Origin of the sequence: Salinibacterium xinjiangense (genome assembly GCF_014645015.1) — a bacterium.
Lineage (GTDB): Bacteria > Actinomycetota > Actinomycetes > Actinomycetales > Microbacteriaceae > Rhodoglobus > Rhodoglobus xinjiangensis.
Genome location: NZ_BMLC01000003.1, coordinates 225,511 through 281,767 on the forward strand (window position 1 = coordinate 225,511; position 56,257 = coordinate 281,767).

The 56,257-nt window shown below is 64.2% G+C and carries 56 protein-coding genes and 1 pseudogene (2 of these 57 running past the window's edge); 36 read left to right on the plus strand and 21 right to left on the minus strand.

The features are described 5' to 3' along the window. The 4 genes in view from truB to IEW81_RS11245 are tightly spaced (at most 40 nt apart) and all read left to right on the plus strand, a layout consistent with a single transcriptional unit that may run on beyond the window. A protein-coding gene (gene truB / locus IEW81_RS11230) for a tRNA pseudouridine(55) synthase TruB (protein ID WP_097061252.1) crosses the window boundary here: on the plus strand, positions 1-38 show its 3' portion. 925 nt of this gene lie to the left of the window's left edge; only the last 38 of its 963 coding nucleotides appear in the window; its start codon lies beyond the left edge, outside the window; the stop codon is at positions 36-38. Further along, complete coding sequence (locus tag IEW81_RS11235; RefSeq protein WP_097061251.1) at positions 35-403, plus strand: hypothetical protein; 369 nt, start codon at positions 35-37, stop codon at positions 401-403. The genes truB and IEW81_RS11235 overlap by 4 nt, the downstream gene beginning before the upstream one ends. Positions 404-443: 40 nt before the next feature. After that, positions 444-869, plus strand: coding sequence for a hypothetical protein (locus IEW81_RS11240; protein WP_097061250.1), 426 nt, complete (start codon positions 444-446; stop codon positions 867-869). Between the two features lies 1 nt (position 870). Further along, positions 871-1,815 carry a bifunctional riboflavin kinase/FAD synthetase gene (locus IEW81_RS11245; protein WP_097061249.1) on the plus strand — a complete coding sequence of 315 codons (945 nt, stop codon included), beginning with the start codon at positions 871-873 and terminating at the stop codon, positions 1,813-1,815. 58 nt (positions 1,816-1,873) lie between these two features. Here the strand turns inward: IEW81_RS11245 and IEW81_RS11250 are convergent, their stop codons facing one another. Next, positions 1,874-2,812 (minus strand): ROK family protein, encoded by a 939-nt coding sequence (locus tag IEW81_RS11250; protein WP_097061248.1) that lies wholly within the window; start codon positions 2,810-2,812, stop codon positions 1,874-1,876. Then, positions 2,809-3,204, minus strand: coding sequence for a DUF6264 family protein (locus tag IEW81_RS11255; RefSeq protein WP_097061247.1), 396 nt, complete (start codon positions 3,202-3,204; stop codon positions 2,809-2,811). Before IEW81_RS11255 ends, IEW81_RS11250 begins: the two co-directional genes overlap by 4 nt. A gap of 74 nt (positions 3,205-3,278) precedes the next feature. On the opposite strand from IEW81_RS11255, the gene IEW81_RS11260 reads away from it, so the two are divergent. The 7 genes from IEW81_RS11260 to IEW81_RS11290 all read left to right on the plus strand — a co-directional run bounded on the left by IEW81_RS11260 (position 3,279) and on the right by IEW81_RS11290 (position 10,553). Next, on the plus strand, positions 3,279-3,794 hold the full coding sequence (locus tag IEW81_RS11260) for an SRPBCC domain-containing protein (protein WP_229671384.1): 516 nt from the start codon (positions 3,279-3,281) through the stop codon (positions 3,792-3,794). 111 nt (positions 3,795-3,905) lie between these two features. Further along, on the plus strand, positions 3,906-4,868 hold the full coding sequence (gene deoC, locus IEW81_RS11265) for a deoxyribose-phosphate aldolase (RefSeq protein ID WP_097061479.1): 963 nt from the start codon (positions 3,906-3,908) through the stop codon (positions 4,866-4,868). A gap of 2 nt (positions 4,869-4,870) precedes the next feature. After that, positions 4,871-6,397 carry an aldehyde dehydrogenase family protein gene (locus IEW81_RS11270; RefSeq protein ID WP_097061245.1) on the plus strand — a complete coding sequence of 509 codons (1,527 nt, stop codon included), beginning with the start codon at positions 4,871-4,873 and terminating at the stop codon, positions 6,395-6,397. Further along, positions 6,394-7,251, plus strand: a complete 858-nt coding sequence (locus tag IEW81_RS11275) for an aldehyde dehydrogenase family protein (protein ID WP_097061244.1) — start codon at positions 6,394-6,396, stop codon at positions 7,249-7,251. Before IEW81_RS11270 ends, IEW81_RS11275 begins: the two co-directional genes overlap by 4 nt. Before the next feature lie 104 nt (positions 7,252-7,355). Continuing rightward, complete coding sequence (locus IEW81_RS11280) at positions 7,356-8,951, plus strand: SDR family oxidoreductase (protein ID WP_097061243.1); 1,596 nt, start codon at positions 7,356-7,358, stop codon at positions 8,949-8,951. Between the two features lie 17 nt (positions 8,952-8,968). Then, a complete protein-coding gene (locus IEW81_RS11285) occupies positions 8,969-9,970 on the plus strand; it encodes a ribokinase (protein ID WP_097061242.1) in 1,002 nt (333 codons plus the stop codon). Beyond that, positions 9,963-10,553 (plus strand): GDSL-type esterase/lipase family protein, encoded by a 591-nt coding sequence (locus tag IEW81_RS11290; RefSeq protein WP_097061241.1) that lies wholly within the window; start codon positions 9,963-9,965, stop codon positions 10,551-10,553. Before IEW81_RS11285 ends, IEW81_RS11290 begins: the two co-directional genes overlap by 8 nt. A gap of 24 nt (positions 10,554-10,577) precedes the next feature. Here the strand turns inward: IEW81_RS11290 and IEW81_RS11295 are convergent, their stop codons facing one another. Beyond that, the gene (locus IEW81_RS11295; protein ID WP_097061240.1) at positions 10,578-11,909 is read right to left on the minus strand and encodes a M20/M25/M40 family metallo-hydrolase; all 1,332 of its coding nucleotides are present in this window, start codon (positions 11,907-11,909) and stop codon (positions 10,578-10,580) included. Between the two features lie 82 nt (positions 11,910-11,991). Between IEW81_RS11295 and IEW81_RS11300 the strand changes: the two genes are divergently transcribed. The 3 genes from IEW81_RS11300 (at position 11,992) to IEW81_RS11310 (ending at position 16,356) form a co-directional block, all read left to right on the plus strand. Beyond that, the gene (locus IEW81_RS11300) at positions 11,992-12,330 is read left to right on the plus strand and encodes a DUF6804 family protein (RefSeq protein WP_097061239.1); all 339 of its coding nucleotides are present in this window, start codon (positions 11,992-11,994) and stop codon (positions 12,328-12,330) included. Positions 12,331-12,496: 166 nt separating this feature from the next. Beyond that, the gene (locus IEW81_RS11305) at positions 12,497-14,764 is read left to right on the plus strand and encodes an SNF2-related protein (protein ID WP_097061238.1); all 2,268 of its coding nucleotides are present in this window, start codon (positions 12,497-12,499) and stop codon (positions 14,762-14,764) included. Continuing rightward, positions 14,761-16,356 (plus strand): stealth family protein, encoded by a 1,596-nt coding sequence (locus tag IEW81_RS11310; protein WP_097061237.1) that lies wholly within the window; start codon positions 14,761-14,763, stop codon positions 16,354-16,356. Before IEW81_RS11305 ends, IEW81_RS11310 begins: the two co-directional genes overlap by 4 nt. Here the strand turns inward: IEW81_RS11310 and IEW81_RS11315 are convergent. From IEW81_RS11315 to IEW81_RS11325, 3 genes are all read right to left on the minus strand, one after another. Further along, entirely contained in the window at positions 16,298-17,236 is a 939-nt protein-coding gene (locus tag IEW81_RS11315) for a phosphodiesterase (RefSeq protein WP_229671372.1), read from the minus strand. The two genes, IEW81_RS11310 and IEW81_RS11315, sit on opposite strands and share 59 nt — an antisense overlap. 143 nt (positions 17,237-17,379) lie before the next feature. Further along, complete coding sequence (locus tag IEW81_RS11320; protein ID WP_097061235.1) at positions 17,380-18,753, minus strand: maltokinase N-terminal cap-like domain-containing protein; 1,374 nt, start codon at positions 18,751-18,753, stop codon at positions 17,380-17,382. 72 nt (positions 18,754-18,825) lie between these two features. Beyond that, the gene (locus IEW81_RS11325; protein ID WP_097061234.1) at positions 18,826-19,452 is read right to left on the minus strand and encodes a hypothetical protein; all 627 of its coding nucleotides are present in this window, start codon (positions 19,450-19,452) and stop codon (positions 18,826-18,828) included. 222 nt (positions 19,453-19,674) lie between these two features. On the opposite strand from IEW81_RS11325, the gene IEW81_RS11330 reads away from it, so the two are divergent. Then, on the plus strand, positions 19,675-21,141 hold the full coding sequence (locus IEW81_RS11330; RefSeq protein ID WP_097061478.1) for an aspartate ammonia-lyase: 1,467 nt from the start codon (positions 19,675-19,677) through the stop codon (positions 21,139-21,141). 71 nt (positions 21,142-21,212) lie between these two features. Here IEW81_RS11330 and IEW81_RS11335 read toward each other — a convergent pair whose 3' ends face one another. Further along, complete coding sequence (locus tag IEW81_RS11335; protein ID WP_143544704.1) at positions 21,213-21,779, minus strand: protoporphyrinogen oxidase; 567 nt, start codon at positions 21,777-21,779, stop codon at positions 21,213-21,215. Positions 21,780-22,192: 413 nt separating this feature from the next. After that, entirely contained in the window at positions 22,193-23,689 is a 1,497-nt protein-coding gene (locus IEW81_RS11340) for an AlkA N-terminal domain-containing protein (protein ID WP_097061477.1), read from the minus strand. Positions 23,690-23,840: 151 nt separating this feature from the next. Between IEW81_RS11340 and IEW81_RS11345 the strand changes: the two genes are divergently transcribed. The 8 genes from IEW81_RS11345 (at position 23,841) to IEW81_RS11380 (ending at position 32,331) form a co-directional block, all read left to right on the plus strand. Next, on the plus strand, positions 23,841-24,236 hold the full coding sequence (locus IEW81_RS11345; RefSeq protein ID WP_097061232.1) for a TraR/DksA family transcriptional regulator: 396 nt from the start codon (positions 23,841-23,843) through the stop codon (positions 24,234-24,236). Positions 24,237-24,307: 71 nt separating this feature from the next. Next, on the plus strand, positions 24,308-25,702 hold the full coding sequence (locus IEW81_RS11350; RefSeq protein ID WP_097061231.1) for an FAD-binding oxidoreductase: 1,395 nt from the start codon (positions 24,308-24,310) through the stop codon (positions 25,700-25,702). Between the two features lie 74 nt (positions 25,703-25,776). Next, positions 25,777-26,394 (plus strand): MDR/zinc-dependent alcohol dehydrogenase-like family protein, encoded by a 618-nt coding sequence (locus IEW81_RS11355; protein ID WP_143544703.1) that lies wholly within the window; start codon positions 25,777-25,779, stop codon positions 26,392-26,394. A 22-nt stretch (positions 26,395-26,416) separates the two neighbouring features. Further along, the gene (locus tag IEW81_RS11360; RefSeq protein ID WP_097061229.1) at positions 26,417-27,049 is read left to right on the plus strand and encodes a hypothetical protein; all 633 of its coding nucleotides are present in this window, start codon (positions 26,417-26,419) and stop codon (positions 27,047-27,049) included. After that, a complete protein-coding gene (locus tag IEW81_RS11365; protein WP_097061228.1) occupies positions 27,046-28,284 on the plus strand; it encodes a PrsW family intramembrane metalloprotease in 1,239 nt (412 codons plus the stop codon). Before IEW81_RS11360 ends, IEW81_RS11365 begins: the two co-directional genes overlap by 4 nt. A 311-nt stretch (positions 28,285-28,595) precedes the next feature. Then, on the plus strand, positions 28,596-30,827 hold the full coding sequence (locus tag IEW81_RS11370; protein ID WP_097061227.1) for a HelD family protein: 2,232 nt from the start codon (positions 28,596-28,598) through the stop codon (positions 30,825-30,827). Positions 30,828-31,046: 219 nt separating this feature from the next. Further along, positions 31,047-31,841, plus strand: coding sequence for a nuclease-related domain-containing protein (locus IEW81_RS11375; RefSeq protein WP_179691878.1), 795 nt, complete (start codon positions 31,047-31,049; stop codon positions 31,839-31,841). A gap of 46 nt (positions 31,842-31,887) precedes the next feature. Continuing rightward, complete coding sequence (locus tag IEW81_RS11380; RefSeq protein WP_229671373.1) at positions 31,888-32,331, plus strand: VanZ family protein; 444 nt, start codon at positions 31,888-31,890, stop codon at positions 32,329-32,331. 29 nt (positions 32,332-32,360) lie between these two features. Here IEW81_RS11380 and IEW81_RS11385 read toward each other — a convergent pair whose 3' ends face one another. Continuing rightward, positions 32,361-33,542 (minus strand): MarP family serine protease, encoded by a 1,182-nt coding sequence (locus IEW81_RS11385; protein WP_097061225.1) that lies wholly within the window; start codon positions 33,540-33,542, stop codon positions 32,361-32,363. Between the two features lie 226 nt (positions 33,543-33,768). Here IEW81_RS11385 and IEW81_RS11390 point away from each other — a divergent pair, with 226 nt between their 5' ends. After that, the gene (locus IEW81_RS11390) at positions 33,769-34,674 is read left to right on the plus strand and encodes an aldo/keto reductase (protein ID WP_097061224.1); all 906 of its coding nucleotides are present in this window, start codon (positions 33,769-33,771) and stop codon (positions 34,672-34,674) included. A 102-nt stretch (positions 34,675-34,776) separates the two neighbouring features. On the opposite strand, the gene IEW81_RS11395 is transcribed toward IEW81_RS11390, so the two are convergent. The 9 genes and pseudogenes from IEW81_RS11395 to IEW81_RS11435 all read right to left on the minus strand — a co-directional run bounded on the left by IEW81_RS11395 (position 34,777) and on the right by IEW81_RS11435 (position 42,973). Continuing rightward, positions 34,777-35,586: a lysophospholipid acyltransferase family protein gene (locus tag IEW81_RS11395; RefSeq protein ID WP_097061223.1), complete on the minus strand. Its 810-nt coding sequence runs from the start codon at positions 35,584-35,586 to the stop codon at positions 34,777-34,779. A gap of 987 nt (positions 35,587-36,573) precedes the next feature. Continuing rightward, positions 36,574-37,497 carry a MetQ/NlpA family ABC transporter substrate-binding protein gene (locus IEW81_RS11400; protein ID WP_097061222.1) on the minus strand — a complete coding sequence of 308 codons (924 nt, stop codon included), beginning with the start codon at positions 37,495-37,497 and terminating at the stop codon, positions 36,574-36,576. A 131-nt stretch (positions 37,498-37,628) separates the two neighbouring features. Next, complete coding sequence (locus IEW81_RS11405) at positions 37,629-38,396, minus strand: methionine ABC transporter permease (RefSeq protein WP_097061221.1); 768 nt, start codon at positions 38,394-38,396, stop codon at positions 37,629-37,631. After that, positions 38,393-39,541: a methionine ABC transporter ATP-binding protein gene (locus IEW81_RS11410; RefSeq protein WP_097061220.1), complete on the minus strand. Its 1,149-nt coding sequence runs from the start codon at positions 39,539-39,541 to the stop codon at positions 38,393-38,395. The genes IEW81_RS11405 and IEW81_RS11410 overlap by 4 nt, the downstream gene beginning before the upstream one ends. 613 nt (positions 39,542-40,154) lie before the next feature. Beyond that, positions 40,155-41,147: a DUF4062 domain-containing protein gene (locus IEW81_RS11415; protein ID WP_097061219.1), complete on the minus strand. Its 993-nt coding sequence runs from the start codon at positions 41,145-41,147 to the stop codon at positions 40,155-40,157. Between the two features lie 68 nt (positions 41,148-41,215). Then, positions 41,216-41,620, minus strand: a complete 405-nt coding sequence (locus IEW81_RS11420; protein WP_097061218.1) for an HNH endonuclease signature motif containing protein — start codon at positions 41,618-41,620, stop codon at positions 41,216-41,218. Continuing rightward, positions 41,526-42,161 (minus strand): annotated as a pseudogene (locus tag IEW81_RS11425) (DUF222 domain-containing protein); the annotation flags it as partial. The pseudogene IEW81_RS11425 and the gene IEW81_RS11420, both read right to left, overlap by 95 nt. A gap of 18 nt (positions 42,162-42,179) precedes the next feature. Then, a complete protein-coding gene (locus IEW81_RS11430; protein ID WP_097061216.1) occupies positions 42,180-42,452 on the minus strand; it encodes a hypothetical protein in 273 nt (90 codons plus the stop codon). A 98-nt stretch (positions 42,453-42,550) separates the two neighbouring features. Continuing rightward, on the minus strand, positions 42,551-42,973 hold the full coding sequence (locus IEW81_RS11435) for a pyridoxamine 5'-phosphate oxidase family protein (protein WP_308421907.1): 423 nt from the start codon (positions 42,971-42,973) through the stop codon (positions 42,551-42,553). Between the two features lie 204 nt (positions 42,974-43,177). Here IEW81_RS11435 and rpsO point away from each other — a divergent pair, with 204 nt between their 5' ends. After that, positions 43,178-43,447, plus strand: coding sequence for a 30S ribosomal protein S15 (rpsO, locus tag IEW81_RS11440; RefSeq protein WP_097061215.1), 270 nt, complete (start codon positions 43,178-43,180; stop codon positions 43,445-43,447). A gap of 54 nt (positions 43,448-43,501) precedes the next feature. On the opposite strand, the gene IEW81_RS11445 is transcribed toward rpsO, so the two are convergent. Next, the gene (locus IEW81_RS11445; RefSeq protein ID WP_097061214.1) at positions 43,502-44,083 is read right to left on the minus strand and encodes an HdeD family acid-resistance protein; all 582 of its coding nucleotides are present in this window, start codon (positions 44,081-44,083) and stop codon (positions 43,502-43,504) included. 112 nt (positions 44,084-44,195) lie between these two features. Between IEW81_RS11445 and IEW81_RS11450 the strand changes: the two genes are divergently transcribed. Continuing rightward, complete coding sequence (locus IEW81_RS11450; RefSeq protein ID WP_097061213.1) at positions 44,196-44,597, plus strand: PPOX class F420-dependent oxidoreductase; 402 nt, start codon at positions 44,196-44,198, stop codon at positions 44,595-44,597. A gap of 9 nt (positions 44,598-44,606) precedes the next feature. After that, positions 44,607-45,527 (plus strand): NADP-dependent oxidoreductase, encoded by a 921-nt coding sequence (locus IEW81_RS11455; RefSeq protein WP_097061212.1) that lies wholly within the window; start codon positions 44,607-44,609, stop codon positions 45,525-45,527. A 48-nt stretch (positions 45,528-45,575) separates the two neighbouring features. On the opposite strand, the gene IEW81_RS11460 is transcribed toward IEW81_RS11455, so the two are convergent. After that, complete coding sequence (locus IEW81_RS11460; protein WP_097061211.1) at positions 45,576-45,935, minus strand: hypothetical protein; 360 nt, start codon at positions 45,933-45,935, stop codon at positions 45,576-45,578. Between the two features lie 129 nt (positions 45,936-46,064). Here IEW81_RS11460 and IEW81_RS11465 point away from each other — a divergent pair, with 129 nt between their 5' ends. The 8 genes from IEW81_RS11465 to IEW81_RS11500 all read left to right on the plus strand — a co-directional run bounded on the left by IEW81_RS11465 (position 46,065) and on the right by IEW81_RS11500 (position 54,331). After that, positions 46,065-46,889 (plus strand): DUF4397 domain-containing protein, encoded by an 825-nt coding sequence (locus IEW81_RS11465; protein WP_229671374.1) that lies wholly within the window; start codon positions 46,065-46,067, stop codon positions 46,887-46,889. A gap of 38 nt (positions 46,890-46,927) precedes the next feature. Further along, the gene (locus tag IEW81_RS11470) at positions 46,928-47,563 is read left to right on the plus strand and encodes a class F sortase (protein WP_097061210.1); all 636 of its coding nucleotides are present in this window, start codon (positions 46,928-46,930) and stop codon (positions 47,561-47,563) included. 37 nt (positions 47,564-47,600) lie between these two features. Then, positions 47,601-48,167, plus strand: coding sequence for an RNA polymerase sigma factor (locus tag IEW81_RS11475; RefSeq protein ID WP_097061209.1), 567 nt, complete (start codon positions 47,601-47,603; stop codon positions 48,165-48,167). Beyond that, positions 48,148-48,852 carry an anti-sigma factor gene (locus IEW81_RS11480; RefSeq protein WP_097061208.1) on the plus strand — a complete coding sequence of 235 codons (705 nt, stop codon included), beginning with the start codon at positions 48,148-48,150 and terminating at the stop codon, positions 48,850-48,852. Before IEW81_RS11475 ends, IEW81_RS11480 begins: the two co-directional genes overlap by 20 nt. A gap of 31 nt (positions 48,853-48,883) precedes the next feature. Continuing rightward, on the plus strand, positions 48,884-49,285 hold the full coding sequence (locus IEW81_RS11485; RefSeq protein ID WP_097061207.1) for a hypothetical protein: 402 nt from the start codon (positions 48,884-48,886) through the stop codon (positions 49,283-49,285). A 412-nt stretch (positions 49,286-49,697) separates the two neighbouring features. After that, entirely contained in the window at positions 49,698-50,405 is a 708-nt protein-coding gene (locus tag IEW81_RS11490; protein ID WP_143544702.1) for a hypothetical protein, read from the plus strand. 317 nt (positions 50,406-50,722) lie between these two features. Then, complete coding sequence (locus IEW81_RS11495) at positions 50,723-53,032, plus strand: polyribonucleotide nucleotidyltransferase (protein ID WP_097061205.1); 2,310 nt, start codon at positions 50,723-50,725, stop codon at positions 53,030-53,032. Positions 53,033-53,359: 327 nt separating this feature from the next. Continuing rightward, a complete protein-coding gene (locus IEW81_RS11500; RefSeq protein WP_229671375.1) occupies positions 53,360-54,331 on the plus strand; it encodes an aldo/keto reductase in 972 nt (323 codons plus the stop codon). A gap of 33 nt (positions 54,332-54,364) precedes the next feature. Here the strand turns inward: IEW81_RS11500 and IEW81_RS11505 are convergent, their stop codons facing one another. After that, complete coding sequence (locus tag IEW81_RS11505; protein WP_229671376.1) at positions 54,365-54,976, minus strand: TetR/AcrR family transcriptional regulator; 612 nt, start codon at positions 54,974-54,976, stop codon at positions 54,365-54,367. Positions 54,977-55,224: 248 nt separating this feature from the next. On the opposite strand from IEW81_RS11505, the gene IEW81_RS11510 reads away from it, so the two are divergent. Further along, positions 55,225-56,257 carry the 5' portion of a M16 family metallopeptidase gene (locus IEW81_RS11510; protein WP_097061472.1) on the plus strand. 329 nt of this gene lie beyond the right edge of the window, so 1,033 of the gene's 1,362 nt are visible here — the first part of the coding sequence; it begins with the start codon at positions 55,225-55,227; the stop codon falls past the right edge of the window.

Genomic DNA, 56,257 nt, shown 5'->3' on the forward strand with positions numbered 1-56,257 from the left:
CGATCGGTTTCCCGACGACGGATATGGCGAGCGAATGATCGAATGGTTCGTGAATGCGCTGGCCGGTGTCGCGGTCGTCGCGGGGCTGCTCTGCCTCGTGCTCGGTCTCGCCGGGCGCAAACCCAACGACTACACCCTCGGGGCCACGCTCCTGGTGGAGATCCTGCTGGTCGTCCAACTGGTCATCTCGCTGGTCGCGCCTGCTACGGGAAACCTCCCCACCGGTAGCGGGCTCGAATTCTGGGTGTATCTGCTGTCTGCTGCGCTGATTCCTCCCGCCGCAATCTTCTGGGCTCTCATCGACCGCAATCGCTGGAGCACCGCTATTCTCGGTGTCGCATGCCTCGCGGTGGCGGTCATGGTGATCAGGATGGGCCAGATCTGGTTCGTGCAGGTCGCGTGAGCCGGGCAACGGCCCGAGTTTCGCCTAATATTGTCCCGATATGGCAAATAACGGATCTTCTCGCGCGGTCGGTGCAGGGCGAGCTCTCATCGCCGTGTACGCGATTCTCGCGCTCGCGGCAACAGCTCGTTCCTTCGTACAGATCGTCGGCAAATTCGATGTGGCGCCCGTAGCCTACGTGCTGAGTGGCATCGCTGGCCTGGTCTACATTCTCGCGACGGTGGCGCTGCTGCGGCGCGGAGACACCTGGTACCGCATCGCCTGGATCACGATCATCTTCGAACTGGTAGGTGTGCTGACGGTGGGCACGCTGAGCGTGGTCGACCCGGTACTGTTCCCCGCCGATACCGTGTGGTCGTTCTTCGGTCGTGGATACCTGTTCATCCCGCTCGCGCTTCCCGTTCTCGGCATGCTGTGGCTCTACCGCCGCCGGCCCGCCGCAACGCCCGAGGATGCCGCGAGCTGAGATGCAGACCTTCACATCCACCTCCGATGTTCCGCAGGATTTCGGACCCAGCGCTGTCACGATCGGTAAGTTCGACGGAATGCACCTCGGCCATCGTGCCGTGGTCTCGGCGCTGCTCGGCCTGGCTCGTGAACGCGCTCTTACCTCGATCGTGGTGACATTCGACCGCAACCCGCTGAGCCTGCTCCGCCCCGGGATCTGCCCACCGGCCCTGGCGAGCAACACGCAAAAACTTGAATCCCTGGCGGATGCGGGGGTGGATGCCACGCTGCTGGTGCACTTCGACCACGAGTTCAGCGCGCTGACGGCCACCGATTTCATGCAGCAGATTCTCGTCGATTCCCTCCACGCGGCCGTGCTGCTCGTTGGGGCCGATTTCCGTTTCGGCCACGGTGGTGAAGGCACTATCGATACGCTGCGCGACTTCGGGCGAAGTCATGGGATCGATGTGCTGGTGGTCGACGATGTGGTGCGTGAGGACTCACGGCGGGTGTCGTCCACCTCGGTGCGCGAGCTCATCATCGAGGGGAAGGTCGCCGAGGCCGCCGTGTTGCTCGGCGCGCTGCACAGCATCCGGGGCACCGTCGTGCACGGCGCACAGCGCGGTCGCACTCTCGGATATCCGACAGCGAACCTGTCGCCCGCGGTCGAGGGGCTCGTGCCGGCCGACGGCGTCTACGCCGCATGGATGACGGTGGATGGCGTGCGCTATCCGTCCGCGGTGTCTGTGGGCAACAACCCGACCTTCGACCGGGTTCCGGCGAAGCAGGTCGAAGCTCACGCCATCGACGCCGATGTCGATTTCTACGACAGGGCAGCCGAGGTCTCGTTCGTCGACTTCATCCGCGGGATGCGCAAATTCGACGGGGCAGCGGCGCTTGTCGCTCAGATGGCTGCCGATGTGAGCGATGTCAGGTCGGTGCTCGGTGTCGCGCAGAGGGCCTAGCGCGCAGAAGGCCTAGCGCACAAAAGCCCGGCGTGCAGGAGCCCTGGCGCCGGCCACTTCACCCTGCGATGAATTCGGCGCGGTGGATGAGGGCGGCTGCGCCGATCAGGGGCCCTTCCCCGGACAGCCCGGACGGGATGACCCGCACCTTTGCGACGAACGGGAACGGTGCTCTCAGCGCTATCGCATCCCTGATGTAGTCGAACAGGTCGGGCGTAACGTGGGAGAAGCCCCCGCCGATGGCGACGAGGTCGAGATCGACGAGAGCCGTGGATGACGCGATCGCCTGGCCGATCGCACGACCGGAGCGCGCCACAGCGGCGATCGCAATGGAATCCCCTGCGGCATAGCTTGCCGCCAGATCTTCGCCCGTCGCGCCGAGCCAGCCCTGGCGTCGTGCCCATGCCGTGGTCTTCGGGCCCGAGGCCACAGCCTCGACGCAACCCGTTCCTCCACACAGGCACGGATCGTCGAAACCGCCGACCTCGACGTGGCCGATGTGTCCGGCATTGCCGGTGGGACCGGCGATGGCCCTGCCGCCGAGGATCAGCCCGCCGCCGATCCCGGTCGAGACCACCATCCCCATGAGGTTGGATTCACCCTGGCCAGCACCGATCCAGTGCTCGGCGAGCGTGATGCACTCTCCGTCCATGCGCAGGGTGACGGGAACTCCGGGCACGAGAGCTGCGATCTGGTCACGCAGGGGATACTCCCGCCAGTTCGGCAAATTCAGGGGGGACACCCTGCCATCAGCGACGGTGATGGGGCCTGCGCTGCCGATGCCGACCCCGACGAGGGTTGCGCCTTCCGGAAGCATGGCAATGGCCTGCAGAACCACTGCGTCGGCGCTCGCCGCAAGCATCTCGCTTGTCGACGTACCGCCGGTTGGCGCCCTGAAGCGACTTCTGGGAAGCACGTTTCCCGTGGGGTCGACCAGCGCGGCCTCGATCTTGGTACCCCCGAGGTCGACCCCGAGGGCGAAGACTGCCCCGCTCATGAACCGGCTCCTGTCGGTACGGTCATCCCCGCTAACGAGGTCGCGAGATAAAACGCGACGACGATCAGGATGACGCCTGCGAGCGGCCACAGGAAGATCACTTTCTTGCGAATGAGCGAGACGATGACCATTCCCACCGACGGGACGTAGCTGAGGATCATCACCGCTATCAACGCCAAGACCGCGACGGACAGTGCGGTGGAGTTGCACTCGAGCCCCGTAAACGGCCCGCTCCCGCTCCCGCAGTCGGCGGTCACGCTGCTGAACTGGCCGGCGTGAGTGAGAACAGTGAGCGTGAGCACCGCCCCGAACGCCAGCAGGATGACCGGGACGACGATGTCGATCGTGGGTCGGCCTGTATCGCGTCGGGGTGAGTCGAGGGAAGATTTCACGCAGACAGCATATGGCGTCACCGTCCGCCGTTAAGGACGTGTCCGGCTCGGCGGCGTACGCTCAACGAGTGACCATGCCGAGCCTTCACCTCCAACGGCGCTACGAATTCGCCCCCAGCATCGTGTGGGATGCGCTCGTCGACTCCGAACTGGTCGCGGGCTGGCTGGGCGACGCGGTGATCGAACCCGAGCTCGGGGGCGCCTACAGTGTTCGCGGAATCACCCCGGGCCCGGCGATCGGCGTCGACGGCCGGATAGTCGACTTCGATCGGCGCGTGCATCTGCGTGTGGCAGGCAGCTCCGGAGCCATCCTGGATCTCACCCTCGACGAGGTTGCCGGTGGCAACAGGGGTTCCAGCACCCGGCTGAGCGTCCGCATAGCCTCAACGGTCGAAGCGGCCTTCGCTGCCAGGGTAAAAGCCGATTGGCTCATCAGTCTCGACCAGCTCGGCGACCTGCTTCACGGGCATCCGGTTGATTGGCAGCACTGGGATCGCGACTACGCCGCAGCCTGGTCGCAGCACCTCGAGGGGGCAGCTATCGATCCTGCGATCGAAGGACCGGGTTCGCGTCGGCATCCCCGTGGGTAGAATTCTGTGGTGAATGTAACGACGCAGGGCCTCCCTGCCCAGGCGGCACAGGCGAAGGCTGCCCAGGCCGCACAGGCGAAGGCACTGGCCCCAGCCGAGCGGGCGCTGAGCATGATCGGCGGCGATCTGACCGAGAAGAGCCTCAAGCTCCACCTCGAAGGGCTCGCCGGTGTCGACGCCGTCGGGCTCGAACAGCGAGCCGCAGCCCTCGGCACCCGATCCATCAAGACCACGTCGAAGGCCTGGGCCCTCGACACCATAATCGAGCTCATCGACCTGACGACGCTCGAAGGTGCAGACACCCCGGGCAAGATTCGCTCGCTCGTCGCGAAAGCGGTCAATCCTGACCCCTCGGATGCCACGACCCCCCGGGTCGCGGCCGTCTGCGTCTACGGCGACATGGTTCCCCACGCGGTAAGTGCTCTCGGTGGTGCCTGGTCCGGCGGCACAGGCAGTGGAATCAACGTCGCCGCAGTCGCCACGGCATTCCCCAGCGGACGCGCCTCCCTGGCTGTCAAGATCGCTGACACGTCGGAAGCCGTCGCCTCCGGCGCCGATGAGATCGACATGGTCATCGACCGTGGCGCCTTCCTTGCCGGAAACTTCGGCCTCGTGTTCGACCAGATCGTGGCGGTCAAGGAGGCCTGCCGCCGCTCGGATGGCAGCTTCGCGCACCTCAAGGTGATTCTGGAGACCGGCGAGCTGAACACCTACGACAACGTGCGCCGGGCATCCTGGCTCGCAATCCTCGCTGGCGGCGATTTCATCAAGACGTCGACGGGAAAGGTCTCGCCAGCAGCGACGCTTCCCGTCACCCTGCTCATGCTCGAGGTGGTGCGCGACTGGCACCGTCTTACCGGAGAGCGCATCGGAGTGAAACCCGCTGGCGGCATCCGCACCTCCAAAGACGCGATCAAGTACCTCGTGACGGTCGCAGAGACCGTGGGCGAGGAGTGGCTGAGCCCGCATCTCTTCCGGTTCGGTGCGTCGAGCCTGCTCAATGACGTGCTGTTGCAGCGACAGAAAATGACAACCGGCCGCTACTCTGGCCCCGACTACGTGACGATGGACTGACGATGACCGATCGGGAAAAACCCGCCCCCAGCCGATTCCTCGATTACGCGCCGGCACCCGAGTCGACCAGCATCCTGCATCTCAAGCCCAGCTATGGGCTGTTCATCGACGGTGAATTCGTCGACGGGCACGGTGCACCGTTCACGACCATCTCTCCGGCGACGGAGCAGCCGATCGCCGAGATCGCGAACGCAGATTCATCTGATGTGGATGTCGCGGTTGCTGCGGCCCGCTCGGCCTACACACGCACGTGGAGCAGGCTGTCTGGCGCCGATCGAGGCAAGTACCTGTTCCGGATCGCCCGGCTCGTGCAGGAACGCGCCAGGGAACTCTCCGTCGCCGAGAGCCTCGACAATGGCAAGCCGATCAGGGAATCACGCGACGTCGATGTTCCTCTGGTCGCCGCATGGTTCTTCTACTACGCGGGATGGGCTGACAAGCTCGACTATGCGGGTCTCGGCCCGAACCCCCGATCGCTCGGTGTGGCCGCACAGGTCATCCCGTGGAATTTTCCTCTGCTGATGCTCGCGTGGAAGGTAGCTCCCGCGCTCGCGGCAGGAAATACGGTGGTGATCAAGCCAGCTGAGACGACCCCGCTGTCTGCGCTCATTTTCGCCGAGATCCTGCAGCAGGCGGATCTTCCCGCCGGCGTCGTCAACATCATCACCGGCGCGGGGAACACCGGTGAGGCTCTCGTCAACCACCCGGACGTGAACAAGGTGGCCTTCACCGGTTCCACCGCCGTCGGTCGCGCCATCGCAAAGTCGGTAGCAGGCACCGGCAAAAAAGTGACGCTCGAGCTGGGTGGCAAGGCTGCGAACATCGTCTTCGACGATGCCCCGATCGACCAGGCCATCGAGGGCATCGTCAACGGGATCTTCTTCAACCAGGGTCATGTGTGCTGTGCTGGCTCTCGACTGCTCGTGCAGGAGAATATCCACGAGGACGTTGTCGACAGGCTGAAGTCTCGCCTGATGACCCTGCGCCTCGGCGACCCGCTGGACAAGAACACCGACATCGGCGCGATCAACTCGCGTGAACAGCTGGAGCGCATCCGTCAGCTCAGCGACATCGGCGAAAAGGAGGGCGCCGACCGCTGGACGGCCCCGTGCAAGATCCCCGATAAGGGCTTCTGGTTCGCACCGACCATTTTTGACAATGTCTCGACCTCCTCGACCATCGCGAGGGAAGAGGTGTTCGGGCCCGTGCTGAGCGTGCTGACGTTCCGCACTCCTGCCGAGGCGATCGCGAAGGCGAACAACACGCCTTACGGCCTGTCTGCCGGCATCTGGAGTGACAAGGGCTCGAAGATCCTGGCCGTCGCGGATGGCCTTCGTGCCGGTGTGATCTGGGCCAACACCTTCAACCGGTTCGACCCCGCCAGCCCGTTCGGTGGCTTCAAGGAGAGCGGATACGGTCGCGAGGGCGGTCGGCACGGCCTCGCGGCATACCTCGAGAGTGCTGGCTGGGCGTCACCGCAGGCGATCTCGACTACCGGTTCGACGAGCAGGAAGAAGGCCACGTCGTGACGCGACTCGCCATCCCCAAGACATACAAGCTCTACATCGGCGGCAAATTTCCCCGAAGCGAGAGCGGGCGCACCTACGAGGTCTCCACGAAGGACGGCAGGTTCCTCGCCAACGCGTCCCTGGCCAGCCGTAAGGATGCCCGCGACGCCGTCGTGGCTGCACGCTCAGCTTTCGCGGGCTGGTCGTCGGCCACGGGCTATAACCGCGGGCAGGTGCTCTATCGCATCGCTGAACTGCTCGAGGGACGTCGCGACCAGTTCGTCGACGAACTCAGCGCAACCGAGGGCCTGACCAAGCCTGCGGCAACCGCACAGGTCGACACAGCCATCGACGCCTGGGTCTGGTACGCGGGCTGGGCAGACAAATACGTCCAGGTCGCGGGCAACGCGAATGCGGTGAGCGGTCCCTACTTCAATCTGTCAACGCCCGAGCCCACCGGCGTCGTCGCGATCATCGCGCCACAGTCCGGTAACTCGTTGCTCGGGCTCGCGAGCGTCATAGCTCCCGCTATCCTCACCGGAAATACCGTCGTCGTCGTGGCCAGCGAGTCCGCGCCGCTCGCCGCGGTGAGCCTCTCCGAAGTTCTCGCCACAAGCGATGTGCCCGGGGGAGTGGTGAATATCCTGACCGGATCTCCCGCCGAGATCGCGCCATGGCTCGCGGGTCACGCCGACGTGAACGCTATCGACCTCGCCGGGGCAGGGCTGCTCGACTGGGTCGACCTGCAGATCATCGCAGCAGACACCCTGAAGCGCGTGCTCGCCCCCGAGGACGGCGCGCCGCCACCTTCGCTCGAGCGCATCGTCGCCTTCACCGAGACGAAAACCGTGTGGCACACCAAGTCGCTGATCTAGCGGTATCGCCCAGGCAGGTGAGTGCACCGGCTGCCCTTCTGGAGGCGTAGTGAACGCTGTCACGGTTCAGCCATCGTGCAGAGTTAATCCCTAAACTTAGGTGCATGCGAATCCTTGTCACAGGGTCTACCGGATACATCGGCGGGCGCCTCGCGCCCAGGCTTGCTGAGGCTGGCCATGAGGTCAGGGTGCTGGTGCGTGACCCGCTCAAACTGCGGGATGCGCCATGGGCCGACGACGTCGATGTCGTCACCGGTGATCTCTCCCGAGCCGAGGACGTGGAGCGTGCGGTCGAGGGCGTCGACGTGCTTTATTACCTCGTGCACGCCATGGGCATTCGCGGAGACTTCGAGAGCATGGAGATGACGGTAGCCAACACCGTAGCTACCGCGGCCGCTGCTGCCGGGGTCAAGCGCATCGTCTACCTGGGTGGGCTACATCCCGATGTGCCGGTGGACTCGCTCAGCCGCCATCTTCGCAGCCGCGAGAAGGTGGGCAGGGTGCTGATGGAATCCGGCGTGCCGACTATCGCCTTCCAGGCCGGGGTTGTCATCGGATCGGGATCGGCTTCCTTTGAGATGGTCCGTCATCTCACCGAGGTGCTGCCGTATATGCCCGCGCCGCAGTGGGTGCGCAACTTCATCCAGCCGATCGCAGTGCGCGACGTGCTGTATTACCTCACCGAAGCTGCCGTGGTCCCGGGCAAGATAAATCGCACCTTCGACATCGGCGGTCCCGAGGTGCTGCGCTACGGGCAGATGATGAATGGATATGCGCTTGAGGCGGGGCTCCGCCAACGCCCGATCGCGAGCCTTCCCGTGCTCACCCCGTGGCTCGCATCGCAGTGGGTGAATCTCGTGACGCCGATACCGCGTGCCCTCGCGGTTCCGATTATCGAATCCCTGCAGTTCGACTGCGTCGTGAACGAATCCGACATCCGTTCGGTGATCCCCGACCCGGAGGGTGGCCTCACCAGTTACCGGACGGCGGTACGCCTCGCACTCGCGAAGATGAACGACGGCGAGGTCGAGACGAGCTGGCAGAACTCCACGGTCGCCGGCGCGCCGAGCAACCTCATCCCGAGCGACCCAGAATGGTCCGGCCACACGGTATACGTCGACCTTCGTGAACAGCATTCAGCCGCCCCCGTCGAGCGGCTTTGGGAGGTCGTGGAGGGCATCGGCGGGGCAAATGGCTGGTATTCCTTCCCCTTGGCCTGGGCCCTGCGCGGCTGGGCAGACAAACTCGTCGGCGGCGTCGGCCTTCGCCGCGGTCGCCGGAACGCTTCATCACTCGCGGTAGGCGAGGCTCTCGACTTCTGGAGGGTCGAGACTCTCGAACGGGGACGCTTCCTGCGCTTGCGCGCCGAAATGAAGGTCCCGGGGCTCGCCTGGCTCGAGATGACCACGACCGATGATGGGGCGGGCGGCAGTCATTACCGCCAGCGGGCGGTCTTCTTCCCCACCGGGCTCGGCGGGCGGCTGTACTGGATGGCGATCCTGCCCTTCCACGGGGCGATCTTCAGCGGCATGGCGAACAGGATCACGGCCGCTGCGGCCCAGCCGGCCGTGTCACACCGTGCGAAGTCAAAGTCTGCAGAGTCGAAGTCTGCAGAGTCGAAGCCTGCAGAGTCGAAGTCTGCAGAGTCGAAGTCTGCAGAGTCGAAGTCTGCAGAGCCAGAGTCGATCACCAACTCCTGACGCGCTAGCGTGATGGAGTGAATTCAGATGCTGCACGAACACGGGTCGATAATTGCGTCATCGTCGTGGGAAGTGCGAACATCGACCAGGTGTTCCGGGTTGCGAGAATTCCGGCGCCCGGCGAGACCGTGATGTCGACCGGGCTGTCGATCGCTCGCGGCGGCAAGGGCCAAAACCAGGTCGTCGCCGCGGCTCGGGCCGGCGCATCCACCATTTTCATTGCCGCTATCGGCAGGGACGGGTTCGGTGAACGAACCCTCGAGGGGCTCCAGGACGACAAGATCGATGTCTCGCTGGTGCGGTCGACCTCTGCCCCGACCGGTACGGCGCTCATCGCCGTCGCAGATGATGGGGAAAACACCATCATCGTCGAGGCTGGCGCCAACGCGGCGCTGATGGGGCTCACCGGGGCAGACCTCAAGGCTATCGGGACGGCAGACGTGCTGGTCATGCAACTGGAGATTCCACTCCAGACTGTGGCGGAGGCGGCCCGGGCAGGCCGTGCAGGCGGTACCACGGTCATCCTGAATGCGGCACCCGTCAGGGACCTGCCGCGCGAGCTTCTCGACGACATCGACATCCTCGTGGTCAACGAACATGAAGCGGCCTACCTCTCAGGCGCTGAAGCGGCTTATCACTTAAGCGCTGAAGTGGTGCGCGGCCTGGCTCCGGTGGTGATCGTGACCCTCGGCTCTGCCGGCTCGGTGCTGTACCAGCGGGGGTTAGACGATGTCAGCATCCCAGCGACGAAGGTCGTGGCTGTGGATGCGACGGGCGCGGGCGATACGTTCTGTGGAGCATTCGCGGCCAGGCTCGCGGAGGGCGCAAGCCTCGAAGACTCCCTGCGCTTCGCGGGAGCAGCCGCATCCCTCTCGGTTCTGACGCCGGGCGCTGTGCCATCGATACCCCTCCGGGCGGCCATCGACCGGGCCACCCGACTGGAAACCCAGAGCACGAGGCACCATGATGGACTAAAGGCGCACGAACCCGCTTCCGATCGGATCAGACCTCATGACTGACGACATGTTCATCGAATCACGGCCCAGCATCGTCTTCCTTGGCGACAGCCTCACTGAGGATGGGCGATGGGCTGAATGGTTTCCCGACAGGGAGACGCAAAATCTCGGTGTCGGTGGAAATACCACCGATGACGTCGTCGCCAGGCTGGATGACGTCGTCGCGCTCCAGCCCGAAGTGGTCGTGCTGTTGGTCGGGACAAATGACCTGAGCACTCGTAAATCGGTGGAACATGTCGTCCGCAACATCGAATACGTGCTGGTCACCCTGCGCCGCGCTCTTCCCGGTGCCAGGATGCTGCTGCAGTCGATAATGCCGAGAGGACGCGAGTTCGCGGCGCGGATTCAGGATGCCAATCGGCACCTCCGCCAGTTCGCTCCGTCGGTCAATGTGCAGTACCTCGACCTGTGGCCGACTCTCGCGCTGGAAGACGGGGAGCTCGATCCCGCTTTGTCCGACGACAGGCTCCACCTGAACGACGCCGGTTACGAGCGGTGGCTCGGCGAGCTGCGTCCAGGCCTCGAGCGACTGGACGATGCGCCGCCCATGAGCCGTCCGATCACCATCATCCGCAACCAGGGTTAGGCCGCTCTCAACTGCGCACGCCTGTTAGAGCGAGGCGATCAGGGATTTATAGAACTCGATGCCTCGCAAATAGGTCGCGACGTGCATGCGTTCGTTTTTCGCGTGGAGCGTCTCACGCTGCTCCGTCGTGAGTTCGAACGGCGTGAACCTGTACACGCCCCGGCTGATACCGGTGAAATGCCTGCTGTCCGTGGCGCCATTCTGCACATACGGGGTCACGATCGTGCCGGGATAAACCTTCTCGATCGTCGACCGCACCAGCTCCCATGCGATTCCAGACACCAGGGAAACCGGCGAGGGTTCACCCGCGGTGACGACCTCTACGAGCACGGTGTCGTCCCTTATCGCCCTCGTGACATGCCTGACCGCATCATCGACCGTCGAACCGATAGCGATGCGGACATTCACGGTTGCCGTTGCCCGCTCGGCGAGTGCGTTGACAGCCTGTCCCGCATCGAGCATCGTCACAGCCTGGGTGGTGCGGATCATGGCATTGGATTCGTCACCCTGTCGACCGAAGATCGGCAGCAGAATCAGCTTGGTGAGCCGTATATTTCGAAACAGGAATCCCATGAAGCCCGTCGAGTGCACACCCAGGGTGCGAAACATGTCGACCGTCACCGGGTTGATCGACGCGGGGAATTGCCTGCGATTCAGCCGGACTATCGCCTTCGCCAGCCGGGCGGTCGCGCTCAGCCTCGGGGGAGTCGAGGCATGCCCACCCTGCTGGTCGATGATGAGTCGCAGGGTGGTGCTCCCCTTTTCGGTCACCCCGACGACGGCGACCGGCCTCGACACGCCGGGGAAGGCTCCTTCGACGATGGCGCCACCCTCATCGAGCACCAGGGCCGGGCGAATGCCGCGACTCTCGAGAAGCTCAGCGACGGCTTTCGCGCCCGCGCCGTTGCTCTCCTCGTCATGCCCGAAGCAGAGATAGATGTCCTGCGCGGGCTGGAGTCCGGCCTCGATCTGTGCCTCGATGGCCTCGAGGATGGCGACGACGGCTCCTTTGTCGTCGATGGTTCCGCGACCCCAGATCAGCTGGTCATCGCCCTTGCCGCTCAACTCTGCGGCGAATGGCGGATGCTTCCAGCCGGAGTCTGTCGCCGCGACCACGTCGTAATGGCCCATCAGGACGCTGGGTTCGGTCGACGAACGCCCTGGCCAACGGAAGACGAGCGAGTATCCCGCCACGATCTCCCGGTCGAGCTTGCGGTGGACGAGCGGAAACAGCTCCTGTAGCTGGGTCAGGAAAGAGTCGAAGTGCTCCCACTGCACCTGGGACTCATCGATGCGCGAGATAGTTGGAATGCGCAGCAGCGCCTGAAATCGCGCGATCGCTGCTTCGTGTGGCATGTTCCGACTTTAGCCAGATGCCACCCGCGCGACCATTCCGGCAAGGTCGAAGCGCTGTCCACGGGGTCGTTAGGATCGAAATGTGAGCGCACAATACCCGACGACGACGCGCCGTCCCGCCCTCGTACCCGCACTGCTCGGGGCCATGGCGCTGCTCATCGGCAGTGCGCTGATCACGAGCGACACATTCACGATCATCCAGTTCATCGTCAGTATCTTCGCCCTGATCGTGGCGGTTTTTGCGTGGCAGGCTGGCCAGTGGTGGTGGATCATCGGTCTCGCGCCTATCGCCGTGTTGTGGAATCCGGTGCTGCCGATCGACCTCGGACTGCCGGACCTGTGGCTCGGATTGCAATTCGTTGCGTCCGCGATCTTCATCGCTGCGGGCATCCTGATCAAGGTTTCTGACAAAACAGCATAGAATGGGGGCCAACGCCTGCCGAGCCCACCAGTCGCATCGCGACTGGGTCTGGATTATCCGGCTGGCGCCGTCGTCGGATCGTTCGGTTCGCGGGAGTTGCACATGCGGGGGCCCAGCCCACCGCATCAGTTTCAGACCAACAGGCAGTGCCTGCACAGGAGACGAATTGACATCTTCGGGACAGTCCGAACCCGGCCAGCGCCAGAAGCGCCAGCGATCCCCCAAGCAGGCCGGCGGGCAGCAGGCCAGCGGTCAGCAAGCCACTGGGAAGCAGGCCAGCGGGCAGCGGCAGGCAGGCGGCCAACAGCGTCGCCGTGTTCGACCTGGCGATGACGTCGGCGTGATCCCGGTTCTCGCGAGGGCTGCGCGCGAGGTCGAAACCGCCGTGCAGAAGGGTCCCCTGAAGCCGGCGAACCGTGCACGATTCCAGGTGGCAACACTGCTGCTCAGGGAAGAACGCGCACGAGTGAAGTCCGATAAGTCCCTGACGGATTCCGAACGAGCCAAGGAGCAGAAGCGGCTGGATGGGCTCGCGGGAATTCTCGCGAAAACCGCGGCGCGGGACACCAGCCTGATCATCATGCTGGGCGACGATGCCACCGTCACCGCTGCCGCGAAAGCACTGAGGCGAGACCTTCTGCTCGCGGCCGGCGTGGAGCTGAGCCCGGATGAGCTGGTGATCGCCACAGAACCGAAACCCGTCGACAAGCAGGTCGAAAAGCAGGTGGTGCCGGCTTCGGTGCGACAGATGCAGATGTCGAACCCCTTCCTTGCCCCTGACTTCAGCAACATGACGATCGCTCCCGCCCGGGTCAACAGGCTCGGCAACTGGGAGCTCATCGAGCCGCTGTTCCGGTCGTTCGAGTACGGCGCCGGTGGTGGCGCGGCCACGATGGACCTGCCGGAGGCGACGTCGCTGCGCACTCGCGGAAACCTCGACATGATGCGCCACCAGGCACGCTTCGTCGAGGAGGTGAGGTCGGGCCACCGCACCTTCCTGCTCGCTGACGAACCCGGGCTCGGGAAGACCGCACAGGCCCTCCTGGCGGCCGAGGCATCCAATTCCTATCCACTGCTGGTCGTCGTGCCCAATGTCGTGAAAACGAACTGGGCGCGTGAGGTCGAGTTGTGGACTCCCGGACGGACGGCGACAGTCGTGCACGGTGACGGTAAAGACGTCGACGCGTTCAGCGATGTCGTCATCGTGAATTACGAGATTCTCGATCGTCACATCGGCTGGCTCGGCAGGTTCGGGTTCAAAGGCATGGTCGTCGATGAGGCCCACTTCATCAAGAACCTGAAGTCCGAGCGGTCGAAGCATGTACTCGGGCTCTCCAAGAGCATCCGTGCCAGCTTCCCCAAGGCCCTGCTCATGGCGCTGACCGGTACGCCGCTGATCAACTCCATCGAAGACTTCCGCGCCATCTGGCAGTTCCTGGGCTGGATCGACGACAAGAAGCCTCTCGCCAGGCTCATGGACAAGCTCGAAGACACCGGGCTCACTCCGGCCGACATGGGCTTCTTCTCCGAGGCCAGGTACGCCGTCGTGGAGATGGGTATCGTGCGTCGCAAGAAAGTGGATGTCGCGGCCGACATCCCTGCGCGACGCGTCGCCGACATCCCGGTCGAACTCGATGACGACCTGGGTCGCTCTATCCGTGCCGCCGAGGCAGCTCTCACGGCGCGACTGGTGGAGCGGTTCCAGCGGGTGCGAAGCCTCAAGCCCGATGCCAGCGATGCAGACCTCATCCGCGTGGTTGCGCATGCCGAGCTGGACGAGTCCAAAGGATCCAGCACCGGTGAGAATGTGTTCACCATGGTCCGTCGAATCGGCCAGGCCAAGGCGACACTCGCGGCCGACTACACCGCCCAGCTCGCACGTTCGGTCGGGAAAGTGGTCTTCTTCGCCAAGCACATCGACGTGATGGATAAGGCTGAAGAACACTTTGCCAGGGTCGGCCTGAAGTCCGTATCGATCCGTGGAGACCAGAGCCCGAAGGCCCGCCAGGCCGCGATCGATTCGTTCGCCGACGACCCCGAGGTGTCTGTTGTTGTCGCGTCGCTGACAGCTGCAGGAGTCGGACTCAACCTCCAGGCGGCATCCAATGTGGTCCTCGCCGAGCTCAGCTGGACGAGCGCCGAGCAGACGCAGGCGATCGACCGGGTTCACCGTATCGGTCAGGAGTTGCCGGTGACGGCATGGCGGATCATCGCCGCCCACACGATCGACGCACGGATAGCGGAACTCATCGACAGCAAAGCCGGCCTCGCCGCGCGCGCGCTCGACGGCTCAGACGAGGATGTCGCGGCAGAGTCCAACATCCAGCTGGAAGCGCTGTCGAGCCTGCTTCGTGACGCCATCAGCGCAGGCGCTGGAGCATCACCGCAGCGGCGCACCAGGGCCGCAGCGCCTGCCGTGACAGGCGGCGCATGAGCACGTCACTGCGTGGAGTGAATTCCGGAGCGCACACCCGCCTTCTGGCTCGACCCGACATCGTGCTACGAAAGGGTCGTTTCGCTCTCCTGAACCAGACACTCTCGCCGCGGGATGCCACGGTCGCTGACCTCGTCGCCATCCACGACGCACTGGACGTGGCCGGTATCCAGCACCTGCTGGTGCGCCGGGATGACGATCGCGTCGTGATCGCCGTCGACCGTGAGAAAGCTGTTGAGATCGCGGCTGCCCTGTCAGCAGCTTTCGCGACCGAGCCGTTCTATGCCCGAGTCGGATCAGAACCCGCAATCCTTGTCGCTGAGGGTGGGCTCGCAGACCTTGAAAATCCCCGGATTGCCAAGCTCTACCGACCGCGGACGACCGGGCAGGGTGGGGAGCGTTATGGCGCCGCCACCGGCGTGCGCCTGGAGTTCTGGGAATTTGCACCCGACGCCATCCACGCGCCTGCAGAGAACGCGCTCATGCGTCACAGCCTTCCCCGACCCGAAGCCATCGATGCGACCGTCGAGCTTCACGGCCGTACCTGGTCGACGCTGGGCGGCATGTTCGACATGCTGGCGAGCGACGTGACCTTCGACATCGACATCGTATTCTCATGGGTCGATGGCACCTCTTCCGAGTTCCAGCGAGCCAGGGCCCAGCGGATGGAGTCGTACATCGTCGGTGACGGGGACGATTCGGATGCGAGATTCCGCCAGATCGACGAGCTGAAATATGCCCTGCGCAGCGTTAACCTCTATGCCCCCTGGATCAGGCGCATCTTCATCGCGACCGACTCACCGGCGCCGGCATGGCTGGCAGAGCATCCCCGTGTCACGATCGTGCGAAGCGAGGAGTTCTTTGCCGATCTCGATGCGCTTCCCACCCACAATTCCCATGCCGTCGAGAGCCAACTGCACAGGATCGAGGGCCTCAGCGAGCACTTCCTGTACTCCAACGACGACATGTTCTTCGGGCGACCCGTTCGACCAGACATGTTCTTCTCGCCCGGTGGCATCACGAAGTTCATCGAGGCGTCGACGCGCATCGGCCTCGGTGAACCGAACGCCGAGCGCAGCGGATTCGAGAACGCCGCTAGGGTCAACCGCGCCCTGTTGCAGCGTCGGTTCGGTCGCGTCACCACTCGACACCTCGAGCACGCCGCGACTCCTCTCAGGCGCAGCGTGATGGCCGAGCTCGAGCGTGAATTCCCGGAGGATTTCGCGCGTACGGCGGCGAGCGCGTTCCGTTCCAGTTCCGATATCTCCGTCACCAACTCGCTGTACCACTACTACGCGCTGATGACCGGCCGTGCGGTCATGCAGACCGATGCGAGCGTGCGGTACGTCGAGACCACCCTGGCCAATGCGGCAGGGGAGATGGACGACATCCTGAAGCGCAGGGGATACGACTTCTTCTGCCTCAACGATGGCAGCAAGCCCGAGATCTCGCTGGCGAAGCGCACCAGGAACATCCGGGTGTTCCTGGAACGCTACTTCAGTATCGCGGCCGTCTGGGAGCAGGCGGGCGCCATCACACCTTCACGCGGACCGGCATTGTCATCTGCGGTTCAGGATCTACCGGCGGGTTGATCCTGTCGGCGATGCGGATTCCCGATTCAGCGAGTCGGCGTGTGGTCTCCGCAGCATCGATGTAGTCGAGCGCTGCATATTCACCGAGCGGCACCACGGAGTGCAGCACGGTGTTCTCATAGACGTGTACGAGGTTGAAGGCCCGGGCTCCATCCCGGCCCCTCGTTCCGCCGACGGGCACAGTGAGATCCTGGGTGTAGCAGGTAGCTGAGGCGACCGATACGGGGATTCCCGCGAACGTGCCGGTGGAGCTGTAATGCAGGTGACCAGCGAGGATACTGCGCACGTCCGAGCCCAGCAGCACCTCGGCGAGCCCGGCCTGATCCCGCAGCTCGACGGCCACGGCGAGGTCGAGAACGCTCGGAAGCGGCGGGTGGTGCATCGCCAGGATGGTGCCATGGGCGGCATGGGTGGAAAGCTCCTCGGCCAGCCAGTCGAGCTGTTCACCACTCACCTCGCCGTGGTGGTGGCCGGGAACGCTCGAATCAAGGGCGATGACCCGCAGCCCGTTGATGTCATATACGCGGTCGATGGGGCGTGTGGTCGGCTGCTCTGCGAAGAGGTGTTCGCGGAACGCTCCACGATCGTCGTGGTTTCCCATCACCCAGATGACCTGCGCGCCGAGGCGGGCCGCCACGGGCTCGACCATCCTGCGAAGCCTCTCGTAGGCGTCTGGCTCACCCTTGTCGGCCAGGTCGCCCGTGAAGATGATCGCTTCCGGCCGCCCTTCAGACGCCTCGAGCTGTTCCAGCAGCTGGCGCAGGTGGGCCTCGGCGTCGACGCTGCCGTAGAGGCTGTGGCCGTTGCCGAGCAGGTGAGTGTCACTGAGGTGAAGCAAAAAGTGGTCCGGCCGAGGATATTCAGCCGTTCGGATGGTCACGGTGCGTCCATTCGGGTCACGGTGCATTCGTTGCGAGCGCACTCACTGTACTGAAGTGGATCAGCACACCGGTTGTTCGGAGCGGACGTCACCGGCGATTCCTCGAATCATTCATGAGACGTTCAGGCGACGTCTTTCTACCATCATCCGGCGACGCGGGCGCACAGCCTTTCGATGGCATCTACGGGAATCGAGAGCCAACCCGGCCTGTTCCGCGCCTCGTAGACGGTCTCGTATAGCGCCTTGTCGAGTTCAAAGGCATCCACGAGCGTCCTGCTGTGCCGGATGTCGCGGCCCGAAGCCGCGCCATATCCAGCCTCGAAGGCGGCTCGCGCCGAGCCGACCCACTCCGGGCTGGGAACGGCTCCTCCGACAGCCAGCGAGCCTGCCACGTAATCGAAGGACCTGAGCATCCCGGCGATGTCGCGCATCGGGCTGTCGAGCCGGCTGCGTTCCTTCATGGGGCGAAGTGGTTCGCCTTCGAAGTCGACGAGCACCCATCCGCGATCAGGGACGGCCAGCACCTGTCCCAGGTGGTAGTCGCCGTGGATGCGCTGTTGCGCAGGCCACTGAGCCTGCGATGCGCGCTCGAAAACATCGCGGATAGCTGGCTCGAACCTCGTGAGTTCCGGAACCGCCGCGATCGCGTCGGCCAGTCGACGGTGCATGGATCCGATGACGGAGTCGATGTCGTCCGGGGTGATGTCACTCGTGGGCATGTTCGCCGCGAGGGTGGCGTGCACCCCTGCCGTGGCGATTCCGAGTGTGCGTGCCTCGTCGGAGAAGTCGGTGCCAGCGGCGGCGGCGGCGAGAGCGACGCGCCAGGCATCCTGCACACCGGGAAGGAACTCCTGGGCGAACGCGAGGTGTCCGGTGGCTCGTCCGTCGGCCTCACCGCGATCATCCCACTCGGCGACGATGTGACCGACCGGCGGCGGCACGGCGGTCGAACCCGCCTGGGCTAACACGGTCTGCAGCACCACATCCGGGTTCTCGCCGTCGTGGAGTGCACGGAACACCTTGCAGATCACCGGAGTCTCACCCTCGTGCTCGAAGATGATGGAGGTGTTGGACTGCTCGCCGGTGAGCACCCTCGACTGGAGTCCGGCCGCGACATGGCTTGCCGTCCGTTTGCCGACGGCCCAGACATGATCGCCACGCGACTCGGTGCCGTGCGTGATGGCATCGAGCAGAGCACCCGTGTACGCGGAGTCATAGGGGGCGTCGTAGACCCAGCGACCGTCGAACTCGCCGATGAGTGCATCGAAGTTCGCGAGGGGCTCACGGCGGTAGGTGAGAGGCACCTGGTACAGGGCGGGCTTGCCGACGGTGTGATCGAGCACGAGGTGGGTGACGGCCTCCACGTCGGGTTCGACGGAATCGAGGGTCACGGTGCCGATCTGTTCGAGTGCGGGGTTGGCGCCCTTGTTCGCGAACCACCGCTGTCGGGTCATCCAGGGGGAGAGGAAGGCCAGGAAGGGAGCGTGATCCCCGGGTGGGACTGGTAAAAACGTCATATTCCAGACTAGCCACGCCACCATTACAGCGGTCAAGCCCTTGCGAGGTGCGGGGGTCCGTGCGGTCCCGCGTCAGCCGATGAGGTCCCTCGTCACGAACGCCATATCGGTGGCTACTGGCACGGTCAGGGCGGTCAGGGTCGTGGAGGTGTCGCCGCCGGCACTCAGCCCCTGGATCGTGATGGAGTATTCGGTGTCGATCAGGTAGAGCGGTGAATCGAGATGACCGTCGTCTCCGTCGCCCGCGGAAAAAGTCTGCAGTACGGCGTCGTGCGCGACGAGCCTGGGGTCGTCGACGGCGTTCGGCAGGGTCGCATAGTTGTCGAGTTCGGGTTGCTGGAAGGGGATCACGGCAATCGTGATTCCCAGCTGGGTGGCGCGGTCCGTGGTCGTGTAGACGCATACCCGCTGGTCGTATGCCTCGGCAGCGGTGTTCGAATCCGACGTCGTGCGGTCGTAGGAGAGCCCGGCGAGAACCTCGGGATTCGCTGCGGTGACGGCCGCAGCGAGGGCATCGCAGGATGGCAGTCGGTGCGACGATGGTCCGGAGGTTGTGGGCGCCGCAGTGGGGGTCGACGCCATGCCGTCGAGGGGAGCAGGGGTCGACACTGCGGGTATCACCCCGGTGCAGCCTGTCAGGGTTGCTGCGGCGACGACGAGAAGTACGGCGGCCGACGGCAGTCGGATCTGCTGGGTCATTGGACGACAATAACAACTTCACCATCGTGATGATCAGCGGCTGGCACTGTGGCCACAAGCCACGCCCCTAGAGTGGGCGTATCGCCAGTCGAAGGAGATGAAACGATGAACGTCACGCCACAAGCGAGCGGATCGGCCACCCAGGCCCACCACAGCCAACACGACCACAGCACAGACTCAGCGCAGAGCATCGCGGGGGATGAGAACTCACCCCGTCGGGCCATGGAGACAGCGCTCGAGCTGACAGACGGAACGCGCGAGGAACGGGACTCGCTCGGAACCATGACGATCCCGGCGTCGGCATACTGGGGCATCCACACGGCGCGAGCCCTGGAGAATTTCCCCATCACTCGTCGGGCTATCTACAACTATCCGGACCTGATTCGCGCGCTCGCGAAGGTCAAGCAGGCTGCCGCACGAGCGAATGCTGAGATCGGCGTGATCGAGGCAGAGAAGGCGGCCATCATCGACCAGGTCTGCCAGGAGATCTTTGACGGCGCCCTTCACGCCGAGTTCAGGGTCGGCGTCATCCAGGGCGGCGCAGGCACATCCACCAATATGAATGCCAATGAGGTGATCGCCAATCGTGGTCTCGAGTTGATGGGCTTCGAGAAGGGCGACTACGCGAAGCTCAGCCCGATCGATGACGTCAACCGCAGCCAGAGCACGAACGACGTCTACCCGACGGCGATCAAGCTCGCCATGGTCTACGGCGTGCAGAGACTGCTCGCCGAGCACAGGCTGCTCACAGCATCGTTCGCTGCCAAGGGGCGGGAGTTCAGCCAGGTCCTGAAGATCGGGCGCACCCAGCTCCAGGATGCGGTACCGATGACGCTTGGCCAGGAGTTCTCGGGATTCGCCCACACGCTCACCGAGGACTACGACAGGTTGACCGAGACCATCCCGTGGCTCAACGAGATCAACATGGGGGCCACCGCGATCGGAACGGGAATCACGGCGGATTCGCGCTACGCCGCCGCGGTGTGCAGGCACCTGACCGACGCCACTGGGATTCCGATGGAAACCGCCGCCGACCTCATCGAGGCGACCAGCGACGCGGGAATCTTCATGACCCTCAGTGGAACTCTCAAGCGTGCCGCGGTCAAGCTGTCGAAGATCTGCAATGACCTCAGGCTGCTCTCGAGCGGCCCGCAGGCCGGTATCGGCGAGATCAACCTCCCGGCGCGCCAAGCCGGCTCATCGATCATGCCGGGCAAGGTGAATCCGGTGATCCCGGAGGTCGTCAACCAGGTCGCCTTCAGCGTGATCGGTGCCGATGCCACGGTCACGGCGGCCGCGGAGGGCGGCCAGCTCCAGCTCAACGCGTTCGAGCCCGTCATCGCGCACAGCATCCTGCAATCGCTGTCGTGGATGACCAACGCGTGTTACACGCTGCGTGTCAACTGTATCGACGGCATCACGGCCAACATCGAGCGGCTGGCGATGCAGGTTGAGACGAGCGTCGGTGTGGTCACGGCCCTGACCCCGTACATCGGATATGCGGCCGCAGCCACCCTCGCCCACACAGCGCTGACGACGAAAGAGTCGATCGCCGATCTCGTGGTGTCGACCGGGCTCATGACGAGGGAGAAGGTCGCGCAGGTTCTGTCACCTGAGCGATTGAGCGGCATGGTGGCCAACACCGCCGCGATTATTCTGCCGGTGCTGCCTCAGCACGTCGCCGACTAGGTCTTCTTCCCAGGGCGCGTCGCTCGGCAGCTTTCGGGCAGCCTAGGTGCTAACGCTGTGGCTCGTCATTGTCATCGCTCGTCATCGTCGTCAACCACGTCGAGAGCCTGCTCGCGCGCCTCACCGGCAGTCGTCACAGCAGTGTCGACGGCTGTCTCGCCGCGTTCCTTCAGGTCGGTGGCCACGTCATTGGCTTTCTCGGCAACATCGCGCGCAGTTCTCACGGTCATGTCCGCGACATCCACAGCCGCGGTCGCGGTCGCGTCTGCGACATCGACTGCGACTGTCGCGGTCCTGTCGGCGACGTCTCTCGCTGTTTTGGCCGTCTTGTCCGCGATGTTCTTCGCGGTGAAGACGGTCTTGTCTGCCACGTCTTTTGCGGTGTCAGCAACCTTCACCGTCACGTCATGGGCAATTCCGGGCGCAGCCTTCGCTGCGGCTTCCGCGCGATCTCGGATGATCGGAGCCTGCTGGCGGGCGTACGACTCGACGTCGAGTCGTGTCTTCGCCACGCGGGGGTTCTCCCAGAGCCTGATCGCCTGGGCTTTCATCCAGTCGTAACGTTCACGTCCGGCGTGCGACCCCAGGAGGTACCCGATCGAGACTCCGATACCGACGACGAAAAGTTTGCGCTTCATGAAACCACCATAGGCGCGGTCGTTACCGAGTGCGAACCCCAGTCGACGGGTTCGCCAGCGAGCGCTCATCATCGGTCGCTGCGACCGGCCCGCTCGCGAATTGCCCGTCCGTCGGCGACGTCCTGCGCCCGTCGCCGTGCGAGCATGAGATTGGGGTTGGTATTCCGGATCGGAAGCTGCACGATCCCCTCTCCTGCAATGCCTGAGTCGAGCTGGCGCACACGCGTGACCTTCGCGTGACCTCCGCATGACCTCTGCTCCGACCACAAGCACGAGGTTGGTGATGTAGAGCCGGACCGGCACCGCGAGACCGCCACCGAGCCTTCATAGATCCGGTTACCGCGGTCCATCATCCGATCGTCCTGCGACTGCGACTGCGACTGCGACTGCGATCGCGACTGCGACTGCGATCGTCATCGTTTCGGTGCGAGGGGCGGTCGTTTCGGTGCAAGGGGCGGTCGCGCCCGCCAGAGGTGCAGCCCCGCATAGCTGCGCCAGGGCGCCCAGGCCGTGCCGTGCCGTGCCAGGCTCGCTGCCGTCGCTGGCAATCCGAGGTGTGCGGCACTCTGCTGCATCACGAGGTCGGTCGAGAGCAGGATGTCGGGGTTGCCCAGCACCCGCATGGCGACATAGCCTGCCGTCCATGGCCCGATCCCCGGAAGGGCGACTAGTCGAGCGTTGAGTTCCTCCGCCGTGAGACCGACGTCGAGCACGAGCTCACCGCTGGCCAGGGCCTCGGCGGCGCCGAGGATGGTAGACACCCGGGTCGCCGGCCCCCGCAGGACCCCGCGCCCACCCTCTGCCAGCTGCACCGCCGTGGGAAACAACCCCTCGGTGCCGAGTTCACGGGTGATCGTGCCGAGCACGGTGCGGGCTGCTGCCACCGAGATCTGCTGCCCGACCAGGGTGCGAAACAGTGCCTCGTCTGCGTCCACCGCGCCGGGAAGCCGGAGGCCCGGGAGGGCTGAGACGAGCGGGCCGAGCTGTTCGTCTGCGCCCAGCGCCTCGTCGATGGCGACGGAATCTGCGTCGAGGTCGAACAGCCTGCGCACCCGGGAGACGAGAGCCGAGACATCCGAGACATCGTGCAGCCGTGCGACGCACAGGATTCCGTCCCCGTCGAGGCTCATGTGCACGTCTGCAACGCCCGCGGGCAAGCGCAGCTTCCTCTCGAACGCGGTGGTATCACCCACCTCCAGGCCGGTGACAGCATGGTCTGCGAAGAAGGTCATGAGACCGACCCCGTCGAATGGCGCGCGAGCGGGCAGTCTGAGCGTGATATCGGTCGCGTCGGGTCGGCTCTTCGCCGAAGGTCGGCCCGAGCGGCCACGTCTCGCCAGGGTGCGAAGGGCTGTGGGGGTCAACCCATAGACGGCCTGGATGGTGTCGTTGAATTGCCTGATGCTGGAAAAGCCTGCAGCGAACGCGACGTCGGCGACCGACAACTCCGTCGATGCGAGCAGGTGCCGCGCACTCTGCGCGCGATGGGCGCGGGCGAGGGACAGGGGGCCGGCGCCGAGCTCCGCCTGAAGCACTCGGCTGAGGTGCCTCGTCGTATATCCGAGTTGGTTTGCGAGCCCGCTGACGCCGTCCCGCTCGATGACACCGTCGGTGATCAGCCGCATGGCCCTTGAGGCGAGATCGTCGCTGAGGTTCCATTCGGGGGAGCCGGGCACGGCATCCGGTTGGCATCGCTTGCAGGCGCGAAGCCCGGCTTCGTGGGCTGCTGCGGCGGTCCTGTAGAAGCTGACATTCCTGGCGTGAGGGGTCATGGCTGCACAACTCGGCCGGCAGTAGATGCCGGTGGAGTGCACGCCCGCGATGAATTGCCCGTCGAACCGGGAGTCCCGTGACGAGAGCGCACGGTATCTCTCCTCAAACCGAGGGTCTGCGCGTGCCTCGGCTGCCATGACCCCAGCATCACACGACCCGCCGACACCCACTAGCGAGATTCGGACACCGCTTTCTGGGTAGTGCCTGCCCGTCAAGGTGGTCCGTAACTCATGTGTGAAGGAAGGTCAAGGCCTGTCTGGATAATGTGTCGTCGGCTTAACTGAGCGTGTGAGCGCAGAACTAACCAGTCCCAAGGCCGACAACGGCCGCCCACTGACCACCCAGCAGCAGTTGCGCAAGCGTGCCCGGCTTGTGGACGACCTGCAGGAGACACGCGACCTCGAATCGCGATTACGCGGTGATGTCGCAGCCGGCATTGCGTCCCGTCGCGGTTCCACAAACGACGAAGTGGACGACCCAGAGGGTGCGAATACCGCTTTCGAGGGTGCGCAGTCGAACGCGATGGCGCAGCACACGAGGCGCCACATCGACGAAATTCTGGCGGCTATGGTGAGGCTCGACACCGGCACATACGGTCTGTGCGAACACTGCGGATCGGCCATCTCGAAGCCGAGGCTCGACGCACGGCCGGCTACGGCCTTCTGCATCAGTTGCGCGGCCTGACCGGGCATCCTGACGGCGCATCCTGACGACTTAGCCCGATCCCGGCGGGTGCTGCATGACAGGATTGCGGGATGACCGTCACCACACCCGCCCGGGTCACCACCCTGGAGGTTCTCGCCCAGCTCGTCGATGCGCTGGGTGATGCCGTATCCACTGCTTCGGACGATGTCGCGTTCGCCCGCTCTGACAAGTCTGGCCACGTGTCTGAGGCGCCCCCGATCGCCGTTGTAACCGCCCGGTCGATCGACGACGTGCAGGCCGTGATGCGCATAGCCACCTCGACCGAAACCCCCGTAGTAACGAGGGGTGCTGGCACCGGTCTCGCCGGAGGAGCCATCGCCAGCGCCGGCGAGATCGTGCTCTCGACCCTCGCGATGAACCGGCTTCTCGAGGTGTCGATCGATGATGAGCTCGCGGTCGTGCAACCCGGGATCATCAATGCAGACCTGAACCGTCAACTCGAGCCTCACGGCCTGTGGTTCACCCCCGACCCGGCCAGCCGCGCCATCTCCACGATCGGCGGCAATATCGCCACCAACGCCGGCGGGCTGCTCTGCGCAAAATACGGGGTGACGCGGGAATCGGTGCTCGGGTTGTCGGTCGTGATGGCCGATGGTCGATTGATGGAATTCGGCCACCGCACGGTCAAGGGTGTCACCGGTCTCGACCTGACAGCGCTCATGATCGGCTCAGAGGGAACGCTCGGGGTCATAGTGGGGGCGACCGTCAAACTCCGCCGACTCATGACGGGAGCCGCCGCAGTGCTCAGCGCGAGATTCGACACCGTGGATGATGCGGCTCGCGCCGCGGCGGTCGTCACCTCGTCCGGGCTGCGGCCCGCTCTCATGGAGTTGATCGGCGAGAGTGCCATGGCCGGCATCTCCGCGCACCTGAGGATGGAGCATACGGGGGGCTCTCGACTCATCCTCCAGACCGATGGTCCCGGCGCGGCCAGCGAGGCCGAGGCGATCTCGGCCATCATCACCTCGCTCGGCGGGGAGTGCGAGGTGTCGCTGGAGCCCGAGGAGGGCGAGAGGCTGTTCGCCATCAGGAGGGCGTTCCATCCGGCCATGGCCGCGCTCGGCACCGTTCTGATCGAGGATGTCTGTGTTCCCCGCAGCCAGCTGCCGGCCATGTTCGCTGCCATCGGCGAGATCGAGAAGAAGTACGACATCATCATCCCCACCGTCGCGCACGCCGGTGACGGCAACCTGCACCCGAACTTCATATTTGATGGCGACGGACCGGATGGCGCGGACGTTCCCGCTGACATCTGGGCGGCCGCCGGTGAACTCTTCCAGGCTGCGCTCCGACTCGGAGGCACCCTGACCGGCGAGCACGGGGTCGGGCTGCTCAAGCGCCGGTGGCTTCGTGATGAGCTCGGTGATGACCAGCTGCAGCTGCAGCGGCAGATCAAGGAGCTGTTCGACCCACTCGGAATCCTGAATCCTGGCAAGGTGTTCTGAGCGCCTGTTATGAGGAATAAGCGGGTCCGACCGCCTGTTCCATCAGCATGGCATCTATCTCTCGAAATCCTCGCGTGACCACCCAGCGCCTCCAGGAGGGTGATGTGCGGGTGCGGGTCGGTGCCCTGGGAATCAGCGCTCTCGGCACGCAGGTTGCGGGCACGATCGAAGCTGTCGGCCCCGATAGCGCGGGGTTCGCCAGGAACGATCGCGTCGCTTTCCGCTCCATCGCACCGACATCATCGACCACTGTGGTCGTCGCCGAGCGCGAACTGATGGGAATCCCCGCAGACGTGAGTCTGGATTCCGCCGCGGCGATCCTTCCCTGTGCTCTTTTGGCGCGCACCGTCGTCAAGCAGGTCCATGTGATCGGGCGCGGAACGCGGGTCGCTATCACCGACGTGTCGGTCATCGCTCCCTTCGTCACGGCGTGGGTCGAGCACCTCGGGGGCACCGTTGTCGCAGGCGGCGAGACCGGGCAAGCCGACCTGGTGATTTCGGGCCAGAGCATTCGTTCAGCCCTCGGGGTCCGATCGGGTCACGGCCTCGCCCAGCAGGCAGCGGCGGATGTCTTCGCGGCCATGCGCACCGGCGCCTTCGATTCGATAGCCCTGAGTTCCGCTGCGGACGCTCGAAACGGTTCACGGTCACCAGTTCTGCTGCACCCGGCCGAGGTGACGCTCGCCGCCTGAATCGCGCCGCTAAGGTCGATTCATGTCGAGTTTCGAATTCATCAGCCTGGCCGTGTGGGTCGGGATCGTGGCTCTGCAGCTGGCAGAACTGACGCTCACCGCGAGCAGGGTTCCGCAGCTGTCGGCCTTCAGCGCATTGCGTGATGAGTTGCAGGATGCCACGGGCGCCCGGCTCTCGGCCGATCAGCTCACCGACTTCCGCCAGCGTCTCGTGGCCCTTGACGAGCGCGAGGCACTGCGGTGCGTGCCAGCCTCCCGGGGAGCGAACGCCCAGCTCTGGCGAGGTGTCCCGTGGCAACTCGCGGCCGTCGCATTGTCGTTCCTGCCGGTGGTCGCCACTCTGGTCGGTGGGCCTCGGAACGGCGAGCCACTGGACGGGATGCCACTGGACTGGGGGGTCGCGCTTGTGGGGTCACTGCTGCCGGTCATCAGCTATGCGCTCGCGCTGGCGGTGGCCCGGGCATCCGTCGCCGCGGCTGGGGCTCGCACCACACTCCACGCACACCAACGGGCCGAGATCGTCGGGCTCATCGGCGAGGCCGCCAGGTCGTCACGCCAGAAGGTGGCGGGTCTCGGTGACCGGGTCGCGAGGGCACTGCAGATCCTGCGGGAGCAGCAGGCCGAGAAACCAGAGACGGCGAGGAGCTCGAATTGAGCAACCCCACATCGAATACACCAGACCTGACGGCATCGGCGGGAACGCGGGTGACCGGGCCGACAGCAGCGCCTGCCGGTTTCGCACACGACGCGGTGGTCCCTGTGCAGCCAGCGACTGCGTCGGCGCCGACGAATGTGCCTCTCGTCCTGGGGATCGTCGGCGTCGTGGTGCTGTCTATTCTGGCGCTGGGTCTCGCTGGATACCTCGTGATGGGGCTCGGGGGAGACGCTGTTGCTCTCGGAGGGCTCATGGCCCTCATCCCGCTCGCCATCGTGTTCCTGGGCGTCCGATGGATCGACCGCTGGGAACGTGAACCGAGGCTCGCTGTGCTCTTCGCATTCCTCTGGGGCGCGGCGGTAGCCGTGATCATCGCCCTGGCCGTGGGCGATGGAGTGGACCCGCTGATCACGCTTCTGTCCCAGGGTGATGAGCAGGTGTACCAGTTCATCGGCGCGGCTATCCAGGCACCGCTGGTGGAGGAATCAGCCAAGGGGCTCGGTCTGCTCGTGATCTTCATCGCGGCGCGCAAATACTTCGATGGGCCGGTTGACGGCATCGTGTATGCGGCCTGGGTGGCGGGTGGTTTCGCATTCACCGAGAACATCCTCTATTTCGGTTCACAATTGGTCGACGCCGGCACGGCATTTTCTCCGGATGTCGCATTCATCTTCTTCGTGCGGGGAGTGATGTCCCCCTTCGCCCACGTGATGTTCACCATGTTCATGGGGCTCGCACTGGGTTTCGCCGCTCGCCGGGGATCCGGCATCCTCGCCGCATTGGGCCTGTTCGTGATCGGGCTGATCCCCGCCGCGCTGCTGCATGCCCTGTGGAACGGTGCCCTGTTCTTCGTCAACGATTTTTTCGGCTACTACGCGATCGTGCAGTTTCCGCTCTTCGTGCTCGCGATAGTGCTCGTGAGATTCCTGCGCAGGCAGGAGGCAAAGCTCACCTTCGACCGTCTCAGCGAATATGCCGCCGTCGGCTGGTTCGCGCACGACGAGGTCCCCGCGCTCGCCACGGGAGAGGGTCGACGCCAGGCTCTGGCGTGGGCAGAGCGTAATGGCAGGCGCGCAGCGATGAAGCGATACATCAGGGATGCCACGAAGCTGGCCTTCACGCGCCAGCGCATCATCACGGGTCGGGGCGGGATCGGTGCCGTGGCCGACGAGGCTGCGATGCTCACCGACATCGTGGAATCCCGCAGGAAGCTGGCGGGGGCCGCCACCGGCTGAGCGTCGGCAGCACTGCTGCCTCATCCGCTGCTGGACAGACGGCTGCTGGACAGTCGCCGCCTAGACATTCAGCGGCTGGACGTTCACAGCTTAAACACTTATCGCCCAGCGGTGCGGCATTGCCTGCGACTCAGACTGGGCGACAAGTTGATCTCCCATCAGCGTGGCACTGAAGACCGCGTTGCGCAAGACCCGGGATGAATCTCTCGTCAGGAGGCAATCGTCCCGGCCCGTAGAATGGACTGCTGCATTTCACGCCGGCACTGCTGTGGGCCGGCCCCGATAAAACAGCACCGGGAAGGGATTGTTCCATGCCGTCAGGCGAGCTTGAGAGCGAACGCGACTACGTGGGTACCCTGTACGCCCGGCTCGATGTGCTCAGGGACGAGGCGCAGTCCCAACTGGAGGCTGTACGACGGAGCAATCCGGGCGGCACGCACCAGAACAGGTCAGAGCGGGATGCGTTTGCTCGAATCTATGAGGATCGCATCAGCCAGCTGCGCCAGATCGACGAACGGCTAGCGTTTGGCAGGCTCGAACTCGATGGGGTCGACGGCGAGAAGCCCGTGCACCGCTACATCGGCCGAATCGGACTTCGTGACCACGACCTCGCCCCGCTGCTCCTTGACTGGCGCGTGCCGCAGGCGAGGGCGTTTTACCAGGCCACCGCGGCGACACCGCTCGGAGCACGGGCCCGCCGTCACCTGCAGAGCCAGGGTCGTGAGATCGTCAGGATCGACGACGAGATTTTCGACCAGGAGTTACTGACGGGTGACGTCAGCAACCTGCAGGGCGAGGCGGCACTCCTCGCCACCCTGACGGCGCAACGCACAGGCCGCATGGGCGATATCGTCGCCACGATCCAGGCCGAACAGGATGCGATCATCCGTTCCGAGCTGCGCGGCACCCTCGTGGTGCAGGGTGGCCCCGGCACCGGCAAGACAGCCGTGGCCCTGCACAGGGCCGCTTACCTGCTGTATTCGCACCGGGAGCGGCTCGCGTCATCCGGTGTGCTGATCGTGGGTCCGAGTCGTTCGTTCCTGCAGTACATCGAGGCCGTGCTGCCTTCGCTCGGTGAGACGGGCGTGGTGCTGTCGAGTGTCGGCCAGCTGTTCCCCGGTGTGGATACGTCGGTGGATGACGCGGCAGATGCCGCGGCCCTGAAAGGCTCGATCCAGATGTCGGGTCTCATCGCCCGGGCGGTGCGCTCGCGGCAGGTTGTGCCGACCGAGTCGACCGTGCTTGATATCAACGGCGAATTCCTGACCGTCCCCGCGAGCGTCATCCACAGCGCCATGCAGAAGGCGTGGGACTCGAAGAAGCCACATAACCTCGCCAGGGTTGGCTTTAACAAGGCAGCTCTCTCCACACTGGCGCGGATGCTGGCCGATCAGTTGCGTTCCCACGGCAACACGATCGAGGACAGCGACCAGTCGTGGTTGCGCGAAGACATCCGCACCTCGCACGATGTGAAGGTCGCGCTCAACACCGCGTGGATGCCCCTGTCGCCGAAGAAGCTGCTGCAGGATCTTTTCGCTCGTCCGCAGTGGCTCGCGTCGCTCACCCCCCAGTGGACCCCTGAGCAAAGGGCGCTGCTGGCGCGAGAACGCGATGCGCCATTCACGGTCAGCGATGTACCGCTGCTCGATGAGGCAGCCGAGCTCCTCGGCGAGGTAGACGTGAGCGCCGACGTCGACAAGCGGGAGCGGAAGCAGCAGCGCAAGAGGGATATCGAGAACGCGCAGGCCGCCATCCAGAATATGCAGGTGGAGGGCCTCGTCAACGCCGAGACGCTGGCCGAAGGATTCGAAGCGTCGGTGGAGCGGGGAACGACGGCGGAAATCGCGGCGTCGGACCGCACCTGGGCCTACGGCCACGTTGTTGTTGATGAAGCCCAGGAGCTGTCACCCATGCAGTGGCGACTCCTGATGCGACGCAATCCGTTGAAGTCATTCACGATTGTGGGGGACATCGCCCAGGCCTCTGCTGCGGCCGGCGCCACCAGCTGGGCTGGAGCGCTGCAGTCGCACGTCGGAGACAACTGGCGCCTCGAAGAACTCACCGTCAACTACCGCACACCCGCACAGATTTCTGTTGTTGCCGAATCCATGGCGGTTGCGCACGGCGTGAACATCACGCGTTCACGGGCCGTTCGGGAGAGCATATGGCCGGTCGATGTGGTTCGCGCCGTACACCTTGCCGAGTCCGTCGTCGGCACGATCGATGCGGATCGCCGGGTCGACAGCAGGGGCACTGTCGCTGTTATCGTCAGCGACAGCCTCATAGCGTCGATCTGGCCGGCTATCGAGCAACGGTTCGCTAACGAGGTCGGCCGCGGTGCCGCCGGGCTCACGCGCGCTATCGCCGTGTTGACGCCCCAGGAATCGAAGGGGCTTGAATTCGACTCCGTCGTCGTCGTCGAGCCTCAGCGCATCGTCGACGAGATCAGCCGGGGTGCGGCCGCACTCTATGTCGCCATGACCAGGTCGACGCAGAGACTGCACATCGTCACAACCGGAGCCCTGCCCGTCGGCATCGAATAGCAGCCAGAGTCTCGTCGCGCTGGGGCTACCCCTCACTCGGGTGTGACCCCCTGTGGGGGATTGCCGGGTCGTGATCGACTCGGCAGTATTGCAGTATGAACCGACCTCGGGGGAGGGAAGTTCGTCGGATGCGATTTATCGCTACGAGTAGGGCCGGAGACGGGGGAGTCTCCGGCCCAACGTCGTTAACGACGTGAACATGACATGGTGGAGGTACAGATGGCACCCGATCGCCTTCTTCGCGACAGGGTTGCCGGACAGTCCGCCATGTTCGAGGTCGTCTTCGCACAGCAACATGTTCGGCAGCAGTCGAGCCTTGGACGTTTCCTGGGCATCAGCCCCCTGACTGCGGAAGCCAGTAGTTGGTATCGGGGAGCTCTCGGGGAACTGCTGGTCGGTGACGTGCTAGAGAATCTCGGCCAGCGCTGGGATGTGCTTCACGACGTTCCGCTCGAGCGCGGCTCTCTCGATCACCTGGTCATCGGCCCCGCAGGGGTCTTTACCGTACGCACAGCCAACTGTGACGGCATGGACGTCGTGGTTGACGACGACGAGATGGTGGTAGTCGGTGAGATCCGCCACGACATCCCCCTTGCCAGGATGGAGGCAGACGAAGTTGCCCACATCCTGAGTGCCGCCGCTGGCAGGGCGATCGCCGTCCAGCCGCTGTTGGTGGTCGTCGGGCCCAGGCGACTGATCGTCCGGACCGAGGGCGGCGATGTCAGGATCATCTCCTCATCCGATCTCGAGAAGGCCCTGTGTGCCCTGCCGCAGGTCATGAACGGCGACGAGGTCGCGTCGATCTCCGATACGGCCGACCTGAATGCCACCTGGCCGATCGCTGGCGCCACAATTCTCGACACTCAGAAGCTCCATCGAGATTTCAGCGTCATCCGTGCCACGGCCAGTAACGCTCTTGTGCGACGCATCGCCTGGGCCGCTGCGGCGACCACTGTGCTCTGCGTCTCTGTGTGCAGCGTCATAGCAATGCTCGTGTTGATCGTGATGGATTAGCGCGACCATGCAGGTGTCCCACGGCTCGGTAGGGCACGATAGGGCCATGTTCTCACGACACCCGATTGTGAGCGCGATGACCCTGGCATATCTCGCGGTCGTGGCGTGGCTCACGCTGACGCCGTCGTCGACAGGTTTGGAGTCCGGCATCCTGGGAAGACTCGCGGGGCTTCTCGCCCGCTATCCGGAGACCGAGTGGTTCACGTTCATGCGCCTCGAGTTCATCGCGAATGTGGCGATGTTCGTGCCATTCGGTGTGTTCTTCATCCTGCTGTTCGGCCGCCGGAGGTGGTGGCTCGCCATCCTCGTCGGGGTGCTCATGACCCTGGGGATCGAAGGGATTCAACAGTTCATTCCGAGCCGGGTGCCCGATATCCGTGACCTCGCGGCGAACTCCCTCGGCACGACCGTCGGGGCGCTGCTCGCGCTGACGCTCACGATGACTTCGACTCGGGCCAGACGCGACGGCGGGAAGCGCGTCTCTGCCTAGCGAGCGCTGGCCACGCTGTCACCGATGGGTTATCCAGTCATGCAGTTGCCGCTCGAGACCCCGGCGGTCAATCCGGGTGCCTGGGAGACGATCGGATTCAGTTCTGCCATGGTCATCGCATAGCCGACCTGGTCGTTTTCTGAACTGCGGGCGAAGACCACGCCGGCCACCCGGCCATCGAGCGCTAACAACGGTCCGCCGGAATTTCCTTCTCTCACGGCCGCGGCAAGCGTGTACACCTCTCGCGGGGTCGAGCTTGCGCCGTAGATGTCTTCGATATTCGAGGTCGTTACCGAGATGACGCCTGCAGCTCCGGACATGAAGGGGCCGCCGTACGGGTAACCCTCGAACGCAGCATCCGTCCCCGGAGTGAGCGTGCCACTGGTTTGCAGTGCCGGTGCGGATAATCCCTCGGCAGCTATCACCGCAAGGTCGTCGATCGGATCGAAGTACACGATCGAGCCCGTGATGACCTCTCCGGCCGGGGTTTCGATCACCGGTTCGTTGACGCCGGCCACGACGTGGGCGTTGGTGACGATGCGATCATCCGAGATGACGAATCCGGTGCCGGATTGTGACTGGCCGCAGGCAAAGGCGTTTCCGGTGATGCGCACCACCGACTGTGCCGCGGCGTTGAGGGCTGCGCTTCCCGTATCGATCTGAGGGATGTCAGCAGGAGGTCCCCCAAGCGCGCCGGTGATTGTCGGAATTCCCTGACTCAACACCGCACCGCGAACCTGGGCGAGGAAGCCCTGCACAGGGGCCGGAGTGAATGTCGTGATGGTGCTCAGGATCGTCGACCCTGAGATGGCGCGTGACAGGGCGGGAACACCGAGCTGCCCCGCGCTGAATGCGACCACGGATGCCACGAGGGCGGCGACTATTCCTGTGACGAGGGCACCCAGCATCCTGTCGAAGCCCCCCAGCGGGCTTGTGGCGACGCCACGACGGACTCGTCTGCCGATAGCGCTGCCGATAGCGTGTCCGATGGCGACGAGGAGCACAGCGACGAAGATGGTGACCGCGGGTCGCAGGAACGGAACAGGCACCCAGGCTGCCGCCATCGGCGCCACGAAGAATGCCGCGATCGCTCCCGCCACGACCCCCGAGATGACGAAAAGGCTGCGCGAGAGCCCATTACGAAATCCGTACACGACATACGTGAGCAGAATCACGCCGAGCACGATGTCAAGCGCCAGAGACTCAGTCATCGTGACCCGATGCCCTCAACCTGCGATGCGGGAACCCGCAGGACCCGGCAGGGCTCAGGTCTCGACGGGCATCTCACGGCGGGCATGTCTATGACCATAACTTGTGTGGCTGGATGATCGCCGTCGCCGTTCTCATCGTCATTGTCTTCCCCATCATCTGGACAGTCGCCTGCGCGCGACACGGTTGTCCGGGAATTCCTCGGGCCCTGCCGAGCTTCGCCCCACTATGACTTCTTTGGATTTCGGACCCCTTGTCCTCGGCGGCAATACCTTCGGCTGGACCTCGGACGTGAAGGAGAGTTTCGCCGTTCTCGACGCTTTCGTCGAGGCGGGTGGGCGCTCGATCGACACCGCCGACGTCTACTCGGCGTGGGTTCCCGGCAACTCTGGCGGGGACTCCGAGGCGATCATCGGGCAGTGGCTCGCCGAACGCGGTGGGCGGGACGATGTTGTGATCGCAACCAAGGTGTGTGCCTTCGAGTCTCGCCCCGGACTGTCTGCAGCGAACATCCGTGCGGCGGTCGATGAGTCGCTCACGCGACTTCAGACCGACTACATCGACCTTTACTACGCACATCGCGACGACGACACCATCACGCAGGACGAGTACGTCGCGGCGTTCGGGGCGCTTGTGGCCGAGGGGAAGGTCCGGGAGGTCGGGGCATCCAATTTCGCGGCTGACCGGTTGCGCAGCGCTGTCGACATTGCCGCACGGTCGGCGGTGGCGCCGTTCACGATCGCGCAGGACAAATACAGCCTGGTCGAGCGGGACATCGAGGGTTCCCTCCAGCCGACCCTGATCGAGCTCGGCATCGTCGAGCTTCCGTATTCGTCGCTAGCGAGCGGATTCCTGACGGGAAAATACCGTCCCGGTGTTTCGGTCGATTCGGCCCGAGCCGGTTCCGCGGGGGCCTACCTCGAACAGCCACAAAACGTCGAATTACTGGACACGCTCGACGACATCGCGGCCGCCCACGGCACGAGTGTCACCGCAGTGTCCCTGGCGTGGTTGCGCCAGCAGGATGCCGTCGGAGCCCCCATCGCCAGCGCTAGAACCGTGGAGCAGGTCGCGCCTCTCGTCGAGAGCTTCGAGCTTGTGCTGACGGCCGAGGAGCTGGCCAGGCTGGTCTAGCGACTCGCGTCGGGCTGCCCGGCAGCGCTGGCCAGGTGCGAACTGCCCCGCTGCTCAACCCGCCGCAGTGACGGGTGCCGCCAACCTGCTGACCGAGTAGACCTAGCTGGCGCTTTTGCGTCGGCGCGTGCGTTCGGCATCCGCTTCGGCGGCAGCTTCGGGAGTCGGGGCCGTGCCTCCGCGGTTCTGTGGATGCCACCACTGCCCCGCACCGTCCACGGGGTAGTTCTTCTGCTCCTGGTCGACCATCTCCTGCAGTTTCTTGCGGAGGTCGGTCGTCGCTCGGATCACGTCATCTTCGGAGTCCACGATGATGGGAGAGCCGAACGTGAAACTGATCGGCACACCGAACCTCTCGAAAAACCGGGTCTTGTGCCCCTTGGTCATCAACCGCTGTCCACCCCACACAGACACGGGCAGGAGAGGTACGCCCGCTTCGGCGGCAAGCCTGGCGGCACCCGTCTTCAGTTCTCGGACGGTCATGGATGCGCTTACTCCGGCCTCGGGGAAAACGCCGATCAACTCGCCGCGCTTGAGCGCCGCGACAGCGTCTGCGTAGGCGCCAGCTCCTGCCTGCCGATTGACGGAGATGTGCTTCATGGCCCGCAGGAGCACCCCGACCATGGGCTTGTCGAACGCTTCCTTCTTGGTCATGAACCTGATTCGTCGCCTGTTGTGCAGGAAGGTCATCCATTCGACGAGCGCGAACTCGAAGTAGCCGAAATGCGTCATCGCGATGACCCCGCCGCCATGGTCGGGGATGTTCTCTGCACCGACCACCGTCGGCTTGAGTCGCCAGAATCCGAACAGCCCCCGACCGATGGCGACGGCCCCGCTGTAGACCGGTTCGAAGCCTGACGCGGTGTGATCCCTCGTCCGCTTTCGAGCGGTCGTTTTCGATGGCGTCGTCATGCTTCCAGAGTAGATGGAGAGCACGCGGTGATCCCGTTAATCAGCCTCATTTGGCCGGTGCAAGCGACGTCGTGCATCTTCGCGCTTTTGTACCCCTATCTGGGGTCTATCTGGCGGGAATCTGTCGCCGGTAGTGTCTCTCTTGTCGAGATCGGGGGATCGAAGACAAATGTAGTGGCTCGGGGGAGCCACTACGTGACGTGTAGCGCCGGGCCGCTTCTGCAATCGCGGGGCCCGGCCTACTCCGTCAGCGCTATGCACCAGTGCTGTCCACCTTCTCCTCCATCACGTTTGGATTGGCTGTCTAACCAGACCGCCTCGACATCCCGGATTTTGCTGACACCCGACGTCGAACACCGGGGTCGACGCCACTATCGATGTCACCCCTGTCATCGGGGATCGTCGGCCCCGGGCTACACCTCCCGGCGCTGGTCGGCGCACCCATGCACTTTTCACGCTGCCATGAACACTCTCGACTTTCCGACGGGTTGCCAGATCTGCCGTGGGTCCAGTCCGGGCGGTGCGAGTAACCATGGCCGGCCGTCGATCATCCTGAGTTGATACGCGGATGAGTGCAGGATGCCGCTGTTGTCGCCATCCCGGCGGGCAGCGTCCACGATGGTCTGTCGCGGGATGATGCGCCTTCGGCGCCTAATTCGTTGCCTTCAATCGCCTTACCGGGCTCCCGAGTTACGTTGCTCATTCAAGTTCAGGCGGGCTTTCTGAGCAAATGTGACTCCTTTTCGCTCGCCCACAGCGAACGCTCTCTGTCATTATTCAGGCGGTGGCGAGGCGGCCGGCCGTCATCATTCAGGAGTTGGTGTGGCCCTCGAGGCGGATGTTGCTGGTGGGACAGCGCCCCTGCCCGCGAAGGTCATGCTGGCTCGATACTCCTGAATTCTGAAAGTCGCACCGCCCAGGATCTTCTGAATGGGGGAAGGGGAAGGGGCCGGGATGCTGGCGGCATCACGGCCCCCGCCAGTCGCGCTACCGCTCGTCGAGCGGCAGCAGGATTCCCTTCACCGACGGGTCGGTCGCGAGGAACTCCTGCACGGCCGGGTCCTGGAAGGCCGCGATGAGCTTCTTGATGTTGGCGGTGTCGGCGTAGTCGCTGCCGATCGTGAGCTGGCCGGCGAAGTCGTCCGGTGCGGCGGGGGCGAAGATTTGCTGCTTGAGTGGGATCTTCGCGGCGAGGTAGTACTCGGTGTACCCGGCGGCGGCATCGATGTCGGGCAGTGCGCGCGACTGGGCGGCGAAGTCGAGCAGCACGAACTTCAGGTTTTTCGGATTCGACGCGATGTCGTCCTGGGTCGCGGTGCCGGCGGTTGCGCCGTCCTTGAGGGTGATGAGCCCGGCGTTCTCGAGCAGCCATAGCCCCTGTGCCTCGTTGGCGGGGTCGGAGTAGAGCGAGATGGTGGCGCCATCCGGGATCTCCTCGACGCTGCCCCACTTCTCGGACCACAGCCCGAAGCCCCACCGGAAGACCGGTGTCGCCGCCGTCTCCCGGAAGTCGGGGTTGGCCTCGAGCACCTGGCTCAGCCAGAGCTTGTGCTGGTAGATCGTGCCGGCGACCTCGCCCTCGCTCACCGCACGGTTGATCGTGTTGCTGTCGGAGAGTCCCTTGAAGGCGACCGTGATCCCATAGTCGGCGGCCACGTTCTCGGCGACGAACTTTACGAGGGCCTGCTCGGCCGCGTTGCCCTCCGCCGTCGCGATGACGAGCGTGGCGCCGGCGACCTCGTTCGGCGAGACGCTCGGATTGAGCAGCGGGATGCCGATCGCGGCGGCGACCGCGACGACGGCCGCCGAGGCGCCGGCGATCCAGGGCCAGCGGCGGCGCGTCTTGAGCTCGAAGCCGTGCGGCTCGTCGGGGTCCTGCGAGGTGGGTTTGGTGATCGTGTCTTGGGACATGGTGTTTCCTTTCGAGGTGCTGGGGTCGTGGTGACGCAGTGGGGTGAACGGGCGGGTGGGCAGGGTCGAGCGGATGCCGGGTGGGCAGGCTCATGCCAGGCAAGGGTGGTTCGGTGGAAGCGTCCCCGCGCTCAGCCTGGGACGGGCATCGACTTCGCGCGCCTCGGCTGGCGCTCGCGTGCGTGCGGCGTCGCCAGTCGCACGAGCCGGTCTCCGAGCAGCTGCACCGTGGCGACCGTCGCGACGAGGATGATGATCGTCGCGAGCATGACGGTGTTGTCGAAGCGCTGATAGCCGTAGGTCACCGCCACGTATCCGATGCCGCCGGCGCCGATCGTGCCGGCGATCGCCGAATACTCGATCATCGCGATCGTGTTGATCGTGAGCCCGCCGATGATCGCGGGCAGCGCCTCGCTCAACTGCGCGGTGCGGACGATCTGCAGAGGCGACGCCCCGGACGCCCTCGCGACCCGCACGAGCGTGGGCGATACGCCACGTAGCGAGTTCTCGACAATGCGGGTGAAGAACGCGATCCCGGCGATCACCATCGGCACGACGGCCGCGGCGATGCCGATGTTGGTTCCGGTGATGAAGCGCGTGAACGGAACGATCGACGCCATCAGGATGAGGAACGGCAGCGACCGGCCGATGCTGACGATCCAGCTGATCGACTGGTGCAGCGCGGGGTTCTCGAATAGGCCGCCACGCGCGAGGTTGTGCACGAGCGCACCAAGCGGCACCCCGACCAGCACGACGATGACCATGACGATGCCGACCATGATGAGGGTGTCGATCAGCGCCGGGAACACGAGCGCCGGAATCTCGGCGATCGGCACGTTGTTGTTCGTCGGCAGGGCCGTGCGGATGCCGGTGGCGAGCACGCTCAGGGCAGCGCTCATACGACACGCTCCAGTGCGGGCGCGGTGGACGAGATTGAGGCCGCCGGGGCTGTGTCGCCTGCCGCGGCCGGGGCGGACGCATCCGCGGACGTCGAACGCCCGCCATCCGAGGTCCTCGAAGATTCCTCCGCCGACCGGTCGGCCAGAGCCGCAGCCTCCGGATCCTCGGGCACGGGCCGGGCATCCAGCCCCAGGCGGCGGGCCGTCTCGATAAGCAGGGCCGGGTCGACCGCGCGCACGCCGATGCTCGCGTGCCCGACCGTCTGGCCGGCGACGGTCTCGATCGACGCGCCAAGCACGGAGACCGGGGCATCGAGCTCGCTGGCCAGCCGTAGCACCCAGTCGGCCGGCACCGCGCCGGAGGTGTAGCTCACGAACCAGTGCGTCTCGCCCAGCTGCGGTGTGGCGTGCGGGCGGGCCGGGCGGAGGGCGCGGCCGAGGGCGGATGCCGGGTCGCGCAGCAGGTCGACGATGCGCCCGGACTCGACGATGTGGCCGTGGTCGAGTCGGGCGACGGCGTCCGCAACCTGGAGCACGGTGTCCATCTCGTGGGTGATGAACAGGATGGAGAGGTCGAGGTCGTCACGAAGCTCCTTGAGCAGGGAGACGATGGATGCCGTCGACTCGGGGTCGAGGCCGGATGTCGCCTCATCGGAGAGCAGCACCTGGGGGCGCAACGCGAGCGCGCGGGCGATGCCGACGCGCTGGCGCTGGCCGCCGGAGAGCTGGTGCGGGTAGTGTCCGGCGCGGTCGGAGAGCCCGACGCGGTCGAGCAATTCGGCGACGCGGCGCTTCGCCTCGGCGGTGGTGACGCCGAGGTATTCGAGCGGCAGCGCGACATTCTGGGCGGCCGTGCGACGGCTGTAGAGGCCGTCAGACTGGAAGATCGTTCCGATGCGGCGGCGGGCCGCGCGCAGCTGGCGCTCGCCGAGCTGGGAGAGGTTCTCGCCGTTGACAAGCACCGAACCGGACGTGGGTCGCTCGAGCAGGTTGACGCACTGCGCGAGGGTCGACTTGCCGGCGCCGCTCGGTCCGACGACGGCGAAGATCTCGCCGGCGTCGACGCGGAAGTCGAGCCGGTCGAGGACGACCGTCGCCTTGTCGCCGTGACCGTAGACCTTGGTCAGTTGTTCGATGCTGATCATGGCCGTGAGCCTATTGTCGGCGCGGCTCGGCACCTAACCGCGGCGAAACAATGTTGCGTCGCGTGACGATGTGTGACGCGAACGACTTCCGCTGGTTGAGCAGGTCTCGGAGCGATCGTCTCGAAATCAGAAGATGCGGCGGAGTTTCGACTCGTGCCAGAGCGCGTTGCTCAACCAGCAGAAAACAGCCCAGTGGTCGTGGTGGTCTCGGTACGGGAAGTTTCCCGCCGCGCTTGGGTTTGCGGCTGGGGTCGATGCTCGCTGGTGGCGTGAACCAGCGCACGTTGTCGACGACCTGCACGCTCCAGCCTCTATGGATCACGTGGTGGTGGCCGGTGCAGAGCAGCGTCCCGTTGTCGATAATTTGCTAACACGACCCCCAACCCTGGCCTGTGGTGAGGGTATCCATCAATGCCGGCGCCTCCGGCGGCAGCTCCGCAGCCTTCCGCATGGCACAGAGGATGCCGCTGTTGTCGCCATCCCGGCGGGCAGCGTCCACGATGGTCTGTCGCGGGATGATGCGCCTTCGGCGCCTAATTCGTTGCCTTCAATCGCCTTACCGGGCTCCCGAGTTACGTTGCTCATTCGAGTGAAGAGGCGGCTTCGCCGCTGCTCAAGTTGCATATATCGAAGTGGTCGATTTCTCATACTCGAGAACATCGTCCAACTTGAGCCCAGACAATTCGAGAATCTCCCCAAGTTCGTCTCGAAGCTGTTCGTACGTGCTTGTCATTTGGCGGCGCCTAGCGTTGGTGACTGCTCCTGAACTTGAGATTATGTACTGCGTCTCAGTGTCCTCAGGGCCCCCGTATTCTCCGATTACTTTGCCCTGTGCCATTGCGCACTCTTCAACTGTGGGCCACCGCAACACCTGGCCCGGGGTTGGGCTCCCGCCGAAGTACTGAAAATCTCCTATAACCGAGTTGCCGATCATGGCTTGAAGCAGATTCACGTATACCCGGTCCATCTGCGTTCCAACAGATCGGAGGATCTGAGAGGCGATTAGCTCCACACGCGTGTTCACGCTCGTGAGCACCGCTAGTGTGTCGACCACCTGGGCCTCGCGTGAGTTGCTGGAGAGGTGATCGTGCATCATTCCCGCCCACTGCGCTCGCAAATAGTTCTCTATGTCCGAGATCGTCCGAAATGGCACGAGCGCATTGTTCTCAGTCTGAGTGCGAACAGAATCGATGAACTCGAAAATTTTCACGCTATCGGCATTGGGAAACTTCATTTTGGCTAACGCTTCAGGCGAACCTAGGTTCGCCTGATAAACGGCATAGTCACTCAACGTCGATTGCTCAACCAAGGCAAAGACTGGCACCTTGTCCTTCACCGCCCGCTGGTATTCGGCATTAGTCACCGATTCGCTGGACCCTGGCAGTGCCATGCCGTAACGTCCACCAATCAGCAGAATAAGTATGTTCGCATTTGATACTTCCTGGAGGCAGGATTCCGCGGCCGTTGTCTTCGGGTTGTAGTAAACCGCGCCAGCCTCACTCAAAACTGAAATGTACCCAAACTGTTCAATGAATCGCTTGAGCGACTCCCGGGCGTAGCGAAGATCGTAGAAAGTTGAGCTAACGAAAACCGTGGGAGCTGCCATGAGGTAATCCTCCCATTCACCAGACCAGTCGACGGAGCACACACGCAATGCGCGATTCTGCACAGGTCCTATTGGCGACTCGTCCCGTTGTCGATGTTGGTCTTACCGCGGTCGGCGAACTCTTTCACGTGGTGGGCGTGGCACCAATTCGGTGGTGCGTGACAGCCGTTCCAGATGCATCCGCCGTCTACTGCGGCAAGCGCGAGCCGTTGCTGACGGCTGAACAATCGTTGGGTGCGGCCCAGCTTGAGCACTTCACCGTGTGACCCGAGCGTGAGGATTTTTATGCCGCCGTCACAGGCCTGCTCTCGGATGCTGGCGGTCGAGACCGGCTCTTCGACATCATCGAGCCAGCCGACCCCCGAACCGCTGTCGAGATCACTCAACCTGATCGCCGCCACCACGGCGGTGAGGCTTCGCATGATGCCGGGTTGCCCTTCCGACGATCGCACGCCGGCTGAGAGCAGCCCCATGATGACGTCGAACTGTTTCTGCTCGAGGGTGCGCGGGTCGCGCGCCGCGCCGGTCAGTCAGTGTTTCGGCATCGGCGGGCGCATCCTGCACGTCGAGGAAGCGTGGCGCGACGTTCGGACCGGCTCGTTCGGCGAGAGCCGCTTTCAGGAGGGCCGCGTTGGCGGGGTCGGCGTAGCCACCGAATCGGGTCAGTCCATGCTCATCTCGGCCGATCCAGAACGCGCGGCGCGTGTGCAGCACGTCGGCACGCGGCTCGGCCCCGTCGGGATCGAGCAGTTCGCGCCACACTCGCGCCTGCACGGCGAGCAGGTCTGCCGGAAGCGTGAGCCCCGCCTCGACGAGGGCCGATTCGGCGACCTGGAGGCGCTCGGGTAGGGCGTGGCGTTGCGCCGCCTGCGCGAGCATGTGGATGATGGCACTCGCGGCATCCACTCCGAGGTGGCCGGAGACGATCGCGCCAGCCACCACCGGGAACTCGGCGGGCATGATTTGCCCGTCGAGGCACACTCGGGCGCGGATGGCGCGACCGAGCTTCACCCGCCGACTGGCCTCGCGCTGCTACACGAGCGTCAGCTTCTCCAGGAGTTGGATGCCTCGAGTCTCACCCAGTCGTTGCGCGAGGCCCGACTGTCCGAGTTCGTGGCGCGAGCGCTCGTCTACTTCGGCAGCGGCCAGTGCCTGCAGTGCGTCGGTCAGTCGACCCATCCCTTCGACTTCGCGGGTGAGATCGAGCAGCTCCATGTCTCCGGAGCCGACCATACCGTCGCGCGCGACATCGGCGAGCATCGAGCCCACCCTGTCGAGAACCTGCGCTGCTTCGGTCAGGGCCATACTCTCGCAGCAGCCACCGACATTGCATTTATCCGAGTCAGAAGGTGAATAGTGCTGTGGATAAACCCGAAGTGTTGGCGTTGTTGAGAAGTAGAGCCCTAGACGTCGTATCTGTCCGGCTCTGGCCCCACCCGGAACGAGCGCCCACTCAGGGAGGTGGGATTCACGCGAACGTACGTATATTTGAGCGTCGGAATCCACGGCGTCAGGGGAAGCGTATCTGCCCGGTCGATCTCGGCCTGGTGGTCGAGTCGCGCGGCCGATCCTTTCACGACGACACTCCACGCTGTCGTATCGTCGTAGCCGTCGATCTCAAACGCAACTCTGGCATTCACGGTCAACTCCACGAGTTTGGTGCCGGCGGCAGTCCTGAACAGCAGGCTCCCATCGTCCACGATGTAGTTCACCGGAAAGATGTCGAGCTCACCTGCGGCAGCCACCGCGAGCCGCCCCATCGGTGTCTTGTCCAGCAGCACCCACATCTCGGGTTCGTTCAATGCGATGACCTGCGCCTCGTCCACGATTCTCCTTCCGGGCCAGCCCCGTTGCCGGCACCTCCAGTAGACCCGCCCTGATGCGGATGGTGACAGGGCCGAAAGGCCCAAAATCAACACCCAACCCATGCCTCTGCTAACGTAAGGGGTTGCCGTCTAACGGCCGCGGATCAAGAGAGCTCCCTCACTTCGAGGTGGGCGCCGCGCAACGAGGAGAAAGGGGATCACCTTATGGCTTTAGAAGCCAGTGTCAAGAAGGCGATCATCGACGAGTACGCTACCCACCCAGGTGACACGGGTTCCCCCGAGGTCCAGGTTGCGATGATGACTCGTCGCATCAAGGATCTGACGGAGCACCTCAAGGAGCACAAGCACGACCACCACTCACGTCGTGGTCTGCTGCTGCTCGTTGGCCAGCGTCGTCGCCTGTTGGGCTATCTCCAGGACATTGACATCACGCGTTACCGCGTGCTGATCGAGCGTCTCGGACTGCGTCGCTAATCGCGTCGAACTTGACGAACGGGCCGTCACCTACGGGTGGCGGCCCGTTTTACGTTAAGCGGCCGTCTTCGACTTGCTGGGAAGTGTCAGCAGGGTGGTGGCGCTGACGACGATGAGCAGTATGCCGCCAATCGAGACGAGCGCGAGCACGCCGGCTGCGGGCAGCACGAACATCGCCACTCCGGCCGCGATCGACACGATGCCACTCACCCAGCCAAACCACCGTGGATGAATCGTTCCACGCACCCCTCCGGCGAGGTCGACGATTCCTTCGAGGATCCAGCCGGCGCCGATGACGATCGCGAGCACCACGAGGGACTGGAACGGGTTGGAGAGGCAGATGATGCCGGCGACCATGATGAGCAGCCCGAGAAGACCGGACAACCATCTCATCGAGGTGCCGAGTCCGTCGGCCACGAACGCAGCGGTGATGCGGAACAGGCCAGACGCGATCAGGTAGATGCCGAACACAATGGCGACCGTCAGCAATGACGCGCCAGGGAAGAGAATCGCAACGATCCCGAGCACGAGCCCGATGACCGCCACCGCCACGAGTTGCCCGCGGTGCACCCTGAGCATTCCGGGGAGCATGGAGCCTGGTGCGGCTGTGTCTGTCGCTGTGTCTGGGTTGGTCATGGCTGTCTTCCCGGTTGTGGCGCGAATCTGCGTGCGTCCTCATCTTTGCAGCTACCGCATTCGTCCCGTGGGGGCTTGCTTTACCGCCGCCGTGACTCGTTAGTGTCGGGTCATGACCTCATCCGCAAAACTCCTCGCTCTCGGCAGCGAGCGCTTCGTCTCGCTGACGACATTTCGCAGATCCGGCGTCGGCGTCTCCACGCCCGTGTGGATCGCTCGCGACGGCGACTCCCTTGTCGTGACCACCCCGGCCAGCAGCGGCAAGGTCAAGCGGCTTCGCAACAGTTCACGGGTGCAGCTCCAGCCCTGCAACCGTATGGGGAAGGTGGCTGTGGGCTTCAGCCCGATCGAGGCTAGCGCTCAAATTCAGGATGACTCCGCTGTGGTCGAGCGTCTCGGCGACGTGTTCCTCGCGAAGTTCAGGCTCGAGTACCGCATCTTGATGTTCATCGAACGCCGGGCGAAGGATGGCCAGAAGCAACGGGTGATGTTGAAGATCACCGACGACGCGTAGTTTAGATATATGAGTCGTCGCGTCGAGTACAGCCAGTTCGGTGGGCCTGAAGTTCTCCACATCGTCGAGGTGCCGCCGCCTCACCCTGCGCAGGGTGAGGTGCGCGTCAAGGTGCTCGCTGCCGGGATTAATCCTTTCGATGCGAAGGTATTCCAGGGTTTGCCCACGTCGTCGAAGCAGGATGTGACGTTTCCGGTAGGCAACGGCGCCGACTTCGCGGGAGTCATCGACGAGGCCGGCGATGGAGTCACGGGTTTCGACGTGGGCGATTACGTCATGGGCGGGCTCGCGTTCTCTTCGCAGGCAGATTTCGTGATCATCGCTGCCGACAAACTCATCGCCACCCCCGATGGCCTGACGGTCGAGCAGGCCGGATCCCTCAACACCGTGGGTCGCACCGCATGGGCGAGTGTGCGGTCGCTCGAACTGGGCGAGCATGACGTGGTGCTCGTCAGTGCGGCCGCGGGCGGGGTCGGTGCCATCGCGGTCCAACTCGCGAAGCGTGCTGGCGCAACCGTTATCGGCTCGGCATCGGCGTCGAACCACGACTACCTGCGGTCCCTGGGCGTGATTCCGGTGGAGTACGGCGACGGCATGACCGATGCGGTTCGTGCGGTTGCCCCGGCGGGGATCACGGCAGCCCTGGACAATTTCGGTCACGGTTTCGTCGAGGTCGCCATGGCGCTCGGTGCCCCGGCGGCCCGTATCAACACCGTCGCCGACTACGAGGCACCTGAGAAATACGGAGTCGGCGCGGTGGGTGCGGCGGCGACCACCCTCGCTGACCTGCAAGAAATCGCCGAACTGGCGGCGGGCGGCGTCATCGAGGTGGAGATCGATTCAGTTTTCCCGCTCGAGCGGGCGAGCGAGGCATACACGCGGCTGCTCAAGGGCCACCTTCGCGGCAAGATAGTGCTGGTCACGCAGTAGCCACGCGTCTAGGTACTGGCGCAGGTGCCTAGGCAGTAGCGCAGGCGCCTAGGCAGTAGCGACAGAGACTGCGAGCACGACGCCCCCCACCAGGGCTACGACGCCGATGACGGATGCGATCGCGGACCACACCAGGCCGAGTCGAAGGTTTCGCCTGAATGAGAATGTGGCCGTGATGGCGGTCAGCGCCAGGAAAACGAAGCCGATGATGGCGCTCAGGGTGAAGAACACGATGGCGATTGCACGCCCGGAACCGGGTTGCGTCGCCCCGATGCTGACGGCCCACAGAATGATCACCCAGCTTCCGGCGATCACAGACAGCACGAAGGACGCTATTCCCAGGCCTACGCCACGACGGATGCGGATGGGGGAGCGTTCGGCCGCGGTGACGATGATCGTTTCACTCATGTGGCCAGCTTAAACGTGGTGCCTGTGGCGGCACCCCGAAACTTTCTTGAATTCGTGCATCCAAACGGGTCCCCTCGGGAGAACTACTAAGTGTCAGGCGAATTACGTCAGACGACGAGAGGATAAAAAGTGCGAAACAAAATTGTTGCGGGCGCCGCGATCGGCGTTTTCGCTGCCGTGGGCGTGGCGATGCCCGCCCAGGCAATCTCAGCCACTACCGCCGACCTTTACGTGCTCCACGCTGTTCCTGACCTTCCCGTCGACGTCTACGTCAACGGCGCGCTGACGCTCGACGACTTCCAACCCGGTGACCTTGCCGGGCCGCTCGACCTGCCCGCCGGTGTTTACACTGTCGCGATCACCGCCGCGGACGCTGCCGACGACTCCGCCCCCGCCATCGGGCCGATCGACCTCACCCTCGCGGCGGGCACGAGCTACACGGCCGTGGCTCACCTGGCAGAGGACGGCACACCCACGGCGACCCTGTTTACCAACGACCTGACCACGATTCCAGCGGGTGAGGGCAAACTGACGGTGCGTCACACGGCAGCTGCTCCCGCTGTCGACGTGCTGGCCAACGGCGCTGCAGCGTTCACCAACCTGACCAACCCGAACGAGGTGAAGGCCAACCTTCCCGTCGGGACCATCTCCGCTGCGGTCGCCCTCACAGGCACGACCGAGCCCGTCATCGGCCCGGCTGATGTTGCGATCGCAGAGGGTGTGAACACCATCGTCTACGCGTGGGGCAGCGCGGAGGACGGCAACCTCGACCTCGCGATCCAGACGATTGGTGGCCTTCACTCGGCCCCCCGTGGAGTCGACGCCGGTTCAGCCGGGTTCGCAGCAGACCCTGACCCGGGCATGATCGCCTGGTCGATCGCCGGTCTCGCCGTATTGCTCGCCGCCGCCGGATTCTCGGTTGCGCGCGCACGCGCTGGTCGCCGATCCAACTGATCACCTCTGGATCACAGCTGAAGGCGAGGGGGAGCATCATGAAGGTCCGAGTCATCGCGGCCACCGTCATGGTGCTCCTCCTGGCCGGTTGCTCCAGTGCTCCGGCCAGGCTCGCGCCGTCTCCGGCCGCGACTCCGACGGCAACTTCGGCAGCAACTCCGAAGCCGGCCCCGACGGCAGTGATCGATGTTCCTGTGCAGAGTTCGGAGTTGACTGCGCCGGTTGCCACCGTTCCTCCGGTCCGCATCCGGGTGCCGTCGGTGCAGATCGATATACCTGTCGGTCCGGTCGGCGTGGGAGACGATGGGCTCATGGAGATCCCGTTCGATATTCGCACAGCCGGGTGGTACCAGTACGGTCCTGCGCCCGAGAGTGCAACCGGTTCGACGGTGATCACCGCTCATGTGGATTCGTTCGAGCAGGGTCTTGGCCCCTTCGCCTACCTCAAGGAGTTGTCTGCGGGCGCTGAGGTCATCGTGACCGCGGCTGATGGCGCCGACTATCGCTACATCGTCGAATCGGTGCAGAATGTGGAGAAAAAGCAGCTTCCGCTGGACCAGGTGTTCGACCGGGATGGTGCTCCGCGTCTCGTTCTGATTACCTGTGGCGGGCAATTCGATGAGAACGTGCTCAACTACTCCGATAACATCGTCGTCATCGCAAACCCGGCCTGATTGTGACGACGGCCTGATCGTGACACCTGGAGGGGTGATGGCAGCCCTCGACGCCGAGGATGAAGCCGTGCTGGCCAGCGCGTTCGTGGCCGGCGACGAGAAGGCGCTCTTCACGGTCTACACGCGGTGGTCACCGCTTGTCTACACGCTGGCACTTCGTTCTCTCGGGGATGTGGGAGATGCGGAGGATGTCACTCAGAAGACGTTCGTCGCGGCCTGGACCTCCCGCACAGGTTTTGATCCGTCTCGGTCCCGATTGCCGTCATGGCTCGTGGGGATCACGAAAAATAAAATCGCCGACACCCACAATGCCCGTGCCCGTATCCGGCGACTCCAGCAGGAGCTCGCCGCCACATCTTTCGCTGGCGTGCAGATGACCGGAGAAATCGATTTGGCAGATACGCTGCTGGTCGCTGACGAAATTGCTCGACTGGATCCGGATGCCCAGCAGGTGATGAGGCTCGCCTTTTTCGACGACCTCACACACCTCCAAATCGCCGACCGCCTCGAACTACCTCTAGGAACTGTCAAAAGTCATATCCGACGCAGCCTGCAGAAGATGCGAACCCGATTGGAGGCGACGTATGCGACACCTGGATCCTGACACGCTTGCGCTGCTGGCCCTCGGCGAGCACGTCGATTCGCCTGACGACCGCGCTCACATCGATAGTTGTGACGACTGCCGAGGCGAGCTCGTCAACCTGCAGCACACTGCGCTGGTCGCGCGATCGACCCTGGATTCCGGTGAGCTCGTCGACCCTCCAGAGCGGGTGTGGTCGCGCATCAGTGAGGAGCTCTCCCTCGGCTCGGGCGTGCCATCGAATCCTGCTCGGGTAATGGCCCTGGCACATCGACGCAGTCGACGCCTGACCCCGCTGCTGGCCGCCGCAGCCGCGGTTGTGTTGGTTCTCGGGGGAGTGGGTGCCGCGTGGATTGCGTTGCAGCCCCTGCCGGTCACCGTATTGGCCAGCGCACAGCTCGACGCATTTCCGGGTTGGCCTGGCTCGAGTGGCGAAGCCATCGTGGAGCGGCAGCCCGGGGGTGCCAGGGTGATCGAATTGTCGCTGGATACCCCCGATACTCCCGATGGATACCACGAGGTATGGCTGATCACCTCAGACGCGAGCGAGCTCGTGAGTCTCGGTGTGGTGCGTGGATCGGCCGGGACTGTCACGGTGCCGGACGGGCTCGACCTGTCGAAATACGACCTCGTCGACGTCTCGGCTGAACCATTCGACGGTGACCCTAATCATTCCGGCGACTCCATCATGCGCGGCCAGCTCGCCTGAGTAGGCCACTACGACGCGATACGATCCGGTTATGCCAGCTTTCGACCGCAACGACCTCGGTAAGGGTTCGCTGAATCAGTTTCGCGGCGTGCTCGTGCCCGTCAACTCGCGCATCCGCATCCGGCTTGCTGGCAGTAACCAGTTCCAGCAGGAGCTCAAAGACATCGTCGAGACCGGTGAGGCGCCCCTCACGACGGCGACTGCGCGTCGTACTCAGCAACAGGAGGGCGCAGATACCGAGATCGAGGTGCGCCTGTTTACTGGTTCACGCGTCAGCGGTCCCGTGGGGCTCGTGCCGCGGGGGCTCGAATCCGTCGTGGATGAGGCCCTGTCGAGGCTCGACATCAGCGGTCAGAACCAGCGCATCCCGGTCGAGGTCGTGCGCAAACGTGGTTTGTTCAGGGTTGAACTGCTCATCGGGCAGACGCGCTGATCCCGACATGCACCGGCTTCGGGCCGCGGTGGCGCGATAAGACCGCGCGGTGACCCGGTGCTCTGGCACGGGTAAGCGTCATCTGGGTTCCATGCCACTCGCCGATCACGATGGTTACCCGCTCGTGTCTGAGACCCGGTGGCCAGTCGTGTTGCACGACCGGCCACCTGGATCGACCGGCCCCCGCCGGTCTCTCTCGAAAGGCGGACCCGATTATGCCGCCGCGAGAATTCCCCAGTCGTGCCAGGCACCGTAGCCTGCCACTGTGTTCCTCTGTACTAGGACTTCGCCACGGACCTCTTTGCGGTTTGTGCCCCCTTCGGGGGGCAGGAGGGCAGGGGGCATGAGGGCAGGAAGTAGGGCGGTAGCGACGGTGACGTGCTGGGCGGCCACTCGAGTGCGACACTGAGGTATGCGTGAAAGCATCCGCGGCGTTGCAGTAGTGGTGGCATCCGGAGCGCTCGCTGCCGTTTTATTGGCAGGATGCACGACCGCCGTTGCCGTTCCACCCGACGCCACAGATGCCGAGGTCGACGCGTATGTCGCGAGCCAGCTCGAACCGTATTGGCAGAACATCCTGGCCAGCAGCGCCCGTGCCGACGGAAGTGCCGACGGGATTGCCGATGAGCTTGACGTCGCCACAGTGGCGTTCACCACCCCGGACACCTGGTCGACGGTGCAGACCAGCTGCCTCCAGGCGGCAGGTCTACAAGCGAGGGAGATCAGCGGCGGCTTCACCATCGATGACCCTGGCAATCTCGACGCGACGGCGGTCTCGCTGGCGCAGTGGACCTGCCTTCGCCAATACCCCGTCGACCCGCGTATCGTCGGATTCCTGAGTGATGCGCAGGTGATGTTCATGTACGACGACTTCACGGCGCGGCTGCGCCCCTGCGTCGCGGCGCTGGGGTTCGATGTGTCACCGCCGCCTGCTCGCGGCCAGTACCTTCGCCTGGTGAGGGAGGGGTCATCGTGGAGCCCGTACTCGAGGGCCGATGGCGAACTCGTAGCCCAATCACCGCAACAGTGGGCGTTCCTGAACGGGAAATGTCCGCCCCTGCCAGACGACCCGTTCGGGTCATACCGGCCAGATGAATCCCGAACTGGCGTCGCACACTAGACGCCTATGGCCCCCGACACGCCGCTACTGGTACCATGGAGGCTGTTATGTGCGGAACTCCGTAGCATGGCAACCGGAGCAGGCTGGCAAGAAGCTGGTCAACGGTGGTGAATTACTGGATGAGATTCGAGTCTCGAATCTGCCAGTGACTTTCTACTGCTGGCCAGAGCAGCGCCCACCCTTGGGTGCATTGCCAAAGCGTCTTTCAGACATGTCACGGCGCCCCTTTCTGCCCGCTCCCGCTCTTGCGTTCCAATAAACGCCGATGAGTCGCCGGTCACACGGGCCCGCGACATTAAACAAAGGAGAAGCCCCCCTTGGAGGGTCCAGAAATCACTTCAGCCGAAGCCGTTCTCGATAACGGTAAATTCGGCACACGCACTGTTCGATTCGAAACCGGGCGACTCGCCCAGCAGGCACAGGGTGCCGTCGCTGCGTACCTCGACGAAGACACCATGATCCTGTCAGCCACGAGCGCAGGAAAGCACCCGCGCGAAGGGTTCGACTTCTTCCCGCTCACGGTCGACGTTGAAGAACGTTCATACGCCGCTGGCAAGATCCCCGGCAGCTTCTTCCGTCGCGAGGGTCGCCCATCGACGGAAGCCATCCTGGTCTGCCGTCTGATCGACCGCCCACTGCGACCGACCTTCGTCGAAGGCCTGCGCAATGAGGTCCAGATCGTCATCACCGTGTTGTCGATTGCTCCGGACGAGTTCTACGACGCGCTGGCCATCAACGCAGCGTCGCTGAGCACGCAGATCTCCGGCCTTCCGTTCTACGGACCAGTCGGTGGCATTCGTCTAGCCCTCATCTCGGCTCCCGGTGGGGACAACCAGTGGGTCGCATTCCCGAAGCACAGCCAGCTCGCTGACGCCGTCTTCGACCTGACTGTTGCCGGCCGCCTCGTCACCGACGAGAACGGCAACGAAGACATCGCCATCATGATGGTGGAAGCCGAAGCGACCGAAGGTAGCTGGGAGCTCATCAAGGCTGGTGCAACGAAGCCGGATGAGGCCGTCGTCGCCCAGGGCCTCGAGGCATCCAAGCCGTTCCTCACGCAGCTCATCAAGGCGCAGCAGCAGCTCGCATCGACCGCGGCCAAGCCCATCAAGGACTTCCCGCTGTTCCCGCCGTACCAGCAATCCACCTACGATTCCGTTGCCGGTCTCGCCTGGGAAGACCTCAAGGGCGTTTACCAGATCGCAGACAAGATCGAGCGCCAGAACGCTGACGACCAGCTGAAGGATCGCGTCAAGGGTCACATCGCGTCCGAGGTTGACGCCGAGAGGCTGCCGGCATCCGCCAACGCCGAGGTGTCAGCGGCGTACAAGAGTGTCTCGAAGAAGGTCATGCGTAACCGCGTGCTCACCGAGGGCATCCGCATCGATGGCCGTGGACTGACCGACATTCGTGCGCTCGACGCCGAGGTGCAGGTCATCCCGCGCGTTCACGGTTCGGCGATCTTCCAGCGCGGTGAGACCCAGATCCTGGGTGTCACCACGCTGAACATGCTCAAGATGGAGCAGCAGATCGACTCGCTGAACCCCGTCACGAAGAAGCGTTACCTCCACCACTACAACTTCCCGCCCTACTCGACCGGTGAGACCGGTCGTGTCGGTTCGCCGAAGCGTCGCGAGATCGGGCACGGCTTCCTCGCCGAGCGCGCACTCGTTCCCGTGCTTCCGTCGCGTGAAGACTTCCCCTATGCAATCCGCCAGGTGTCCGAGGCTCTCGGTTCCAACGGATCCACCTCGATGGGTTCTGTCTGCGCATCGACCCTGTCGCTGCTGAACGCTGGTGTGCCGCTGCGCGCACCCGTCGCCGGTATCGCCATGGGCCTCATCTCCGACGACGTCGATGGTCAGGTCCGCTATGCGGCACTGACCGACATCCTCGGTGCTGAAGACGCGCTCGGCGACATGGACTTCAAGGTTGCAGGTACCTCGGAGTTCGTTACCGCGATCCAGCTCGACACGAAGCTCGCTGGCCTGCCGTCCTCTGTTCTGGATGGCGCGCTCAAGCAGGCGAAGGAGGCTCGCACCGCGATCCTCGCCGTCATCAACGCTGCGATCGATGCACCGGACGAGATGGCGCCCACCGCGCCTCGCGTCATCAGCGTCCAGATCCCGGTTGACAAGATCGGTGAGCTGATCGGCCCGAAGGGCAAGACGATCAACCAGATCCAGGATGACACCGGAGCGGACATCTCGATCGAAGACAACGGAACCGTCTACATCGGTGCCGTGGACGGTCCGTCGGCCGAGGCCGCTCGTGCCGCGGTCAACGCGATCGCGAACCCACTGAACCCCGAGGTCGGCGAGAGGTTCCTCGGAACCGTCGTCAAGCTCGCGACGTTTGGTGCGTTCGTTTCGCTCACGCCCGGCAAGGATGGCCTGCTGCACATCAGCGAGGTTCGCAAGCTCGCCGGTGGCAAGCGTGTCGAGAACGTCGAAGATGTCCTCGCCGTCGGCCAGAAGATCCAGGTCGAGATCACGAAGATCGATGACCGCGGAAAGCTTTCGCTTGCTCCCGTCGACGATGCTGGCGATTCTGTAGTCGCAGAGCCCGCTGACACCGACAGCTCAGCTGCCTCGTCAGCGGGTCCGGAAGCTCCCGCCGAGGGATAGCAGCGGAATAGATCTGCGCGGGGCCTCTCGCCAGGCGCTCGCGTAAGACACTAGGGCCCATCCCTTCGGGGGTGGGCCCTTTTGCAACCCGAATTCGCCACGGACGAATAACGATTTAGCTCGCGATATTTCGCGCACCCTCGGCCGGGAATACAGTGAGAAGGACGTTCGGGAGGACGAGTGGCCCGGCTCGGGATAAGACAGTTCAGCCAAACGAAAGCAGATGTCGCGCGGAGCGATACTCCTGCAGGCGAGTCGAGTGAGAGCGCCGCGGCGAATCCGGGCATGGCTGTGGCTGGCACCGCATCCACTGCATCCTCCGAAACCGTGTCCATCGACACCGCGCCCACCGGCAGCATCGACACCACCAGGGGCGCGGCTCGATTCCGTACCATCGGAGCATCCGACCTTCGGGTGTATCCGATCGCGATGAGCGGTAACGTCTTCGGCTGGACGGGCGACGACGCGACGACGAACAGGATTCTCGATGCGTATGCCGCCCACGGCGGTAACTTCATCGACACCGCAGACTCGTACGCCGCGGGTCGAAGCGAGACGATGATCGGCAACTGGATGAAGTCGCGGCGTAACCGCTCCAGCATGATCGTGGCCACGAAGGTAGGCAAGAACGCTGAGAACCCGGGGCTGAGGGCTCGAGTGTTGACGAGAGCGGTCAATGCGTCTCTCGACAGGCTCGGCGTGCAGCACATCGATCTCCTATACCTGCACATCGACGATACAGAGGTCGACTTCGAAGAAACCCTTCTCGCCGTCGACGAGCTGATCCGCGCGGGGAAGGTGAGATTCTTTGGGGGATCCGACCACACCGGAAACCGGTTGATCGAAGCGAGAATTGCCTCGGCTATGGTCGGCGTAGCGCCGATGGTCGCGCTGCAAAACCACTACAACCTCATGCACCGCAGCGAGTACGAAGGCGACCTGGCCCTGGTTGCGGCACAACAGAGGCTTGGCGTGATGCCGAGATTCGCACTGGCCAGCGGATTCCTTACGGGCAAGTACCGCCAGAAATCAGACTTGTCGACGAACCGGCGTGGGGCAGAGGTGGCAAGATATCTCAGCCGCCGTGGTCTCAGGATCCTGTCGACCCTCGATTCGGTGGCCAAAGCACACGACTCGAGCGTCGCATCGGTGGCTTTAGCATGGCTGCTGGTCAAGCCGAACGTCGTCGCGCCTGTGGTCTCAGCCTCACGTCCAGAGCAGGTCGATGATTTCGCGGCGGCGACGAGGCTGCAGCTGTCGCGGCAGCAGGTGAGTGAACTGGACAGGATGTCGAGCTAGAGCCAGAGCGATCGCGCTCTGCGGCGTGCTTGCCTATGCGCTCTTTGACTCTGCAAGCACACGGTTCGCAATGCGGTGGAGGGCAGCGGATGCCGCGATCGAGTCACCGGCGTATCCGCCGGCGAACGCGCCATCCTTTGTCAGCAACAGTTCGTCGGCTGCGTCTCCCGGCACTGGATGACCCATCCCACGCAGCAGCTCGGCAAGGGTGTCGATGTGCCACTCGCGATGAGCGGTCACAATCTTCCGCACAGGATGGTCTGCCTGGGGGAACTCTGCGGCTGCGTTGATGAACGGGCAGCCGCGGAATCCTGGACTGTCGATCTCGGCGATGACCGACGCGATGAAGTCGCGCAGGGCACGTTCGGGGCTCGGTGCAGCAGCGATGAGGGCCTCCATCGCAGCACGCTCATGTGCGTGGCGATGGGTGATGTACTCAACGATCAGGTTGTCTTTGGCCCGGTAGTGCTTGTAGAAGGTGGCCTTCGTCACCGACGAAGCACTGATGATGCGGTCGACACCGACATTCCGGATGCCGTCCTCGTAGAAGAGCACGTTGACCGTCTCCAGGATGCGGTTTTTCGCCGGAGCGCGCTGTGCAGGTCGAACCAGATCAACAATGTTGATGGCGTCTAAAACCGTCACAGCGCGACTCCTTAGTGAAATGACCTTTCGGCCATGTCATCGTCGCTACGGGCATAGCGACGATAATGCACGACCGCTGTCGGGGTAGCGGTCGTGCGCAGGCTTCGGGTGCCTGCGATATACCGTAGCAGAATGAGGACAGACAGACCAGTCTGTTTGTCCGCTTTTTATGGCCCCAATTGACGGGCCAACACGCAAAGCTGAGGTCAAGACAGATGTAGGGCCCCATGACGTAGGCTCGGACGGTGATTAACGGTGCTGTGTCTCTTCCGCTCGACCTTGCTCAACTTTCTTTCACCGCATCAGGCGAGGCACTCGTGCGTCGCACTGTGCTTCCCAGCGGCGTGCGGATCCTGAGCGAATCGGTACCGGGCTCACGCAGTTCCACCATCGGATACTGGGTGGCCGTCGGGTCACGAGACGAGCTGCCGGAGACCTACGGTTCGACCCACTTCCTGGAACACCTGCTGTTCAAGGGAACTCCCACTCGCACCGCGCTCGATATCGCCGTCGCGTTCGATTCGGTCGGTGGCGAGCACAATGCGATGACGGCGAAGGAATACACCTGCTACTACGCCAAGGTGCAGGATCGCGACCTCGATATGGCCATCGACGTGCTGGCCGACATGTTCACATCGTCGGTGATCGACTCGCAGGAATTCGAGACCGAACGCGGCGTCATCCTCGAAGAGCTCGCCATGGCAGACGACGATCCGTCGGACGTCGCGAGCGAGCGGTTCTTCGAGGCCGTACTGGGCGATCATCCCCTCGGACGGCCGATTGGCGGCAGTCCCGCGACGATCGGCGCCGTTTCGCGCGAGGCCGTGTGGAAGCATTACCGCGCAAACTACCGTGCGCAGGATTTGGTGATCACCGTTGCGGGCGCCGTCGATCACGACCAACTCGTCTCACGGGTCGTGACTGCCCTCGAACGAGCGGACTGGGATCTCTCTGCGGAGGCCGCGCCGGTTCCACGGCGCACCTCCGCTCACGAGTTGATCGAGCGCGGTAGCCCGCTCGTGGTGGTCAAGCGACCGATCGAACAGGCCAACATCCTCCTCGGCGTCGCCGGGTTGGCTGCCGCCGACGAACGTCGCGCGACCCTCTCGGTGATGAACGCGATCTTTGGCGGCGGGATGTCGAGTCGGCTTTTCCAGGAGATCCGGGAGAAGCGCGGACTGGCATATTCGGTCTACTCCTTCGCCCCGAGCTACTCGGACGCCGGGCTCTACGGCATTTATGCCGGATGCTCGCCCGCGAAGGCTCCCCAGGTCGCCGAGC

Excerpts from the sequence above, each read along its gene's own strand:
- IEW81_RS11235 (WP_097061251.1), top strand. The coding sequence starts at position 35 with ATGATCGAATGGTTCGTGAATGCGCTGGCCGGTGTCGCGGTCGTCGCG.
- IEW81_RS11240 (WP_097061250.1), top strand. The coding sequence starts at position 444 with ATGGCAAATAACGGATCTTCTCGCGCGGTCGGTGCAGGGCGAGCTCTC.
- IEW81_RS11245 (WP_097061249.1), top strand. The coding sequence starts at position 871 with ATGCAGACCTTCACATCCACCTCCGATGTTCCGCAGGATTTCGGACCC.
- IEW81_RS11250 (WP_097061248.1), bottom strand. The coding sequence starts at position 2,812 with ATGAGCGGGGCAGTCTTCGCCCTCGGGGTCGACCTCGGGGGTACCAAG.
- IEW81_RS11260 (WP_229671384.1), top strand. The coding sequence starts at position 3,279 with ATGCCGAGCCTTCACCTCCAACGGCGCTACGAATTCGCCCCCAGCATC.
- deoC (WP_097061479.1), top strand. The coding sequence starts at position 3,906 with ATGATCGGCGGCGATCTGACCGAGAAGAGCCTCAAGCTCCACCTCGAA.
- IEW81_RS11270 (WP_097061245.1), top strand. The coding sequence starts at position 4,871 with ATGACCGATCGGGAAAAACCCGCCCCCAGCCGATTCCTCGATTACGCG.
- IEW81_RS11280 (WP_097061243.1), top strand. The coding sequence starts at position 7,356 with ATGCGAATCCTTGTCACAGGGTCTACCGGATACATCGGCGGGCGCCTC.
- IEW81_RS11290 (WP_097061241.1), top strand. The coding sequence starts at position 9,963 with ATGACTGACGACATGTTCATCGAATCACGGCCCAGCATCGTCTTCCTT.
- IEW81_RS11295 (WP_097061240.1), bottom strand. The coding sequence starts at position 11,909 with ATGCCACACGAAGCAGCGATCGCGCGATTTCAGGCGCTGCTGCGCATT.
- IEW81_RS11310 (WP_097061237.1), top strand. The coding sequence starts at position 14,761 with ATGAGCACGTCACTGCGTGGAGTGAATTCCGGAGCGCACACCCGCCTT.
- IEW81_RS11320 (WP_097061235.1), bottom strand. The coding sequence starts at position 18,753 with ATGACGTTTTTACCAGTCCCACCCGGGGATCACGCTCCCTTCCTGGCC.
- IEW81_RS11325 (WP_097061234.1), bottom strand. The coding sequence starts at position 19,452 with ATGACCCAGCAGATCCGACTGCCGTCGGCCGCCGTACTTCTCGTCGTC.
- IEW81_RS11330 (WP_097061478.1), top strand. The coding sequence starts at position 19,675 with ATGGAGACAGCGCTCGAGCTGACAGACGGAACGCGCGAGGAACGGGAC.
- IEW81_RS11335 (WP_143544704.1), bottom strand. The coding sequence starts at position 21,779 with ATGAAGCGCAAACTTTTCGTCGTCGGTATCGGAGTCTCGATCGGGTAC.
- IEW81_RS11340 (WP_097061477.1), bottom strand. The coding sequence starts at position 23,689 with ATGGCAGCCGAGGCACGCGCAGACCCTCGGTTTGAGGAGAGATACCGT.
- IEW81_RS11350 (WP_097061231.1), top strand. The coding sequence starts at position 24,308 with ATGACCGTCACCACACCCGCCCGGGTCACCACCCTGGAGGTTCTCGCC.
- IEW81_RS11360 (WP_097061229.1), top strand. The coding sequence starts at position 26,417 with ATGTCGAGTTTCGAATTCATCAGCCTGGCCGTGTGGGTCGGGATCGTG.
- IEW81_RS11370 (WP_097061227.1), top strand. The coding sequence starts at position 28,596 with ATGCCGTCAGGCGAGCTTGAGAGCGAACGCGACTACGTGGGTACCCTG.
- IEW81_RS11375 (WP_179691878.1), top strand. The coding sequence starts at position 31,047 with ATGGCACCCGATCGCCTTCTTCGCGACAGGGTTGCCGGACAGTCCGCC.
- IEW81_RS11380 (WP_229671373.1), top strand. The coding sequence starts at position 31,888 with ATGTTCTCACGACACCCGATTGTGAGCGCGATGACCCTGGCATATCTC.
- IEW81_RS11385 (WP_097061225.1), bottom strand. The coding sequence starts at position 33,542 with ATGACTGAGTCTCTGGCGCTTGACATCGTGCTCGGCGTGATTCTGCTC.
- IEW81_RS11390 (WP_097061224.1), top strand. The coding sequence starts at position 33,769 with ATGACTTCTTTGGATTTCGGACCCCTTGTCCTCGGCGGCAATACCTTC.
- IEW81_RS11395 (WP_097061223.1), bottom strand. The coding sequence starts at position 35,586 with ATGACGACGCCATCGAAAACGACCGCTCGAAAGCGGACGAGGGATCAC.
- IEW81_RS11400 (WP_097061222.1), bottom strand. The coding sequence starts at position 37,497 with ATGTCCCAAGACACGATCACCAAACCCACCTCGCAGGACCCCGACGAG.
- IEW81_RS11405 (WP_097061221.1), bottom strand. The coding sequence starts at position 38,396 with ATGAGCGCTGCCCTGAGCGTGCTCGCCACCGGCATCCGCACGGCCCTG.
- IEW81_RS11410 (WP_097061220.1), bottom strand. The coding sequence starts at position 39,541 with ATGATCAGCATCGAACAACTGACCAAGGTCTACGGTCACGGCGACAAG.
- IEW81_RS11415 (WP_097061219.1), bottom strand. The coding sequence starts at position 41,147 with ATGGCAGCTCCCACGGTTTTCGTTAGCTCAACTTTCTACGATCTTCGC.
- IEW81_RS11420 (WP_097061218.1), bottom strand. The coding sequence starts at position 41,620 with ATGGGGCTGCTCTCAGCCGGCGTGCGATCGTCGGAAGGGCAACCCGGC.
- IEW81_RS11430 (WP_097061216.1), bottom strand. The coding sequence starts at position 42,452 with ATGGCCCTGACCGAAGCAGCGCAGGTTCTCGACAGGGTGGGCTCGATG.
- rpsO (WP_097061215.1), top strand. The coding sequence starts at position 43,178 with ATGGCTTTAGAAGCCAGTGTCAAGAAGGCGATCATCGACGAGTACGCT.
- IEW81_RS11445 (WP_097061214.1), bottom strand. The coding sequence starts at position 44,083 with ATGACCAACCCAGACACAGCGACAGACACAGCCGCACCAGGCTCCATG.
- IEW81_RS11450 (WP_097061213.1), top strand. The coding sequence starts at position 44,196 with ATGACCTCATCCGCAAAACTCCTCGCTCTCGGCAGCGAGCGCTTCGTC.
- IEW81_RS11455 (WP_097061212.1), top strand. The coding sequence starts at position 44,607 with ATGAGTCGTCGCGTCGAGTACAGCCAGTTCGGTGGGCCTGAAGTTCTC.
- IEW81_RS11460 (WP_097061211.1), bottom strand. The coding sequence starts at position 45,935 with ATGAGTGAAACGATCATCGTCACCGCGGCCGAACGCTCCCCCATCCGC.
- IEW81_RS11470 (WP_097061210.1), top strand. The coding sequence starts at position 46,928 with ATGAAGGTCCGAGTCATCGCGGCCACCGTCATGGTGCTCCTCCTGGCC.
- IEW81_RS11475 (WP_097061209.1), top strand. The coding sequence starts at position 47,601 with ATGGCAGCCCTCGACGCCGAGGATGAAGCCGTGCTGGCCAGCGCGTTC.
- IEW81_RS11480 (WP_097061208.1), top strand. The coding sequence starts at position 48,148 with ATGCGACACCTGGATCCTGACACGCTTGCGCTGCTGGCCCTCGGCGAG.
- IEW81_RS11485 (WP_097061207.1), top strand. The coding sequence starts at position 48,884 with ATGCCAGCTTTCGACCGCAACGACCTCGGTAAGGGTTCGCTGAATCAG.
- IEW81_RS11490 (WP_143544702.1), top strand. The coding sequence starts at position 49,698 with ATGCGTGAAAGCATCCGCGGCGTTGCAGTAGTGGTGGCATCCGGAGCG.